Origin of the sequence: Acinetobacter sp. NCu2D-2 (assembly GCF_001647675.1) — a bacterium.
Classification (GTDB): Bacteria; Pseudomonadota; Gammaproteobacteria; order Pseudomonadales; family Moraxellaceae; genus Acinetobacter.
On the sequence record NZ_CP015595.1, the window covers coordinates 230,686 to 288,356 of the forward strand.

A 57,671-nucleotide genomic window follows, 5' to 3' on the forward strand; every position below is an offset into this window, starting at 1 on the left:
TTCCACTTTAAAGCAGAAGGTTCAAGTCATCGCGAATATCTTAACCAGCATATTAAGCAATTAGATGCTCAATCTCATATCTATACATGTGGCCCGAATGGCTTTATGGATTGGGTTATTGATTTGGCTAAATCGAATCACTTTGCGGATCAGCAGATCCACAAAGAATATTTTAACGTCGAAACAGATGTCACAGGCGATAGCTTTGAAGTCGTTGCACAGCGCAGTAATAAAATTATCACAGTTGCAGCGGATGAAAGTCTGATCGATGCGTTAGCGAGAGAAGGCATCAAGATTGAGAAATCATGTGAACAAGGTGTGTGTGGTACATGTTTGTGTGATGTATTAGAAGGTGAGCCTGACCACCGTGATGTGTATTTAACGGATGAAGAAAAAGAAGAGAATGACCAAATTTTAGTATGTTGCTCTCGTTCTAAATCTGCTCGTCTCGTCTTAGATATTTAAGACTAGGCATAAAAGATAAAAGGAATGAATATTATGACCACATTATCACAAACGCAGTTTAGCGTTGATCCGATGAAGTTTAGACGTGCACTCGGTAATTTTGCGACGGGTGTGACAATTATGACGGCACAAAATGCAGCGGGTGAAAAAGTTGGTGTGACTGCCAATAGCTTTAACTCTGTGTCATTGGATCCATCTCTTATTTTATGGAGTATCGATAAAAAGTCTTCAAGCTATTCTGTTTTTTCTGAAGCGACACATTTTGCAGTCAATATTTTGTCCGCAAGTCAAATTGAATTATCAAATAAATTTGCACGTCGTACAGCAGATAAATTCGAAGGTGTAAACTTTGAATTGGGTGCAGGCAATGCCCCTTTACTAAGTAATTGTTCGGCTGTGTTTGAATGTGAAAGACATCAGGTTATTGAAGGGGGAGATCACTGGATCATTATTGGTAAAGTTGTGGCATTCCATGATGAAGGTCGTAGCCCACTTGTTTTCCATCAAGGTGTGTATTCAGCGGTTACACCACATCCAATGGTTCAACTCAAACAGTCTATTCAAGAAAATGAACTTGGTAAAATTAATCATGGTTACCTCAATGAGAATGTGTGCTTTCTCATGAGTCGAGCATTTAAATTCTATCAAACCGACTATATTCCTAAACAATTAGGTAGTGGCTTTAGAACCAGTGAAGCAAGACTATTGTTAGTATTGGGAAGTGGCACGACTTCAAGTAAAGCTGACTTGCCGCGTGACATTGCGATGCCAATGGAACAAGTTGAACGCGCTGCAGAAACATTAAAAAAAGATGGTTTATTAATTGAGACTGAAGAATTCTTCCAACTCACTGAAAAGGGGCAAGAAACTGTTCACACCCTGTTTGATATAGCAAATAAGCACCAAAATGAGGTGTTCTCAAAATATAGTGAAACAGAGCGAGAAAATTTCACAAAAATATTAAGAGATATTGCTGGAATTGAGTCTTAAAATCCCTTAAAAACACCAAATAAGTCAGTGATATTTATATAAAAAAAAACAGATATTTATATCGCTGGCTTAATAACAATAAAATTCACATAAAATAATAAATTTTGGCACGGAATTCGCTTAAGTTAATCATTGCAAATTACATTGAATATTCTCTATTTTAGGTATTTTAATATACTTATAAGATAATTGAATTTTCTATGGAATTATAAAAGAATCGAAGTGCATCATTAAGTATTACAACTTAAAAATGCGAAGAGTTCTGCAATAAAAATATTCCTCGCCAGCCATTCCAAATATGCCAGCGAGACTTAAAAATTAATTTGATAAGAAGGTCAATAAAGATGGATTTAGCAGTCAAAAAGGGGAACCAGCACCGTCTAAAATACTTGCCAGCCTATACGTTATTGGCATTGTGTTGTAGCAGCGCTGTATATGCTGATTTTGTCAAAGATAGTGAAACATCATTAAACTTTAGAAATTTTTATTTAGAACGTGACTTCGATGGAGCTGCGCCAGATATTGGTAGCTGGTCACAAGCTGCAGGCGTAAAATTTTCATCAGGCTATACAGATACGCCACTTCAAGTGGGTTTAGATCTCACTGCAAATTATGCACTTCGCCTATCAGATAAAAATGAAGAGCGCCCAGACACTGTTTTACCTTTTGAAGATGGCAAACAAGTCCGTGATTATTACAAATTAGGTGCAACGCTTAAACTGAAATATCAAGACTCAGAACTACGCATTGGTGAGTTGATGCCACGTAGTCCAGTCGCTTTCATCGATGACTCGCGCCAACTCGTGACAACCTATGCAGGTGTAGCTTTTGAAACCAAGGCGATTGATAACTTAAAACTTTCTCTTGGACGCATTACTCATATTAATGCGCGTAATGAAGATTCTTTCGAAAAATTAAGTTTATTTGTGCCGAATGGTCCACGTTTTGAAAGTGATGGTCTGAATTATGTAGGACTAGATTATAACTTTAGTCCGAGTGTGACCGGCGCATATTGGTATGGTCAACTTGAAGATATTTACCAGCAGCATTATTTAAATGCAGCTTATAGTACTCAAGTTGGCAGTAGTAAGCTGAAATTAGATGCTCGTTACTTCAATAACAGTGAAGCAGGTGATGCTTACTACGGTAAAATTGACAGTCAAACCTTTGGTGTCCAAGCCAATATCAATAACGGACCACATACCATCACTGCTGGTGTGCAAAAAAATAAAGGTGATAGCTCATTCCCAACATTTGCAGGCTATGCACCTCAGCCATATCTACATACTTGGTCGTTACTGGGATTCATCAAACCTGAAGAATTAACTTACCACATACTTTATTCATTTGATTTTAAAGAGTTGGGTGCGCCTGGCTTACGTGCTACAGCACGCTACTTACATGGTAGTGATATTTCACGCCCTGGCTTAAAAGATAACCAAGAAACTGAAACCAACTTTGTTCTTGGTTACACCGTTCCTGAAGGCAAACTCAAAGGTCTTGGTCTGGAATGGCGTTATATCGATACAACGACAAAATATGCAAATGGAGCGAATACGGCAGGCACCGATTTTGTTGAGAACCGTATCATCACGACTTACACCTACAAATTCTAAGTAGTAAACGACAAAAAATCCAAATCATGGAGATACAGATGAATTTAAAAAAACTATTAATGGCAAGCTGTGTTTTAGCTGCTGCAGGTTCAACTCAAGCTGATATTACCATTGGCGTTGTTACATCATCATCTGGCCCAGTTGCTATGGTGGGAATTCCACAAAAAAACAGTATTGCGCTACTGCCTAAGAAAATTGCTGGCGAGAATGTACGTTATATTTCCCTAGATGATGCCAGTGATCCTACAGCATCAGTCAAAGCCGTTGAAAAACTGATTAAAGAAAATAAAGTAGATGCGATTATTGGTCCATCAGGTTCGCCAAATGCAACTGCTGTCATTGGAACGATTGCAAAGGCACAAGTGCCACTTTTAGCACCTGTTGGTACATCATCGATTGTTCAGCCAATGACTGAACAAAAGAAATGGGTATTTAAAACGACTCAAAACGACGAGATTATTGCTGAAGCCCTAGTTCAGGACATGGTAAAACGTAAAATTAAAACTTTAGGTTTTATTGGCACGGCTGACCCATATGGTGAAAACTGGGGCAAAGTTCTTACAGCATTAGCCACTCAACACGGTATTAAAATTGTCGCGAAAGAATCTTTCCAACGTCAAGATACTTCATTGACAGGTCAAGCCCTCAAACTCATTAGTCAGAAACCACAAGCGATTTTAGTTGCTGCTCCAGGTAGCTCAGCGGTACCGCCACAAGCAGCGCTTTATGATCGTGGATATCGTGGCCAAGTTTACCAAACTCACGGTGCTGCATTGGATCAGTACTTGAAACTTGGTGGTAAGAAAGTCGAGAACACGATTTTGGCAGCCAGCTTAATGTTGGTCATTAATGAAGTATCTAACAGTCATCCATCTAAAAAGGTTGCGGTGAAATATATCAATGACTACAAAGCGAAGTACAAAGAAGTTCCTGCGACATTTGGCGCTAACGTGTACGACGCAGGATTGTTACTTGAAAAAGCAATTCCTACCGCATTGAAAAAAGCCAAACCTGGTACTGTTCAATTCCGAACAGAATTAAGACAAGCACTTGAAAATACAAAAGAAGTTGCAGGAACTCAAGGCGTTTATAACATGAATGCCAAAGATCACAGTGGTTTTGATAAACGTGGTCGTGAATTGATTATTGTCAAAAATGGTCAATGGAAACTTCTTAAGTAATTCCTCTTTTTTTAGTTTTTATTCAATCAGCCCACCGAAAAGTGATGATCCATTCATCACTTTCGGGATGTTTCATCCGCGGGAATGGTTAGGAAGAAGTTATGGATTTGAATATCGCATTAATTCTCGGACAGGATGGTATTACCAGTGGTGCAATTTATGCATTATTGGCTTTATGCATTATCCTTGTCTTTACAGTCACACGTATTTTATTAATTCCTTTAGGTGAGTTTTCAGTTTTTGGCGCATTAACTTTAGCTTCCATTCAAGCAGGTCAACCGAGCTTAATTGTATGGCTAGTTGCCTTACTCTTCTGCATCAATACCGTCTTGGATCTTTATGCAAAATTCAAACATAACGCAATCTTTAATCATAAAGTCACATTATTGAGTGCGGTTTATATCGGGCTTGTTATTGCTGCAATGTATAACTTGCCGTTAGCAGAGCTTTCAATGTGGTGGCAAGTTCTTTTAACACTCGCAGTCATTACGCCATTAGGGCCACAGCTTTATCGTACTTTCTTCCAACCGCTCGTTGCTGCTAAACCGCTTGTTCTCCTCATTGTATCTATTGCTGTCCATGTTGTACTCGTTGGTATTGGGCTACTTATTTTTGGACCCAATGGTGCGCAAACCCGCCCATTCAGTGATGCGTCATTTGAATTGGGTAGCTTAATGGTCAATAGCCAAACTTTAGTGATCATTGCAGCATTCTTTATCCTGATATTTTTATTGTGGTATTTCTTCGAAAAAACTTTATACGGTAAAGCACTTCACGCAACAGCGGTAAACCGTATTGGTGCTCAGCTCATGGGTATTTCACCGATTTTTGCCGGTAAATTGACGTTTGTTTTGGCTGCGTTTATTGGTGCACTCTCTGGAATTTTAATTGCACCAATTACAACACTGTATTACGACTCGGGTTTTGTCATTAGCTTAAAAGGATTCGTGGGTGCAATCATTGGTGGTTTGATCAGTTTCCCTGTTGCAGCAATTGGTTCACTTGTAGTGGGACTCATCGAAGCATTTTCTATGTTCTGGGCAAGTGACTACAAAGAAATTATTGTCTTCACACTTATTATTCCTTTCTTATTATGGAAATCTTTGACTGCTCGTCACGTCGAGGAGGATGAAGAATGAAATCGAAATATTTATTTTTAGCCTTCGCATTGCTGGTATTTGTTAGTCCATTCTTCTTACCAACTTATCAAGTGACCTTACTCAACTATATTGGTTTAAATGCATTGGTTGTGCTGGGTTTGGTACTCCTCACTGGTGTGGGTGGAATGACCAGTTTTGGTCAAGCAGCACTTGTTGGGATTGGTGCATATGCTACGGCATATCTCACTGTGACTGAGCAGCTTCCATCGTTTCTTGCATGGACTGGTGGTAATCCTTGGCTTGGTTTATTACTCGGGGTTGCGATTACCTTAATATCAGCAATTATCGTTGGCGGTTTAACGCTTAAATTATCTGGTCATTATTTGCCATTAGGTACGATTGCCTGGGGCATCTCACTTTATTATTTCTTCTCAACTATCGAGTCTTTAGGTGGGCACTCTGGAATTTCAAATATTCCAAGTATCTCAGTTGCAGGCTTTGCTTTTGACAGCAGCAATAAGATGTACTACCTCATTTGGTTGATCTTATTCCTGGCCATTATTATTACCAAAAACTTGCTTAACTCTCGTGAAGGTCGTGCAATTCGTGCCTTGAAAGGTGGACAAGTCATGGCTGAGTCGATGGGTGTAAATACATTCCGCTCAAAAATGATGGTGTTTATCACAGCATCGTTGTTTGCCTCTGTTTCTGGTTGGCTCTACGCCCATACTCAAAGTTTCATTAATCCGACACCATTTGGTTTACAAATGGGGATTGATTACTTGTTTATGGCGCTGTTAGGTGGTGTTGGCAGTATTTGGGGTGCTGTATTAGGTGCAGGTATTTTCACCATGGTACGCCAATGGCTTCAAGATATTCTTCCGATCATTTTTGGCAGCGAAGGGCATTATGAAACGATTTTCTTTGGGCTCATTATTATTATCTTGATGCAAAAAGCACCTGCAGGTTTGTGGGCTTTCATCGTCAAATATACACCGCGTCGTTTTAAACCTGTTGATATCCATCCAACAATTCAGCCGGTTGCAAACTCTCTGAAAGAAACTGAAATCCCTGAAAAAGGCACGGTCATCCTTGAAGCAAAAAATATCACCAAAAAATTTGGCGGTTTAGTTGCAAACAATGAAATGAATTTAACGATTCATGCGGGTGAAGTCTTGGCACTTATTGGTCCTAATGGTGCGGGTAAAAGTACCATGTTTAATCAAATTTCAGGTGTGGATGTACCGACAAGTGGTGAGGTGATTTTCCAAGGTAAAAAGACCAATGGGATGCCATCTCGCGAGATTGCAAAACTGGGTCTAAGCCGCACATTCCAGCACGTTAAAATTTTGCCTGAAATGACCGTTTTAGAAAACGTTGCGATTGGTGCACATCTGCGTGGTGATAAAGGTCTTTTATCTTCGATGTTTTATCTAGATCGTGAACAAGAGAATGTGCTCTTGAACGAAGCAAAGACTCAACTCGAACGTGTGGGCTTAGGTGACTATTTATATGCTGAAGCGGGTAGTTTAGCGCTCGGTCAACAACGTATTTTGGAAATTGCACGTGCACTTTGTGCCAGTCCAAGTCTATTACTTTTGGATGAACCTGCTGCAGGCTTACGTTTTAAAGAGAAACAAGCTTTGGCTGAATTACTTTCAAAATTAAGACAACAAGGCATGGCCATCTTATTGGTTGAGCATGATATGGACTTCGTCATGAACCTTGCAGATCGTATTGTGGTTATGGAATTCGGTCAAAAAATTGCTGAAGGTTTACCTGAAGAAATTCAAAAAAATGAAGCTGTTCTCGAGGCATATCTTGGAGGTGTGGCATGACACTCATTACGACTAATCAAAACGATCAAGGTAAATCTTTACTCGAAGTCAAAAATTTGAGTGTGGCTTATGGCAAAGTCGAAGCCTTGATGAATTTTAATATGCGTGTCAACGAAGGTCAGATTGTATCCGTGGTTGGCCCAAATGGAGCCGGAAAAACGACATTGTTGTCGGCAATTATGGGTTTATTAGGATCGAAAGGTCAGGTGGATTTTGATGGTCATATTGATCAAGGTCCACAAGTTGAAACCATGGTGGTGAGAGGCCTTGGGTTAGTTCCAGAAAAACGGGAACTATTTGGCTCAATGAGTATAGAAGACAATTTAATGCTCGGTGCATTTCAGCGTTATCGACAGGGCGATCGTTCATTAAAGGATACCTTAGATGAGGTGTATACCATTTTTCCGCGTTTAAAAGAGCGTCGTGGTCAAGAGGCGGGCACACTGTCAGGGGGAGAGCGTCAAATGCTTGCGGTGGGACGCGCACTGATGGCCAAACCTAAATTATTAATGCTTGACGAACCAAGCCTTGGTTTAGCCCCCCTGATTACACGTGAAATTTTCAAAGTGATTGATCAGCTACGCGGACAAGGGGTGTCTATCTTGTTGGTTGAACAGAATGCACGTGCGGCCTTAAAGCTTGCCGATTATGCGTATGTATTAGAAATGGGTGAATTATCGATGCAGGGCAAAGGTAGTGAGCTTGTTGAAGATCCAAGAATCATCGAAAGCTATCTAGGTATTAATAGCAAACATCAAGATATTCTGGCGGTTTAATCGCAATTGCTGAGCATTGCTCAGCAATGACGGAGGCGATGATGCAACAATCAGTAAAAAAAATTTTGGTTTATGGTGCAGGGGCGATCGGAAGCGTTTTAATTGCACGCTTAACTATGGCGGGTCATCAAGTAAGTGTTATTGCGCGTGGGGAAACCTTTAATGTGATTTCCCAAGACGGGATTCATCTTGAGGATCTGACGGGTCATCATCATGTACAACCTTATCGGGTTGTACGGGATGTGACAGAACTTGAAGCGCAGGATTATATTTTTATTGCGACAAAGTTTCATGCACTGTCCGAGATAGCTCCTCAATTAGCAACATTATTGCATGATGATACTGTCGTGATTCCGCTCATGAATGGCATTCCATTTTGGTATTTCTATGGAATCGAACATTCAGGAGCACAAAGTCATATCAATACTTTGGATCCCGATGGGCAACTATCGAAGACTTTTCCTTTAAAGCATCTTATTGGCGCGGTGGTTTTTATTACTGCTCAACTCATTCAGCCTGGAAAAGTCAAATCAATTAATCCGTATTTATTAATTTTTGGTGAACCAAGTCATCAAATGAGTGAACGTCTGAAACAACTTGTTGAGTTATTCACTAACACAAATATTGAAGCAAGACCTGTTGAAGCAATTCGTGATCAAATTTGGACTAAGGTCATGGCAAACCTGAGTTCAAACCCATTGTCAGTAGTCGCGAATACGAGTCTGGATCAAATTTATTCACATCCACATTTACATCCAATTTCACGTGCGATAACCCAAGAAGTGAGACAAGTAGCAGCCTGTTATGGTGCACGCATTTCTATTGATCCCACCACCTTTTTAAAGCTAGGTGCAGAGATGGGACCTACCTATACATCGATGTGGTATGACTATCAAAAAAAACATCGTTTGGAGTTAGAAAGCATCGCTGATGCCGTTTTTGAGCTTGCTGAAGCTTATAACTGTGAAATGCCCATGACACGTTGTATCTACGGTCTTACAAAATTTCTTAGCACACAATCTTTAAAGCAAGAAGGAGCTGCATCATGAATTCACCTGTAAATCCTTTAAATGTTTCAGAGACGGAGTGGCAACTCCGTGTAAAGCTCGCGCATTGTTATCATCTTATTGATTTTTTTGGTTGGACTGAGACGATATTCAACCATATTTCTGCGCGGTTACCGGGTGATGAGCATTATTATCTCGTCAATCCGTTTGGATTAAATTACACCGAAATCACGCCTGAAAATTTATTAAAAGTCGATCTAAAAGGCAATAAAGTTGTGCCTTCAGAATTCGATGCTAATCCAGCTGGATTTGCTTTGCATAGTGCTGTTCATGGAGCACGTGATGACATTCGCTGTGTTATCCATACGCATACGACACCTATCAGCGCCATCGCACAGAAGAAACAGGGATTCAAGTACGATAATTTCTACGGTGCACAACTCTATGGTCGAGTGGGCTATCACACGTTCGAGGGGATTACACTCTTTGAAGATGAGAAACAGCGCATGATTGAAAGTTTAGGCGATCATCACATTCTTGTTTTACGCAATCATGGTGTTGCAGTGGGTGAAAGCAGTATTGAAAAAGCCTTTTTCTTACTTTGGACGGTGCAACGTGCTGCGGAAATTCAGTGTCAAGCTGATGCGATGCAAGGTGAAGATGTACCACTGACGGAAACAGTACAGCAGAAATGTGCAGATCTGACCCAAATGCTCATTCGTGAAAGTAGTTTCGCCGATAAATTTTTTAATGCCATGGTTCGTAAAATGCATGAAAAGCGTTAAATAACAGGAAGAACAATAATGGAAAAGAATTTAAGTAAAAATATAATTTTAACCACGCCTATTCGCGAAAAAACTGCGTGGATGGGGAAAGAATTAATTCAAAAAGATGATTGGATCTATCATCTATCCCAAGATGTAATAGCAGCATTAGATGCAAATTTAGCTGAAATTGAAGCTAAAAAACTCATGTTGAATCAGATTAATCACGGTCACCTTACGATTCAAGATACAAATATTTTAGCTGAATTTTCCAAATGGGCAGATGAACTTGAAAATGGCTATGGTTTCTTTTTATTAAAAGGCTTAGATGCAGAGCGCTATTCTGAAGATCAAATGGCGACACTCTACTATCTCATTGGTTTATATATGGGGCAACCCGTGACCCAAAATGCACGTGGTGACTTACTTGGGCGAGTTGAGAATGTGGGGGATCTAAAAAATAAATCCACCCGTGTGTATGAGACCAATGCTTATCTTCCTTACCATACCGATTTGTCCGATGTTGTGGGTTTATTGTCTATACGTAAGGCGAAACAGGGGGGCTTAAGCAGTCTAGTCAGTGCTGCGACGGTATATAACCAAATTTTGGAGCATTATCCTGAATATCTAGGTTATTACTATCACCCAACCTACTGTGATCATTTGGGTGATCCTGAACCAAGTTTGACGCCTATCTTTAGCTACTGGGAAGGAAAATTAAGTTGTCGCTATATGCGTGCTTATATTGAATTAGGTCATGAGCGTCGTGGAATTCCACTTTCAAGTGTTCAAAAACAAGCTTTTGATATCTTTGATCATTTCATCAATCATCCTGATCTACGAATTGATATGATGCTTGAGCCAGGAGATATGCAGTTCTGTAATAATTACAGTGTGATGCACTCAAGGACAGCATTTGAAGACTTTGACGAACTAAGCAAACGTCGCAAACTCTTACGCTTATGGCTAAAAATGCCAAATGCACGTAGCTTGGCGGAAGACTTCCCTGGTCGTAATGGCATTGAAGCCAAGGTCGCTTAATTCATCTTTAAGAGCATGCCTTGATGCAAGCATGCTCTTCGTCTTTTGTCTTGATCATAACAATCTAGAAGTCGTATGGCGCGCTTTTTGCTGTGCTCACTCATGTAAATCAAAACTTTATATAAATGTAAGATACGATGAATCATCATGTAAGACCTGAAATAGAAAAATGGAATCGACATATCCAAAAAGTTTGCGGGCATTTTGAAGCTGATTTTAAGGGCACTGGGCAACTATTTATTGGTGATGTCGAATCTTATCTACTCGGTAAAACTGAAGTAGCGTTTATCAGAAGTAATGCGGATAAAATTATTCGCTATGCAGATCAACCAGACAGAGTGAGTCAACGGTTTTGTTTTTTGATTTTGCAGTGGTCTGGCAGAATGATGATCAAATATCAGGATCAGACTTTACAATTGAACGAAGGCGATATTGTATTACTGGATCCTGAGCAAGATATCTCGATGTACCCAATAGGGCTCTTCAGTCACCTGTCTATCCACCTTTCACGCGATAAATTATTTGAACAGGGTATTCATCAAGAATATTTTGGCAAATTAAATACGCAAAATATGAGTGGGTTTATGCTCAGAAATCTACTTAGTAATATGTCTGTGGAAAATATTCGCCTTTGGTATGCGAATCAGGATGGAGAGGCATTCGAAGACGCAATTATTCCACTGATTAAACCTACCATTCATTACCCAGAATCTGCTCATCAAAATCAGCTAAAGCTTAAAATTGAACGTTTTATCATTGAGCATCTGAGTCATCCAAACCTAGCACCTAAAATGGTTGCTGAACAGATTGGAATATCTTTACGGCATCTTTATCGTTTATTTGAAGATCAACAATCCGTGCATGCTTATATTCAGCAGAAACGCTTGGAAAAAATCGCATTTGAGTTAAAAGATTATAAAAATAAGCATCTTTCGATTACTGAGATTGCAGGCCGCTGGGGATTTCCAGATAGTTCTCATTTTTGCAAAATTTTTAAAAAATATTATCAAGTTACGCCGAAAAAATACCGTGACGATTCACTTAAACAGGCATCAATAAAATAGAGGAAAAATGTCATTTTTGAACCACAAAAATGGCATTTCTAGACAAGTTTTTGTCTGTACGACATGGTGCAATCAAGAGAGATTAATTTAATTCTTGAGTGTAAAAAATGGAACAAGTATATGACTATGTCGTCATTGGGGCGGGTTCAGCAGGGTGCGTACTGGCGACTCGATTGTTAGAAGCAAAAGCGGGTTCAGTATTATTATTAGAAGCAGGTGAGGTTGATAAAAGTATCTTACATACCATTCCTGCCACTGTTGTTAAGGTTTTTCAGCAAAAATCCTGGCCGTATATGACTTTGCCACAAAAGCATTGTAATAACCGTGAAATGATTTTGGCCCAAGGTAAGGTGTTGGGTGGTGGTAGTTCTGTTAACGGTATGATTTATTGCCGTGGTCAACGTCAAGACTATGATCTTTGGGCGTCAGAATGGGGCTGCGACCAATGGTCATATCAAAATGTACTTCCATTCTTTAAAAAATCAGAAGCCAATGAATCTCTTGGAGATGAATATCATGGGCAGTCAGGCACATTACCTGTAAGCGAAAGTCGCTATCGACATCCATTAACATTGGCATGTATCCGTGCTGGTCAAGAAATGGGAATGAAATATGTCAATGATATTAATGGTTATGATCAAGCGGGTGTCGGCTTCTACCAAACCACCACGAAAAATGGCGAACGTGCAAGTACGTCAAAAACTTTCCTTAAGTCAGTCATCAATCATCCGAACTTAACTTTACTGACAGAAGCATTGGTTCACAAAATTGAGTTTGAGGGTGATGTTGCAACAGCTGTTCAATTTAGCCAGGCAGGCAAAGATCTACAAACAATTAAAGTTCGCAAAGAAGTGATTGTTTCCGCTGGTGCTATAGGTAGTCCTAAAGTATTGCTCCTATCCGGGATTGGCCCTAAACAACATTTAGATGAGGTCGGGATTCCATGTGTCAAAGAGCTACCTGTGGGAGAAAACTTCCATGACCATTTGCATATGTCGGTCAATGCTACGGTAACAACCGAAAATAGTTTACTTGGTGAAGATAAAGGACTTAAAGCGATTAAACACGGTTTGCAATGGTTAACTACACGAAGTGGTTTATTAACCAGTAATATTTTGGAAGGTGCAGGTTTTATTGATACGTCCAACTTTGGCCGTCCGGATGTTCAATTCCATTTCTTACCCGTATTAGACAACTTCGACAATACACCTGGTGAAAAAGCGGCTGCAGCAGAACATGGTTTGACCATTAAAGTGGGACATATTCAGCCTAAAGCACGTGGCACAGTACGTTTAAGCAGTAACAATCCAAACGATCTTCCAACGATTGATCCAAACTATTTAGGCCATGAAGACGACATTGCAGCCAATATACGTGCAGTACAGGCAGGACTCCGTTTACTTGAACAGCCTGCATTAAAGAGCATTGTCAAAGAAGTCGTTGAGCCGGCCGGTATCCATGCCGATGATACAGCTGCGATTGATCGTTGGATGAGACAAAACATTAAAACCGTTTATCACCCTGCAGGAAGTTGCAAAATGGGCAATGACCCTCAACATGCTGTCGTGAGTCAAGATCTGAAAGTACACGGTTTTAAAAATTTACGCGTTGTAGATTGTTCGATTTGCCCACAAGTTCCAAGTGGGAATACCAATGCTGTCGCAATCATGATTGGTGAGCGAGGTGCAGATTTTGTACTCAACGCTTAAATTTGAATACGACGAATAATAGTAAATATATTTAATAATTGGATGAAAAAATGAATCAGATTGAGATTTTAGAACAAGTACAGGAATTTGTTGCACGTCAGCATGGCCACTTTATTAATGGTCAATATTATCTCGATCAAAAAGAGCCCAGAATTGATATTACTAACCCAGCCACAGAAAAGGTGATTGCAACGATTGCAGATGGTTCAGCAACTTCGGTTGAAATAGCTGCAAAAAATGCACAAGACACTTTTAAAAATGTTTGGTCGAAAATGAGTCCTTATGAACGGGGTCTAAAACTCAATAAACTGGCGGATTTGATTGAAGTAAATGCAGAGGAATTAGCCCAACTTGAAACACTGACTGCAGGTAAACAGATCAATATTTCAAGACATCTTGAAGTGGCCCAAACAGTTATTTTCTTAAGACATTTTGCCAGTAATACAACCAAAATCGAAGGTAAGACGATTCAACCTTCACTTCCTTCAATGCAAGGTGAACAATATACAGCATTTACATTACGCCAACCTGTTGGTGTAGTGGCTGGTATTGTGCCTTGGAACTTCAGTTTAATGATTGGTGCATGGAAGATAGGCTCAGCGCTATCGACGGGCTGTACTATCGTACTCAAACCGAGTGAATTTACGACCTTATCTGTGTTACGTATCGCGGAACTCGCAATAGAAGCAGGTATTCCTGCGGGTGCAATTAATGTTGTGACAGGTTTAGGTCTAACGGGTCAACATTTAATTGATTCTTCATCTGTGCAAAAAGTTTCATTTACAGGTTCTGTGCCTACAGGTATTCGTATCGGGCAACAAGCCATGCAAAATGATTTGAAGCGTGTAAGTTTAGAATTGGGTGGTAAAAATGCAGCTGCTTTATTAGCAGATGTGAATATTGATGAGATTCTTCCTATCCTCATTCAATCGACATTTGTACATCAAGGTCAAGTATGTGCAGCCCCTGAGCGTATTTTCGTGCATCAGTCTAAGTACCAAGAATTGGTTACTAAAGCTTCAGCTGTTTTAGAAAGCATGCCAATCGGTTCACCTCTAGATCCTTCTAATGTGTTTGGTCCATTGTCCAATAAACCTCATTATGAGAAAGTAAAATATTATTTAAATTTAGCGAAAGAAAAAGGTCAAATTTTAACTGGCGGAGAAATTCTTGATGGTGAAGGTTATTACATTACACCTGCGCTAGTTAAAGTTGATGATGTCAATGATCCTTTATTCATTGAGGAAACATTTGGTCCTGTGATTTCAGTCATCGCCTTTGAGGATGAAGACCAGCTCATTGATATGATCAATGACTCGCGGTTTGGATTGGCTGCTAGCGTATGGTCAAATGATATGAGTAAAGTAATGCGTTTAATTCCAAAAATTGAAGCGGGAAGTGTATGGGTGAATATGCACACCTTCCTCGATCCTGCAGTACCCTTTGGTGGAATGAAAGCATCAGGACTTGGACGCGAGTTCTCAGATGCATATATTGATGATTATACTGAGATCAAGTCAGTGATGATGCGCTTTTAAAAATTGCGTTAAAAAAGCCTCAAAGATTTTTTGAGGCTTTTTAATGAAAGCGTAATTATTTTCTTACTGAAGACTATATATTAACTTCGTACTCGCGTTCTTTCAGGATCGTAAAATGGAAGGCTTGTAACCTTGCAACTTAGTCTTTTTTTATGCCCATCAAGTAAACCGACTTCAAGGCAAGTACCAATATTTGCGTATTCTGGTGCTAAACGACACAAAGCGATCGGTTTCTTTAAGAGGGGTGATTTGACACAACTTGTCACTACTCCAACAGGGAAACGTCCTGCATAAATTTCATCACCATGATTGACGGACTCATTACCGTCCAAAATTAATCCCATTAACTTGTGGCGACTCGCAGGATTTTGATTTTGCATGGCTTCCTTGCCAATAAAATCTTCTTCCTTAGTCTTCATAGGTACAGTAAAACCAATACCAGCTTCGTAAGGATTGATATGTGCATCGAATTCATGATTTGCAAAGATAAGACCTGCTTCGATTCGAAGCATATCTAAGGCATCAAAGCCCATTGGTGCCAGTCCATAATTTTTACCTGCTTCCCAAATACTATCCCATAGTTGTTCTGCATGGTTAGGGTGACACCATATTTCATAGCCCAATTCACCAGTATACCCCGTACGTGACACCATTAGCGGAATGCCCTGAGGCCCGCCAAGTTTAGCCAAAGTGAAATGAAACCATGCAAGGTGTTCAATGTCTGGTTGATGTTCAGGTGTCCAAATGATTTTTCGTAATAAAGCACGGCTATTTGGGCCTTGGACTGCTAAATTATGAATTTGAGATGTTGCATTTCTAATGCTCACCTTAAAGCCCATTTCTAAAGCTTTTTGCTTTAACCAAATACCTGAAAACTCATCTCCACAAACCCAACGGAAATTATGCAATCCCAATTTGAAAATCGTTCCATCATCAATCATTCCACCAGTTTCTAAACAAGATGCAGAATAAGCGATCTCGCCTATTGCTAATTTGCGTATATTTCGGGTTAACACAGATTGAAGAAAGGTTTCAGCATCTGGACCTACGATATCAAATTTACGCAGAACACTTAAATCCAACAGTGCGACACGTTCGCGGCAAGCAAAGTATTCTGCTGTGGCGCCAAATCCATCGTATTCATTTGCAATCCAAAAGCCCTTATATTCGCTAATTCTAGAAGTGAGTGACTTGATACGATTAAAAAATCCTGATGATTGCGTCATTCTTGGTTGCTCCTCAGGCAGTAAACGATAGTGCTGAGATCGTTTAAAAGTTTCGGTTTCGGCATAAATGCGAATATGAATATCTGTAGGGATCCAACCATTGGATGGATCAATATCATCTGGACAGGCAGAGCTAGCGCAGACTAGGTCACGATTGGCACGCATTAAAATATAGTCGCCCGGTTGCGACCATGGTTCATCCATACTGATCGTGCCACAGTGTTCGACCATGGTGTTGTAGAAAAAATTAATCGCAGGCCATGACGTTCGAGGCGCAATGCCATAGTTTTTAAGTATCTGATTAAAATTATCACTACAGGAAATGTGACCAAAATATCCAGCATCATTATAAAATTTAGGACTACATGCCGTTAAAAACATGTCATGGCGTCCGACAGTGTCTTGAACCACTTCTACCATGCTATGTAAGTCTGTGCCGTAAAAGCGTGAATGGAGTCCTGGCTTTGGCGTGGAATGACCCAATACAGTTCGCGTTGCTACCGCATCAAGTCCAATTTCTTCTCCACGTGCTAAGGCTTCGGCATCAAAGGCTAAAAAATCTGAACATTGTTTCCCTGCGACATCAATGACTTGAATCCATTGACCTTTTTTAACCAAATAGCTTCGAGCAGAAGCACGTGGAATATGAATTTCTTGAATGGGCTTGGCTAGAGGAGGGGGCAAATACTCAAATTTAGGTTGTGCTTTATGCACCTTAATTTGAATTTCCTCACGCTCATGTGAGCTACAAACATCGAGATCACTACATGTATTCCATACATAAACATTCACAGCCTCATGAGCGATTAAGCGGGCTGTGTTTTCAGCTTGGAGTTCGAAAAGTTGATCAATAACTTCTGAACCAAGATCAAATTGAAGCATTTCCTGCTTTAACTGCACTGCGCTCAAACTATTTTGCTGAAGCTGTTTTTGTGATTGACCTGAGGGTTTAGAAGTCAGCTCACCATTTAAACATTCAATAGACTTTAATGCAGGTTTACTTGTGAAAGAACGAACCCATATTTCTACTGACTGACTTAAAAGTATGAGCTCAATCTGATCTTGTGGCTCAAGACAAACTTCAGTGATATGTTGCAAATCTGCACGTAAATGGAGGTTATGAATGGGCTTTTGTAAATTTATAAAGGCTTGGTCTAATACGGTATCACTAGATAAGTCAGCGATATGTCCCATAATTCACCACCAATAGCGTTATTAATTGTGCTGATTTTTACCTGTTTATCAGTCCGGTGCTATTTCTCAGAGGGAATACCTCTGTGGAGATAAGTCGAGATTGGCATGATTCATGCTCAAAAAATATAACTACGAAGAATAATGAGCTGGTTTGGTTAAATAGATCGAAATGAGTGCAAAAATGATGGGGTTGAAAGAAAATGCATCGTTTGAGCAGGATAAAATAACTACACCTGCACAAGTCGCACAGTTAGAGCAGCAATTGGCGACATATCGATTTGAAGCCTATTGCTTAAGGCTAAAAAATCACATTAGTCGTATTCAAGATCTGAATGCAGAATTACCCAAATGTCTTGAATATCTTAAACAGCAACAACCGCTTGGGCATGTGCCTGAATTTGCAGTGGTTTTGTGTTATCCCTTTACCCAGGAATGTTTTATCTATCATGCTGTAGAGAGTGGCTTAGGCTCGGCGACTATTAGTCAAATCCAGCAAACATTATTGCCTTTGTCCTCCCACAGTGACTTAGAAAATTGGACAGAAACTGTGCGGATTGCATCGCATTTAGCTGATTTAATCATGGTCGGTCAAGATATGATGGTGTGGCGCATGTTTTTGAATGTGAATGAAAAACATCAGATTCATCAGCCCTTTCTGCGACAGCTTGATGAAACTATTCAGCAAGGGTTTCAAGAACGCGATCTACAAAAACGACATATTCAAGACGTATTGGAACAAGAGCGCAGAGCCTTTTCGGCAGATTTACATGACAGTATTGCGCAAATTCTAGGTTTTTTAAGACTCAAGTCTGCACAGCTCAGCCAACAATGTAAGCAACTACCAGATATGCAATTGGCCAACCAAGCTGAGGAAATTGCCAGTTATACCCATTACGCCTATCAGCAAGTGCGTGAGTTAATTACGGCATCACGTTTGGCTTATCAAGAACTTGATTTTATTGTCGCGCTGAAAAAAATCATCACAGAGTTTGAGCAGCAGTCTGGCATTGTGTTTGAACTTGATCATCGGGTGCATCATGTCGCTATTCAACCCAAACAATCTGTTCAAGTGCTGTATATCGTGCGTGAAAGCTTAAGCAATGTTGTCCGTCATGCACATGCTTCTCATGCCAAGATCATGCTAGATGTGGAAGCTGAGCAACTGCATCTTAAAGTTTTAGACAATGGTCAAGGGATTCAACCTGACTTAAAACGTAAAGACAGTTTTGGGTTAGAAATCATGCAAGAACGGGCTGGTCGGATTGACGCGCAGCTTCGTATTTATCCAGCAACACCACAAGGCACCTGTGTGGAATTAAAATTGGCACTGAAAGGGGAGAATGCAGATGTCTAAAATTCAAGTCAGTATTGTCGATGATCATGCGCTCTTTAGACGAGGTGTCGTGGATCTTATTTGTCAATCAAGCCACTTCAGTTTGCTACAAGAATATCAGGCCGGTCAGGATTTTTTAAATGAGATGCACGCCCAGTGCCCCGATATTTTATTACTTGATATACAAATGCCGACCATGTCAGGTCTAGAGGTGTTAAAGACTTTAAATTCACGGCAACATCCGTTCAAAATTGTCATGCTTACTGCATGTGAAGATGAACAAGCGTTATTGGATGCATTACGTTATGGTGCACATGGTTTTTTAGCCAAAGATACGTTGCCTGAACTAATTTTAGAGCACTTGCAACAGGTATATGTCGGTAAGACTGTCTTACAAGAGCGCTCAATTGACATTTTGGCACAGCAATTTCGATCAAGAGAACATGTAGTGCTCAGTCCACCCGCGCAAAATCATCCAGTCTGGTTGCATGATATGACGCAACGTGAACAAGAAACCTTAAGACTAATTGCCAAAGGATTAAACAATAAACTCATTGCACGCGAGCTTGGCATTAGTGATGGCACGGTAAAAGTATATGTAAAAAATTTACTTCGGAAACTGAATGTGCATTCGCGCTTAGAACTTTCGGTATGGGCACATCAAAATTTAAACTTGGCTGCCCTTGATCCTATGAAGGAGCATGAATAAATGTTATCTGTGAGGTCTGAAATTTATGCGAGTCAACAGGATGTTTTACTGGACAGTTGTTGGAGTCCGGTATTTGATCAGCTCAAAGAATGGGTCATTTTATTTGATGAGAACTTACAGATTTTAAAAGCCAATGTGGCATGGAGAAATTTTGATCAAGGAAGGTTACAAGCACTGAATCGTTATATATATCCTGAAGACCTCTATGTCTGTGTCAAAGAAATGCAGTCACAGAGTACACAATCGGTTTATCTCCGTTTGATTCATTCCGATCAATCTTTGAGATGGATTGACGCCAATATTCAAAAAATTGAAGTGCCAGACAAAAGTTCACTGCAAAAGCGACAATTGTGGTGCTTACTTGCGCGAGAGCAAACTGAACAGATCAATGCTCGCTCAATAAAAGATGCGCAGCAACGTATGCTTAGAGGTATTTTACAGCGAATGCCGATGATGCTGTACCGATCACGGAATAATCGTGACTGGACGATGGAATATGTCAGTGAGGGGTGTAAAAAAATAACAGGTCATAGCGAAAAAGAATTAATCAACACGCCTTTATATGGGCAATTGATTCACCCACATGATCGAGATGATGTTTGGCACAATATCCAACTTGCTTTAGAAGTGCATCAAAGTTTTCATATTCGTTATCGATTGATGACTGCACAACAACAGACTCAATGGGTACAGGAAATTGGTCAAGGGGTTTACTCGCAAAGTGGTATGGTACTCGGTATTGATGGTATTGTTTTCCAAACACAAGCAGAACGCGAATTTATACCCTAAGGCTTACTCATTCTGAGGAATGTCCAGTCAAGATCACACGCGCTAATTTAATTGCAACGTCGAATTTTTGACATTCAACATGGGAGAATCACCATGACACGCGTTGCAATTATAGGGGCAGGGCCAAGCGGGATGGCGCAATTAAGAGCGTTTCAATCTGCACAAGCCAAAGGAATTGAAATTCCAGAAATCGTTTGCTTTGAGAAACAATCGGATTGGGGAGGGCAATGGAATTACACATGGCACACTGGGATGGATGAACACGGCGAACCTGTACACAGCAGTATGTATCGCTATTTATGGTCGAATGGTCCAAAAGAATGTTTAGAGTTCGCCGATTATAGTTTTGATGAACATTTTGGTCGCCCTATTGGGTCTTATCCACCGCGCGCGGTGCTTTGGGACTATATTAAGGGGCGTGTTGAAAAAGCCAATGTTCGCCAATATGTCCGTTTCAATACAGCAGTGCGCTATGTCAGTTATGACGATAACAGCAGCCAATTTAGCGTTACCGTACAAGATTATGATCAGGACAGGATCTATACTGAAGTCTTTGACTATGTCGTGGTAGCTTCAGGACATTTCTCGACACCAAGAATTCCCGAGTATCCCGGTTTTGAACAGTTTGGCGGACGTATTTTACATGCGCATGATTTCCGCGATGCACTCGAGTTTAAAAACAAAACAGTTCTGATTGTCGGTAGTAGTTATTCAGCCGAAGATATTGGCTCACAATGTTATAAATACGGTGCTAAACGTATTATAAGTTGCTACCGCACGGCACCTATGGGCTATCATTGGCCCGAAAATTGGACTGAATGCCCGCAGCTCACCCATGTAGATCAAACGCATGCCTTTTTCCAAGATGGAACTTCAGCCGAAGTGGATGCCATTATTTTATGTACAGGCTATCTGCACCATTTTCCATTTATGACGGAGTCTCTACGTCTTAAAACCAATAATATTTTGTATCCTAAACATCTGTATCAAGGGGTGGTGTGGGAGCAAAACCCAAAACTGTTTTATTTGGGGATGCAAGACCAGTGGTATTCCTTCAATATGTTTGATGCCCAAGCATGGTTTGCTCGTGATGTGATATTGGGTCAAATTACATTGCCAAGCCTGAGTGAGATGCAAGCGGATACAGAAGCATGGCATGAGGCGGAAAAATCTCTAGAAGATGTACACGCGATGTACAAGTTTCAGGGAGATTATATTATGCGGTTGATTGAGCAGACGGATTATCCAACCTTCAATATTGAAGGTGTACGCCAAACCTTCTTGGCATGGAAAAAACATAAGAAAGAAAACATCATGACCTTTAGGGATCATACCTATAGGTCTTTAATCACAGGTACAATGGCTACGCCACATCATACGTCATGGCTTGAAGCTTTGGATGATTCTCTAGAGGCTTACTTAGCCACGAAAGCCACTGAAATACAGCAAAAAGCAGGCTAACTCAGCCCTCTATACGATATTTCCTTTTTGCAGGGCCATCTTCTTCGGTCCTGCTTTTTTTTATCTTTTTAAGTTTTAACAAAGCTTTACCTCAAAGGGGGTATGTTTTTTAGGGAATGTTCGACTGCCTTAGAATCCTTTAAATATAAAGCTATCAGTAATTAAGCAGGATACGCTGCCATGTCCAATGCCATGTACAGCACACCGATTTATCAGGACTATCCAGACATTCGTGCCTATGCATTAGGGTATGTCATTGTGCTTGAAACAGATGATGACGCTCTACTTGTAAAGATTTATGAACATTTAACACCTGAAGCTCCCTATCACGTCTTAATTCAAGCCTCGCTTGGTGAACAAGGTCTGATGGACGTCAAAAAGGTATTACAACAATATCTTAGTCAAGCCAAAGCAGGCATACATATAGTCGTGGCTGGCAGTGAAGCTTTTCTTTGGCAAATTCAGCAAACAATGGCTTCACAAGGCTGTTTGCGTGATGAATACAGTTTGATTGTTGCGGGTGAAGCACAAAGATTGGTGTATTGCGTGCATTGTGGGCATCAGCAATTGAGTGCTGTATCTGATTTTTGTCACTGTGAGTCCTGTGGTGTGCATTTACTGATTCGTACTCATTTTTCACAGCGTTTAGGGGCATATATGGGCGTGTGTGCCAATGCCCAACAACCGATGGGAGTTCAATGATGAGCACATCTGTTCAGGTTCGTGTCAAAGCAATTCAGCCCATCACACCCGTCATTAGTGAATTTAGTTTTGAGCCGGTTGACCAAGATTTACCTGCATTTTCATCAGGTAGCCACATTGTCGTGGAATTGCCATTAGCAGATCGCGTTATTCGGAATGCCTATTCATTACTAAATGATCCTTTTGATTATCGGGAATATAAAGTTGCGGTGCGTTTGCAGGAACAGTCTCGTGGTGGTTCACAATATTTACATCAACAGGTGAAAGTCGGTGATCACTTACAGGTCTCTGCACCATTAAATCTATTCGCACTGCATTCTCAAGCACGTCACCATATTTTTATCGCGGGTGGGATTGGCATAACGCCATTTATGTCACACATGCGTTATATGTTGCATGCAGGGGCTAGTTTTGAATTGCACTATGCGTGTCGTGATGGCATTAGCAATGCCTATGAAAACGAGCTGAAAAGCTTATTTCAAGATCACGTCCATATCTATTCGGAAAAAACTGCACAACGTTTAGATGTTGATACTTTGCTTCGCAAGCAACATTTAAACACACATGTGTATATCTGTGGTCCAGATCGTTTAATCAAAGCAGTCGCACATAGCGCAGAACAATTGGGATGGTCAGCCAACCGTGTCCATTGGGAAGCATTTAGTTCACCTGCACCTGGCTTACCCTTTGATGTTGAGTTGACTCAATCTCTCCGAAAAATTCATGTAGCTAGTGATTTTAGTTTACTTGAAGCCTTAGAGGCAGAAGGTATTTACCTGCCGAACTTATGCCGTGGTGGCGTGTGTGGACAGTGTGCAACTGGCTATAGCCAAGGTGAAGTGGAACATCTCGATCATTATTTAAGTGTCCAAGAACAACAACGATTATTGATGCCTTGTGTATCACGTGCCAAAGAAGGGCAATGTCTATATCTCGACCTATAACGATAGTCACAACAGGGGAAGCGTCATGACAATACAATTTAATCTCAATGAAAACATGCATGATCAATTTAGCTATTACAACAGTCCAAAGGCGATCGAGCGTTTCCCATTTCCATTTCCCGAAGATCAGTACATGTATTCGGTCAATATCGAACCGGCAACTTCAAAACCGGATACGATCTTTGAACATTGGTTTGATGTCGATGAACATTATGTGACGGAAATGAATGAGCGCCGCTTAACTCTCGAGCAAGATCCGAAGCGTTGTATTGTCATGCCACATATGCTGCAAGCCAGTTGGGATTTTTTGGCTTTGGTGATGGAGCGCTACTCTAATGATTATCCTAAGCATTTTAGTTTAAACAAACAGGGCAAAGCATGGCATTGGATCAATCGACCTTTAAATATTGATCAGGAATTTCGATTTGGAGATTGCGATTCATTGCCAATGCATCCTTTTGAATATATCAGTCGTCAGTTTCAAGGTGATGTTGCCATTCTCGATCAACGTGATGGTGACTTGTATATGGATGCCGGCATGATCACTGGGCCTGCGGATTGGTCATTGAACTTTGATGCAGGCATGAGTTTTAAACAGTGGCATGCACCTGTACCCCAACTGGCACATAACTTAGGCGTGTTTGATCGAGCATTGAAATTTTTGCTGAATATTCAAGTCGATCAACCTTATCGCCGATTGAATTGGACCATGACGGTGAATCCTCGTATGGATACCTCATCCGAAACCTATCATTTGTGGGGACATGAGCGTGGCATGGTCACGGCTGACAATGTCGGTGAACTTTTACATTTAAGGGTTGAACTGCAAATGATGCCACGTCTAGCCCTGAGCAATGCGTTGTTATTTAGCATTCGCACCTATTTGATCAGTTTAAATGACCTCTGTTCGAACCCTGCATGGGCACGACGACTATACCGTGTGATTCGAGATTTACCTGAGCCGATTGCAGATTACAAAGGCATTAGTGAATACCGCGAACCTTTGGTGCAATGGCTTAGTCAATTTGACCGCGAAATAGAAGCGGCTTAAGCCACATTTTATTATTTAATGGAAGGAACATAAATTCATGGCAAATTCTTGGCGTATTTCTGCATTGGCAACGCATCATCGTGCCTTAGGTTCTCAGCTTGAAGATTGGAATGGCATGGGAACAGCTTGGACCTATGACAGTGATATTGCAGATCATTACACCGCAATTCGAACCAAAGCGGGTTTAATGGACGTTTCGGGTCTAAAGAAAGTCCATTATGTGGGTCCACATGCTGAAAGCTTACTTGAATACGCAACCACAAGGGATATCTCGAAGTTGTATCCTGGTAAATCGGTCTATGCCACCATGCTGAATGAGCAAGGTAAATTTGTCGATGATTGTGTCATTTACCGGACAGGTCCAAATGCCTTTATGGTGGTACATGGCACTGGTATTGGTCATGAAATGTTGGTGCGTTCAGCAGTCGGTCGACAAGTTGCGGTATTATTTGATGATGATTTACATGACCTGTCTTTACAAGGTCCCTTAGCAGTTGATTTCTTAGCAGAGCATGTACCAGGTATTCGTGATTTAGCTTATTTTCACCATATACAAACCAAACTTTTTGGTGCGCCAGTGATGATTTCACGAACTGGTTATACTGGTGAGCGTGGCTATGAGATTTTTTGTAAAGCTGCTGATGCTCCGATGATTTGGGAAACCATTTTGGACAAAGGTGCATCTTACGGCATTATTCCATGTTCATTTACCACTTTAGATTGGCTGCGTACAGAAAGTTACTTACTTTTCTTCCCATATGACAACTCAGAATATTTTGCATTTGAAAATGATGTGTGTGGCGATACCTTATGGGAATTAGGTCTAGACTTTACGGTATCTCCAACAAAAGGGGAGTTTCGTGGTTGTTATGAGCATCGTCGTTTGCAAGGAAAAGAGCGCTTTAAAATCTTTGGGGTATTGCTTGAAGGGGATCAAGCCTCAGCCATGGGTGATGAACTGTGGGATGGTGATCGTAAAATTGGCGTCATTACCTGTGGTATGTACTCACCACTGACTAAAAAATCGGTGGCACTAGCACGTGTCGATGTGGATTATGCTGTTCAAGGAAAAGCAATACGAGTGACAGGAAGTCTAGACGTGAATGCGATGACACATACCTTACCGTTTGATGACCCACAAAAACTTAAACGTACAGCAAAAGGTTAGATTTTTTCCTTTCCAACCACCTGCCTTCGGGCAGGTTTTTTTTACGTTTTCTGTTTTAAATGAGGACATTTCTACTTGGGAGTCAGAGGTTTTGGCTTCCTCTTTTATAACATTGTATTTTGTCGCTATGAAAATCCCAATCATCTACGATTGGTTTTTTATGGATCCTTCACGTTCCACGCTTGCTTGTTCATCAATGTTCCACGAATTTATCTAGATTATATAAACGCAAAAGGTTTAAACAATTTCAGATCAAAAGATTCTAAATTATATTTATCCTCGTCTTAAGCAAAAAAAGCTGTCCTTAGACAGCTTGTGGAGAAAATTGACTTTTAAATAGCAGCTTCACCTAATTCATTTGTACGAATACGGACCACTTGTTCCAAATTAGTCACAAAGATTTTTCCATCACCAATTTTTCCAGTTGAAGCAAATTTGGTGATTGTTTCAATACATATTTCAACTTGTGCATCTGTCACTGCAATTTCTAATTTAACCTTAGGTAGGAATTCAACATTGTATTCAGCACCTCGGTACGTTTCGGTGTGACCTTTTTGACGACCGAATCCTTTTACTTCAGTTACGGTTAATCCTTGAATACCTTTTTCAGAAAGCTCACTGCGTACATCATCCAACTTAAAAGGTTTAATAATTGCTGTAATCAACTTCATAGATTTTCCCCGATAAAAAATAGTTTTATATTTAGTTTAAAAATTAAGCAAAATTAATGCCTAAATTTATATTTTTAGGTGAATAAACTCAATAAATCTAAAGTAATATGAATGACTTATAGAATGAGGTTATTTAAACACCACTGTACGTTCATGATTGGAAAAAACGCGATGCTCAATAAAATATTTCACGGCTTTAGACAGTGCAATGGTTTCCGTATCACGACCTAAAGAGACTAAATCGTCGGGTAAATAAGCATGATCGACACGTTGGACTTCTTGTTCAATGATCGGACCTTCATCGAGATCGGCTGTGACAAAGTGCGCAGTTGCACCAATTAACTTTACACCACGCGCATAGGCTTGGTGATAAGGTTTTGCGCCTTTAAAACCAGGTAGGAATGAATGATGGATATTGATTGCACGTCCTGATAATTGACGGCATAAATCATCCGACAAGATTTGCATATAACGCGCCAAAATCACCAATTGGGTGTGTGTCTCATCAATGATTTTTAACAATTCAGCTTCTTGCTGTGATTTGGTGTGTTTGGTCACAGGCAAATAGATAAAACGAATGCCTTCACGTTCAGCAATATGGCGTAAATCTAAGTGGTTCGAAACAATTGCCGTGATTTCAAAATCAAGTTCGCCTTTATGATGGCGATAGAGCAAATTGAGTAAGCAATGGTCAAATTTACTGACCATGATCAGCACTTTCATCGGCTGCGTATAGTCAAAAAATTCAGCATGCATGGCAAAGCGTTCTTCAATCGATGCAAAGCCTGCTTTGAGCGCGGTAAAGTCACCTTGACCTGTATGAAAGCGAAACACAATACGTGTGAAAAATTGCTGCGTCAATTCATCATCAAACTGTGACATTTCACTGATATAACATCCTTGATCTGCTAAGTAGCCTGTAATAGCACCCACAATCCCAACGGTTGCAGGACAACGAATTTTTAAAACATATGCAGTACTCGATTGTTGCATTTTAAAACTCCTAAAAAGAGGTCGATGGCAGCGCTATAACGGCAAAATAGATGTCTTCTACTATAAAAGGCTGAGTTTGATCGTCCATATCGCAGAAGAGTGAAATCGAGGCGTCATTAGAGGTAAGCCTTATGAGGTATAGGCTTTTGCGAGCAAGCTTTGCAGTATGTGAACTGGACATAAATCAAGAGATCAGCAGGTATGATGGCGTGGGTTGTATTGTTATTCGCGGGGTTGCTCGAAATAGTTTGGGCCTATTTCATGAAACTTTCAGAAGGGTTTACTAAACTCATTCCAACGGTGTTGACCTTATTTTTTGTTTTACTCAGTTTCTTTTTATTGAGCTATGCCATGAAAACATTACCGCTTGGCACTGCTTATACCATTTGGGCAGGCATTGGCGTAGTCGGTTCATTTGTGGTGGGGGTATTGGTTTTAGGTGAGTCGGCAAGTCCAATCCGAATTATTGCGGCATTGCTCATTGTGACGGGCTTAATTTTAATGAAAGTTTCTACCGACTAACAAAGGTGCATTTTTAAAACTATTGCGCAAAATCAATGCAATTTTTATTCATCGGAGGAAATTGCAGATTTTAAAAATCTTAGAAACCCTGCTGTTTCGGTGCTGTTTTAGATTGGCGTATTAATTGCTTATTTCACTAGGCATCGTTAGGGATGTCTTTTGCAGGAGAACACATCATGAGTTATCCAGAACATTTTACCATTAAGAATATTCGTATGGTCGATCCGAGTACCTGCGAAGTTTATATGCTGAATGATGACAAAAAGACCATTAAAGCTTGGAGTATTCAGTGTAGCCAAGGGGTCGTTCATATTTTTCATGAACGTTTGAATCAATTGCTGCAGTCTACACAACCTTTTCAGGCTTTACTGCAACTTAAACAATATTACAAAGTTGATGTCCTTTGCTAAAGGATACCTACCATGTCAGACCTAGAATCTGGCATGGTAGAGAAACAAATATTCTTAATAAGAAAAAAATATTCATAAAACTATAGACAGATTAAAAAAAATCCAATATAAATTCCTTTAAATAAATATATTTTCCTGATAGGAAATAAATTTAAATCATTCAGATCAACTGATTGAAAAGTTTTAAGGAAAATCTACATGTCACAATCAGATCTTGCGCAGTACATTCTTAAAATTACCTGTCCAGCTGCATCGGGCATCGTGGCGGCAGTTACGGGGTATTTAGCAAACAATCATTGCTATATTAGTGAAATGTCTCAGTATGATGATGAGACCACAGGCCAATTTTTTACACGTATCGTATTTCGCTTTAATGAAGGGCAGGGCGATATCGAGGCATTAAAAGTAGGCTTTGAAATAGTAAAAACCGAATTTCAGATGCAAGCCGATTTTTACGACTGTAAGCAGCCGATGAAAGTGCTGATCATGGTTAGTAAGTTTGACCATTGCTTACTCAATTTGCTCTATCGCCATCACAAAGGTGAGCTTGATTTTGAAATCACGGCAATTGTTTCGAACCACTTAGATCTACGCCCTATTGCTGAACGTGAAGGCATTCGTTTTATCTATTTGCCAGTGACTAAAGACACTAAAGCCCAGCAAGAAGCTGAACTTTTAAAAATTGTTGATGAGACAAAAACAGAACTTGTGATTCTTGCACGCTATATGCAAATTCTTTCGGATGATTTATGCCGTCAATTGTCAGGACGTGCGATCAATATTCATCATTCATTCCTACCTGGTTTTAAAGGTGCAAAACCGTATCACCAAGCTTTTGAACGTGGCGTTAAATTGATTGGTGCAACTGCTCACTTTGTCACAGCCGATCTTGATGAGGGTCCGATCATTGAACAAGAAGTCCAACGTGTCGATCATGCCTATTTACCCGATGATTTGGTTTCAGTAGGTCGAGATACCGAAACAGTAGCACTGTCTAAAGCCGTGAAATATTTCGTTGAGCACCGTGTATTCCTTAATGATGATCGTACGGTGGTATTCAAATGAACAGTAGCCTGAACTTAAGTGCTCAAGCACAGATCATTGATGGTAAAGCAACTGCCAATGCCGTGTTGGAAGAAGTCAAAGCCGAAGTTGAACAGTTTAAAGCACAAGGTATTGCGCCATGTTTGGCGGTCGTCCTAGTGGGTGATGATCCTGCAAGCCATGTCTATGTACGTAATAAAGTCGAAAAAGCTCAGTATGTGGGAATTCGTTCACTCGAGTTCCGTTTAGATGCCGACACCGATCAGCAAACCTTGCTTGCTCAAATTGATGCCCTTAATCGCGATATGTCCGTTCATGGCATTTTGGTGCAATTGCCATTACCTGAACAAATTAATGAAACCGTGGTACTTGAGTTCATCGACCCGAAAAAAGATGTCGATGGCTTCCATAGTGAAAATGTCGGTGGTCTAAGCCAAGGTCGCGATGTCCTCACGCCATGTACTCCAACAGGCTGTATTCGCTTATTGAAAGACACCATTGGCGAAAACTTATCAGGTTTACATGCGGTGGTTGTTGGACGCTCCAATATTGTCGGTAAACCGATGGCAGCTTTATTACTTAAAGAAAGTTGCACCGTTACGGTTGTTCATTCTAAGACCAAAAATATTCAGGCGCTATGTCAGCAAGCTGACATAGTGGTTGCAGCAGTGGGTCGTCCACGGATGTTGAATCAAGAATACTTTAACCCAAATGCTGTGGTGATTGATGTGGGGATTAACCGCATCCAAGAAAATGGCAAAAACCGTTTGGTGGGGGATGTCGATTTTGAAGAGGTCGCAAATCATGTCCAAGCCATTAGCCCTGTACCGGGTGGTGTCGGTCCGATGACCATTGCCTATTTAATGAAAAACACGCTGACTGCAGCCAGATTACAAACACAGCAAATTTAAAAAAATACATCAGGCATTTTTAAATGCCGTGGAGGAATACACATGCCACTTGGACTTCTGAAATACGGTTTAAGCAACGATTATCCGGTTGAAGTGGATTTGCCTCCGCCGAAGGAACTGAAATCGCAATATGACGTGGTCATTATAGGTGGTGGTGGGCATGGCTTAGCGATCGCTTACTATTTGGCAAAATATGAAGGCATTACCAATGTGGCAGTGCTGGAAAAAGCCTATTTGGGTGGGGGTAATACTGCACGCAATACCGCCGTGATTCGTTCCAACTATCTGACTTCTGAGGGGGTGAAATTCTATTCTGAATCGGTCAATATGTTTAAAAATCTCTCCAATGAGTTTGATTTTAACATTATGTATTCCGAGCGTGGTCAGCTCACGTTGGCGCATACGGATGCAACGGTTCGCGCATTTCGTCAACGTGCTGAGGTCAACAAACACTTTGGTGGTCGTACTGAGATGATCGATCGTCAACAAATTAAAGAACTCGTACCGTGTTTGAATTTAGATCCAGCACATCTGCCCGTCTTAGCAGGTCTGTGGCATATGGATGGTGCTACAGCGCGTCATGATGCTGTGGCTTGGGGCTATGCTAAAGAAGCAGCCAAACGTGGGGTGGAAATTCATCAGTTGACGGAAGTGCAAGATTTTGTCACTGAGGGCAATCGTGTAACAGCCGTAAAAACCAATCGCGGCGTCGTGAAATGTGGTTGTGTGGTGCAAGCGATTGCAGGTGCATCAAGCTTACTCATGAACAAACTGAATATCCGTGCGCCAATTCATACCTTCCCGCTCCAAGCGATGGTAACTCAGCCATTTAAACCATTTTTAGATCCACTGGTCAGTTCCTCGGCTTTGCATTGTTATGTACAGCAAACCAGTCGAGGTGAGATTGTGTTTGGTGGAGGTTCAGACCCATACCCATTGTATAACACCCGTTCAACGCTTGATTTAAAAGAAGGTTTATTGGCACATGCCATTGAAATGTTCCCATTTATGGCAAATGCCAAACTCATGCGCCAATGGGCAGGCATTACTGATATGACGCCTGACTATAGTCCGATCATGGGACAATCGCCTTATGACAACTACTACTTAGATGCAGGTTGGGGCACGTGGGGCTTCAAGTCGACCCCAATTTGTGGCAAGACCATGGCGGAATTGGTAGCAACAGGTAAGACACCAGATTTGATTAAACCTTTTGAATTATCACGTTTTAGTCGCTTCCAACAAGTCAATGAAATGGGCGCGACAGCGGCGAGCCACTAAGGAGATTGAGCATGAAAATAATGATTTGTCCTTTAAATGGTCCGCGTAACATTAGCGAATTTAGCTATGGTGGTGAAGTACGCGATATGCCTGATCAAAACACCTGTAGCGATGTGGAATGGGCGGACTATGTCTTTAATAAGAACAACCAAATCGGCATTGTCCGTGAATGGTGGATGCATACCCCAAGCAGTTATTGGTTTATCGCAGAACGTCATACTGCTTCGGATGAGGTGATCCGTACCTACGACCCGAAAGAAATTTTTAATAAACGCATCGACTTCGATTCACTAGAAACAGAAAAAACTGTAACTGAAGCACCACAAGGAGTAAGCGCATGAGTACAAAAGCATTAGAACGACTTCCTGCGCCTTACGGACTCTGGATTGATCGTGAACACAAGGTTAACTTTGAATTTGATCAGCAGCAATTTAGTGGTTTTGCAGGCGATAGTATTGCGAGTGCTTTGATCGCAAGTGGACGTTGGATTATGTCACGTTCATTCAAATATCATCGTCCACGCGCACCCCTGACGATGGCTGGTCAAGATGCCAATACCTTAATTCAGTTACCTCAAGAACCCAATGTATTGGCAGACTGTACTGAAATACAGGACATTGTCAGTGCAACAGGGCAAAATTTTTCAGGCTCATTACTTAAAGACAAAGACGCGTTTTTAGGGAAGTTCTCTAAATTTATGCCGGTCGGTTTCTACTACCGCTCATTTTATAAACCCAAAGGGGTCTGGAAATTGTGGGAACCTCTGATCCGTAGAAAAGCAGGGTTAGGCATTTTAGATTTAAACTTTGAACCTGAATACTATGATAAAGCCTACTTATTTACTGATGTTGCGGTAATAGGTGCAGGTCCTGCAGGGATGAAGGCGGCTTTAACAGCGGCAGATGCAGGTTTAAAAGTGCTACTGGTGGAGCAAGAAAAAACATTGGGTGGTAGCCTGAACTATGCACGTTTTGATCAAGCGGGTACAGTGGCAAGTACTCTTCGTGAGGAGTTGATTAAAGCGGTTGAAGCACATATCAATATCACTGTGTTAAAACAAGCCGTCTGTAATGCATGGTTCACCGATCATTATTTGCCTGTGATTCAAGGCAAACGCATGTATAAAGTCCGTGCTAAGCAATGTATCGTGGCGAGCGGTAGCTTTGATCAGCCTGTGGTATTTCGTAATAACGATTTACCTGGAGTGATTCTCACCAGCGCAGTGCAGCGTTTAATTAAACTCTATGCAGTGAAACCCGGTCAAAAAGCCGTTATTTTGACTGGTAACGATGACGGTTATTTGGCTGCACTTGATCTACTTGATGCAGGCATCAAGATTCAGGCTTTAGTGGATCTACGCGCACATGCAGATGATACTGGATTACAACATGCTGTTTCCAAACAAGTAAAATGTTATTTCAACAGTACTGTGTATGAAGCGCAGCATGATCGTGCGATGCAACACATTACAGCGGTAGATATTCGTCGTATTACGGCTGAAGGTCAGGTTGAGCTAGAAAGTATCGTGCTTGACTGCGATCTATTGGCGATGTCTTCAGGGTATATGCCAGTTTATCAGCTGCTGTGTCAGGCTGGAGCGAAATTGAGTTATGACGATAGCCGTGCTCAATTTAGTATTAGTGGCTTACAAGCAGGATTGCAAATCGCTGGTTCGGTACATGGTGTGCATGAAATCGAAAATGTATTAAAAGATGCGGTCAATGTTGCAGAGAACGCCATTCGCTCAATTCAAGACCATCAACATATTTCTACAGAATTGCAATTTGTAGAAAAGGCAGTGAATTTTCCTTGGCCAATTTTCCAGCATCCAAAGGGCAAAGAATTTGTCGATTTTGATGAAGACTTACAAATTAAAGATATTATCAATGCGACCAAGTCCGGTTATCGCGATGTGCAATTGGTTAAACGCTTCTCCACTGTAGGGATGGGACCTTCACAAGGGCGTCACTCAGCACTGCCAACTGCACGTTTAGTCGCGAAATATACCGAACGCAGTGTCAGTGAAACAGGGGTCACCACAGCTCGTCCGCCTTTTACCGCAGAAAAACTCGCACATGTGGCAGGTCGTGGATTTGATCCTTACCGTCAAACGCCGATGCACCGTCGTCATCTGGAGCTTGGTGCGAAAATGATCCCGGCAGGGACATGGCAACGTCCGGCTTACTATGGTTCAGTAGAAAACCGACTCGAAAATATCAAGCGTGAAGCACTCAATGTGCGTCAAAATGTTGGCATTATTGATGTTTCTACCTTGGGTGGTTTAGACATTCGTGGTCCAGACAGCGCGGAGTTTTTAAATCGCCTCTATACCTTTGCCTTTGCGAAATTACCTATCGGTAAAACCCGTTATGCCGTTATGGCAGCAGAAGATGGTGTGGTCATCGATGATGGCGTGGCAGGTCGAATTAGTGAACAGCATTTTTATGTGACTGCAACCACAAGCGGTGTCGATCGAATTTATCAACAAATGCTGAAGTGGAATGCACAGTGGCGTTTGAACATTGATATTACCAATGTCACTACAGCATTTGCAGCGGTCAATATTGCAGGACCGAACTCCCGTAAACTGATGAAAAAATTATGTGAGGATGTTGAATTTGGCAATGAAGCATTTCCATATTTAGGTTTACGTTTAGGCACAATTCACGGAATTCCAGTGCGTTTAATGCGTGTCGGATTTGTGGGTGAATTGGGTTATGAAATTCATTATCCAGCGCGTTACGGCGAATTCCTTTGGGATCTGCTCATGGATGTAGGTAAAGAGTGGAATCTCCAACCGTTTGGGGTCGAAACCCAACGACTACTTCGTTTAGAGAAAGGCCATATTATTGTCAGCCAAGATACTGATGGTATGACCCATCCGAAAGAATGTGATCTCAGTTGGGCAGTTGCAAAATCGAAGCCATGGTTTGTCGGTAAACGTTCAATTGAAATTTTAGCATCGCAACCGCTCAAACGTAAATTAGTTAGTTTTGAACTGGATAAAAAATCCACTCAGCCTTTAGAGGGTCATATTGTACTCAATGGTCCAGATATCTCGGGCAATATTACCTCATGTGAATACTCACCAACGCTCGATAAAATTATTGGTATGGCGTACGTCGGTATCGATCAAAGTGAAGAAGGACAAAGCTTTCCAATTCGCGTGGAAAAAGGTGAGATCGTACAAGCAACGGTGGTCAAAGCACCTTTTTATGACCCAGAAAATAAACGTCAGGAGATTTAAACCATGCAACATTTATATGCAGCAGAACGCAGTTTAATTCAACAGACCTTTGAGCAATATGATAGTTATGGTGCAGGCAAACAGTTTTTAACCACACCAAACCAAGATACACAGCTCAAGCAATGTGGCTTAATTGATCTGACTCATTTATCACGGGTTGGTTTTCGCGGTACTGAAGCAAGTAGCTATTTAAACCAGCAAGGATTTTCTACACCTGAACGTCCAAACACTTTGTTTGTGCAAGCAGATGGTAGTGTAGTGGGGCGACTTTCAGCCACTGAATATTTACTACTTGGCTCACTGCAAGATTTTGGTGAGGGTGTTGCGACACTTGAAGCCAATTGGTCGATGCAAAATGATGCCAGCAACTATTTACTGCCTCGACAGGACAGTCATGCATGGTTGATGCTTACTGGAGAAACTATTGCACTTGTGATGGCAAAACTGTGCGGAGTTGATTTAAGTGATAATGCATTTAAACCTGGTCAAATTGCACAGACTTCTATTGCACGAGTCAATGCAATTATACTTAATGTGGGTGATGCCGAATCTCCAAAGTTTAGTATTTTATGTGATAGATCTGCATCATTATATCTTTGGGACGTGTTAATTGATGCGATTCAGGAATTTGATGGAAAAGTTTTGGGTATAAACACATTACTTTAATTTTTACCATATTATTATAAAAAACCATACTATAAGTATGGTTTTTAATTGGCTAATTGAATTCAAGCAGTGAAAATACGGGTTTTCAATTTAGAAGTCTATATTACTCAGAGCATGAATCGTGATGAGTAAATACATGGGACATAATTTTATAAAATGAATTAACTATTTAATGGTCCTCTATATGTAGAATTTTTACTTCTACATAGTGAGATAATAAAGACAAGCTAAGATTAATATCGATAAATGACTTATCTATACTTTTTAGAGTAGCTTTATATAACTCTACCGATATTGCCATAATATATAACAGAGAAAAACTTGGTTGTAGTTATTGAGCTCTGAAAATATTGGCATATTATTTGGTAGAGATAGTACGCTTGCATATAAATTGGTGTTCATAGCACGGCAGAGTAAAACTTGAAGTGCGACATAAACCACCTAATTAATTTAAAGGGTTTATGGAGTATATAAAATTGTCATACCATCATCTTAACTTTGAAGATCGTACTGCATTAATGCTTGAGTCAAGAAAAGAAGGCTTTTCACCCAGAAAATTTGCTGAACTCATTAAAAGACATCCTAGTACGATCTATCGTGAGCTTAAAAGAAATAGCATCAATGACGTTTATCAAGCTCAATATGCTTCTGATAACACCTTCGCTAGACGTAGACGTGGTCACAGAAAACTCAAAATCGATTCAATCCTCTGGAAATTTATTGTTGAAGCGATCCGTTGTTTATGGTCTCCTCAGCAAATAGCAAAGCGTTTAAAGAGATTTCCTGATTTGGATCAAACAATGAATGTAAGCCATACAACGATTTATTCAACGATACGAGCATTACCAAAGGGTGAGCTGAAAAAAGACTTACTATCCTGTCTGCGTCATGAAAATAAAAAGCGAAAAGCTAACGGTGAACCTAAAAAAGATTCTATATTACAGGATATTAAAACTATTCATGAGCGCCCAACCGAAGTTCAAGAAAGAAAAATACCGGGTCATTGGGAAGCCGATTTAATTAAAGGTAAAGACAATAAAAGTTCGATAGCAACACTTATTGAACGAAATACACGGCTCTGTATCTTGGCAACATTACCTGATGCAAAGGCAGAATCAGTGCGCAAGGCTTTAACTGAAGCTCTGAAATATTTACCCGCAGAACTGCGTAAAACATTGACCTATGACCGTGGACGTGAGATGTCAGAACATAAAATCCTCGAAGAAGATTTAGGCATAGATGTATATTTCTGTGACCCACATTCGCCATGGCAGAAAGGCACATGCGAAAATATGAATGGTTTAATTAGGCAATATTTACCTAAAGGGATTGATTTAAACCAGGCAGATCAGCATTATTTAAATCAAGTTGCCATGTCACTGAATACTCGCCCTAGAAAAGCGTTAGATTGGCTTACACCATTAGAGAAATTTGCTCAGCTTGTTGATTATCATAAGGCTTTTGAAACTGTCGCACCTCATGTTTGAATTCGCCCACCTATAGACGGGGTTAGTGTATAGTTATTAAAATAAATGTGCTTAATATATAGATAAAAAAACAAGAGCTTAAAGCTCTTGTTTTTTTATCTATATATTTCTCAGGGGTTATATGCGCTTTCGTTATGATCCGTTTTATCTAGACCAGTTTCTTCTTCTTCTTCAGTTACTCGTAATGGCATGATTAAGCCTACAATTTTGAGTAGAAGCCATGACAATACGCCTACATAAATGAATGTAAAGATGATACTTGCGATTTGTGCAAGAATCTGTGGAACAACAGAAATATCCTCAACGTTTCCGCCAAGTGCTGGCAAACAGAAGATCGCTGTTAAAATACATCCAGTAACACCACCTATACCATGTACAGAGAATACATCCAAAGCATCATCTGCACCTAATTTGCGTTTAAGTACTGTAATTGCGTAATACACTGCAATACTTGTGAAGAAGCCAACACAAATTGCACCAAATGGACCAACGAAAGCAGCGGCAGGGGTAATACCGACTAGCCCGGCAATTGCACCTGAAGCAAGACCAAAAGCGGTTACATGTCCAGCTGAGATCTTTTCAATTAGCATCCAACCTGCAATACCGCCCAAGGTTGCTAACATCGTAGTCATAAAGATAAGTGAAGAAGAGCCATCAATAGCTAAAGCTGAGCCTACGTTAAACCCAAACCAGCCTGCCCAAAGAAAAGCTGCACCAATCAGAACAAATACTACATTGTGTGGTGGAGTCGGTGTAGTTGGCCAACCTTTACGTTTACCGAGTACTAATGCACCCACGAAAGATGTCACACCTGCACTGATATGTACGGCAGTACCACCAGCAAAATCTAATACACCCCAATTGTGGAACAATGCACCATCACCGCCCCATACCATATGCGCTAAAGGTCCATAAACAATTACAGTCCACAGTGCTGCAAAAAGTACCATCGCACCAAAATGCATACGCTCTGCAAATCCACCTAAAGCAATTGCTGGTGTAATCATGGCAAAAGTCATTAGAAACAGAATCACAATATATTCTGGAATTCCACCTGCCATACTGTCAGGTGTAATACCTATCAAAAATGCAGTATTTAATCCACCGACGAAGCTTCCTAAGTTGTAAACCCCTTCTTGCATGCCTGTGGTATCTGTAGCCAAGCTATATACAACGACAACCCATAAGATACCGACAATGCTCGCGATTGCAAAAAACTGACTAAAAACAGAAAGGATATTTTTAGAACGAACCATACCCCCGTAGAACAGTGCGAGCCCTGGTATAAACATCAATAATACAATGACTGTTGATACCATGACCCACACCGTTGCTGGTGCATCAATAGCATCTGCTGCAAATGCTAATGCTGGAAACAGCAATAAACATGCAAGTATTAATTTTTTTAAACTCTGCAACATCATGAATGGCTCCCATAAATCCCAATATTAATTACATATAAAAAACCTGTATATAAGTATCTAATTAACAGATTTATATTCTTAGAAAGAATATTTATTTCATTTTTACTTAAGCAATTCATATGCCACTGATATTAAAAAATAGGGGAATTTAATTAGAGAAGTTATAGAGATTAAAAAATATTAAGAATGTAAGTGCTTAATAGGTATAACAAAAGGGGTAATCAAATTGTGACAAATATTAAGAGTAGATCATTTTTACTGAATAGGTATTACTGAAAACAAATTAAGTAATACTAAAAATTATTTCTTTAGAGTTCGTTATAACGAAAGTGGTAATAAACAATTCAAATAAATAGATAGAAACAGATTTTTCAAAAAAATCTCTACAATAGGAATATTTAAGAGCTATTTTTTGGGTCAAAATAAATTAAATTCGAAACTGCTTTGAAAAAAGATCTGGAGATTGGAGCTTTTATGAGTATTATTTTAGAGAGAATTAAAGCTAACGAAAGAGTTATCCCACATTTTTTAAATGGTTAGTAAAAGAAGGCATAAATAGTTAGACTATTTCTGAAAAAAGATGATTGAAGTCATCTTTTTTTCAAAAATATCGTTATGTTATTCCTCATGATGAGTGGAATAATTCACCATTGATATAAGACGAATTGGTACTTTTATTAGTTGTTCTGGACCATGTGGGATTTCACCTTCTAAAGTCAAACAGTCTCCAGGTTGTAAATGAAAGATTTCATCGCCATGTCGATAAGCAATTTCACCCTCAATCATATATAACATCTCAGTACCAGGATGAGCAAATGTTGGAAACTCCTCGCTAGCATCGTCCATACTGACTAAATAAGCTTCGAAGTTTTTATGCGGTCCACGTGAATGAGTCAGTAAATGATAAGTATGTCCTTTATCTGTACCACGACGTACAACTTCCATACCTTCGCCCTTTTTCACCAGCATAGCGTGACTTTCCTGTTGGTCGTATTGGCTAAATAAAGTTGATAACGGAATTCCTAGTACTTCACACAAACGGCTTAAAGTTTCCAAACTAGTCGAGACCTGAGCATTTTCAATTTTGCTGAGCATACCTTGGCTGATTTCTGCAATCTGTGCCACTTCAGCAAGCTTAAGGCCCTGCTCCTGGCGGTAACGTTTAATATGGATGCCAATATATTGTTCCAGCTTCATACTATTTTTGTTCTGTCTCATTTTGGATCAACTCGCACTATTTTGACTCTCAGAACACTGCATCTCATTAAAAAATCAGAAACAGCAACAACTATTGGAATACTAAACTAGTAAGAAAATTATATTCCCCTTAAGAATAATAATGCTTTCAGAGAAAAAAGTAAAAAAAAATTAAAGTTGGCAAGGGATTTGCTTTCTTAATAGGAAAGTAAGTTTCTTAAGCTGAATAATGTGATTCCAATAAAAAGATTTGCATTTTTCGAGCCAACAGTCGTTTTTGTCATATCGGGAGTATGTCAATTATGTTGCAACAGGCCGTAAACGAGTTGTTTGATCAACAGAATATAATCAGCAAACCCATGTATCGTCCAGAGGTACAGCAAGTCATTGATCAACATAATCTGAAATATGTATTGGCTCAATTTGTCGATATTCATGGTGCTGCTAAAACTAAGTCAGTACCTATCTCAGGTCTAAAAGCCATTGAGGGTGATGGAGTTGGTTTTGCCGGTTTTGCAATTTCAGGTATGGGAATGCAACCGCATGGACCTGATTTTATGGTGAAAGGTGATTTATCTGATTTAACCCCAGTACCTTGGCAACCAGGTTATGGTCGTGTGGTCTGTGAAGGTTACGTGAATGGTCAACCCCATCCGTATGACTCACGCTATGTATTACGTCGTCAGGTCGAGCGTTTATCTGCTAAAGGTTGGACTTTAAACACAGGTCTAGAGCCTGAATTCAGCCTGTTCCGTCGTACTGAAGACGGCAAACTCAAAATGGTCGATGATTCTGACAACTTAGATAAGCCATGTTATGACTACAAAGGATTATCACGTTCACGTGAGTTTTTGGAAAAATTAACTGAAGCACTTATCCCTGTTGGTTTTGATATTTATCAAATTGATCATGAAGATGCGAATGGTCAATTTGAAATTAACTATACCTATGCTGATGCAATGAAATCAGCAGATATGTTTACTTTCTTCCGTATGGCGGCAGGTGAGATAGCCAATGATTTGGGCATGATTTGCTCTTTTATGCCAAAACCTGATCCGAAGCGTGCTGGGAACGGTATGCACTTCCATTTATCTATTGGAAGCAGTGAATCCAAAAATCTTTTCCACGATCCAAGTGACCCAAGTGGTATGGGTTTATCAAAAATGGCTTATCACTTTATTGCGGGTCTGTTAAAGCATGGTCCAGCACTTTGTGCATTCTGTGCTCCGACTGTGAATTCCTATAAACGCCTTGTGGTAGGCCGCTCACTATCTGGTGCGACATGGGCCCCAGCATTTATTGCCTATGGTTCAAATAACCGTTCTGCAATGGTCCGTATTCCGTATGGTCGTATTGAATTACGTTTGCCAGATGCAGGCTGCAACCCATATTTAGTATCCGCGGCAATTATTGCAGCTGGTCTCGATGGTATTGAAAATGAGCTTATGCCACCTGAAGCGTGTAATGAAAACTTATATGAATTAAGCCTTGAAGAAATTGCAGCACGTGGTATCGCAACATTACCTCAGTCACTTAAAGAAGCAGTGGAGGCATTAAAAGCTGATCCATTATTTCGTGAAAAACTAGGTACTGAAATTGTCGATGAGTTTATCCATCAAAAGAGTATGGAATGGGTGGAATACTGCCGTCATGTGTCTGATTGGGAAATTCAACGTTATACCGAATTCTTTTAAAACATTTAAAAAAATTTAAAAATCTCATGGAGAATGATTATGTGTGGAATTGTTGGTTTATATCTTAAAAATCCTGCTTTGGAATCAGAATTAGGTAAATTATTTGAACCGATGCTTGAGTCAATGACGGGTCGAGGACCGGATAGTGCAGGCTTTGCCATTTATGGTGATGAAGTGCAAGAAGGTTGGGTCAAACTCACTTTACAAACTACGGACGAAGCATATATTTGGGACACTTTTATTGCCGAACTTACAACTGAACTAAATGCAGAATTAGACTGGTTTACCAATGCGACTGCAGCAGTAATTAAAGTAAAGGCGGATGAGGATACTGTCCGTGGAGTGATCGCTAAAATTGCCCCACAGCTGAAAATTATGAGTGCTGGGCTAAGCATCGAAATTCTAAAAGGTATGGGCTTGCCAGTCGAAATTTCTGAGCGCTTTGGTCTTTCAAAAATGAAAGGTAGCCATATCATCGGGCATACCCGTATGGCAACAGAGAGTGCCGTAACGATGGAAGGTAGTCATCCATTTTCTACCGGTGCGGATTTGTGTCTGGTACACAACGGCTCACTATCAAATCATTCACGCTTACGTCAAGAATTAAAACGTGAAGGCATTCATTTTGAAACAGACAATGATACTGAAGTTGCAGCTGGATATTTGACCTGGCGTCTACAACAAGGTGATAGCTTGGCTCAAGCACTCGACAATGCTCTCGAAGATTTAGATGGTTTCTTTACTTTTGCCATTGGCACCAAAGACGGTTTTGCAGTGATCCGTGATCCAATCGCATGTAAACCTGCTGTACTAGCTGAAACTGATGATTACGTTGCAATGGCATCTGAATATCAAGCACTTGCATCGCTTCCAAATATTGATAAAGCCCGAGTTTGGGAACCAGAGCCTGCCACTTTATATGTGTGGGAACGTTCAAAAGATGCCGCTTAAATTGAAATAGAACAAATTTGGAGAATGAATATGAATAGTGCAGTTGCAGAACAATTAAATGCTGTTGAATTAAAAAATCACTATGACTTAAGCATCGATACGATCCGTGAACTTAATCAAGCCTTACACGATGCTAAAGTTATTGCAGAAATCAAAGAATGGACGGTGAGCAATCCTGCTGGTCAACACAATATTGCAGTAGGTATTAAAGCGCCAGTAAAAGTCACTATTGATGGTCATGCTGGCTATTACTGTGCCGGAATGAATCAGGAAGCTGACATTATTGTAAATGGCAATGTTGGTGTGGGCTGTGCAGAAAATATGATGTCCGGTTCGGTACACGTTAAAGGAAATGCATCACAAGCAGCAGGTGCTACAGCACATGGTGGTTTGCTGGTCATTGACGGTGATGCAGGTGCACGTTGCGGTATTTCTATGAAAGGTGTCGATATTGTTGTAGGTGGCAACATTGGCCATATGAGCTGTTTTATGGGACAAGCAGGCCGTTTAGTGGTTTGTGGTGATGCTGGTGATGCACTAGGTGACTCACTTTACGAAACCCGTATCTATGTGAAGGGAACAGTTAAATCACTGGGTTCTGACTGCATTGAAAAAGAAATGCGTCAGGAGCACCTTGATGAACTGGCAGAGCTATTAGCAAAGGCTGGATTTGATGAAGATCCAAAATCATTTAAACGCTACGGTTCAGCGCGTCAGCTGTATAACTTTAAAGTCGATAACGCATCTGCATACTAATTGATAACGTAATACGGAGAATAAGATCATGACTCAAACTTACCAAGAATACGAACCAGTGTTACGTGAATCTGCAACATTCGATCGTTTAGCGATTCAGGAAATTCAACGTGCAGCTGCAACGGGTATTTATGATATCCGCGGTGGCGGTACTAAACGTAAAGTCCCTCATTTTGATGACTTACTGTTATTAGGTGCAAGCATGTCACGTTATCCATTAGAGGGATATCGTGAAAAATGTGGTACGGATGTGGTACTCGGTACACGTTTTGCCAAAAAACCTATTCATCTAAAAATTCCTGTCACCATTGCCGGCATGAGCTTTGGTGCTCTCTCTGCCAATGCTAAAGAATCTTTAGGCCGTGGCGCATCAATGGTGGGTACATCAACCACTACTGGTGATGGTGGTATGACACCTGAAGAGCGTGGTCATTCAGAAACTTTAGTGTATCAATACCTGCCATCACGTTATGGTATGAATCCAGATGATTTGCGCAAAGCCGATGCAATTGAAATTGTATTAGGTCAAGGTGCAAAACCGGGAGGTGGCGGTATGCTACTTGGCATGAAAGTCACTGAACGTGTAGCTGGTATGCGTACTTTACCGGTTGGTGTGGATCAACGCAGTGCTTGTCGTCATCCTGACTGGACAGGTCCAGATGATCTTGCAATCAAGATTGCGGAAATCCGTGAAATCACAGATTGGGAAAAACCAATTTATGTAAAAATTGGTGCAAGCCGTCCGTACTATGACGTGAAGCTAGCTGTAAAAGCGGGTGCTGATGTAATCGTACTTGATGGTATGCAAGGTGGTACAGCAGCAACACAAGAAGTCTTTATTGAGCATGTAGGTATCCCAATTCTTCCTGCCATTCCGCAAGCGATTCAAGCGCTGCAAGAAATGGGTATGCACCGTAAAGTTCAACTGATCGTATCAGGTGGTATTCGTACGGGTGCAGATGTGGCTAAAGCAATGGCTTTGGGCGCAGACGCCGTAGCAATTGGTACTGCAGCTTTGATTGCATTAGGTGATAACCATCCACGTTTGGATAAAGAATTGAAAGAAATCGGTTCAGCAGCAGGTTACTACGATGATTGGCAAAATGGCCGTGACCCTGCAGGTATTACGACTCAAGATCCTGAGCTTTCTAAGCGTTTGGATCCAGTTGAAGGTGGACGTCATTTAGCAAACTACCTGCGTGTATTAGTATTAGAAGCGCAAACGATGGCTCGAGCATGTGGTAAATCACACTTACACAATCTCGATCCTGAAGATTTAGTTGCACTGAATGTTGAAGCTGCAGCTATGGCACGTGTACCACTTGCAGGAACGAACTGGATTCCAGGACAAGTTCAGTATTAATTTTATAAAATACTATTTATATGGAAAAAAGAGGATTTTTAAATCCTCTTTTTTTATTTAAATAATTTAATTTGAAGGTTTTATTATACTTCGCACCAAAATAATGAGAATAAAGTTAATATTGGTGCATGAAAATTCATGATAATAGTTACATAAATAAACAATGTAAAAATATTCTACAATATAAATAAAAATATTAAAAAACAAATTGTTAAGTAATAAAAATAATTGAATAATAAATTAAATAAATTGGCATATAGATTGCATTAACAGGTGTGAAACGAATTAATACTTTTTTATAGGTTCATATCCATGCTTTTTGACCAAGTTAAAAATTCAAGTTTTATTGAGTATCAGCGCTCTTATATGAAAGCAGTACTACTTGCCGGACTTAGTGTTGCATCAGTAACTACTTTTGCTGCAGGGCCAGCAACGAGTGCTGTAAATACGACAAAACTTGCGGTGACAGATCAATATGTCAATGTCGGTATTTTACACTCATTATCAGGCACAATGGCTATTAGCGAAACAGGTCCTGCACAAGCGGAACGTTTAGCAATTGAGCAGATCAATAAACAAGGCGGTGTCTTAGGTCGTCAAATCAAAATTATCCAGGAAGATGGTTCATCGGACTGGCCTATCTTTGCTGAAAAAACAAAAAAACTCCTAGAAAAAGATCGTGTTGCTGCAATTTTTGGTGGATATACGTCTGCTTCAAGAAAGGCGATGCTACCTATTTTAGAACAACGTAATGGTTTACTTTATTACCCAACTTTCTATGAAGGTTTAGAGCAATCAAAAAATGTAATTTATACAGGGCAAGAAGCAACACAGCAAGTAATTGAAGCGCTTAATTGGCTAGCTAAAGAAAAGAAGGCTAAGACATTCTATCTAGTAGGTTCGGACTATATTTGGCCACGTACTACAATGAAAATTGCACGTACGCATATTGAAAAAGTACTAAAAGGTAAAGTGGTTGGTGAAGAATATTATTCACTAGGAAGTACTCAGTTTGGTTCTTTAACTAACAAAATTAAGCTCAAAAAACCGGATGCGATTATCGCTGGTATTGTTGGTGGCTCAAATGTGTCATTTTACAAACAGTTAAAAGCAAGCGGGTTAGACTCTAAACGCCAATTACTACTTACTTTCTCTGTAACAGAGGATGAAGTACTAGGTATTGGTGGAGAAAATATTGCAGGGCATTATAGCTCTTTTAAATATTTCCAAAGCCTTAATAACCCAAACAATGCCGCATTTGTAAAAGCATTCAAAACTAAATATGGAGCTAAAGCTGTAGTTGGTGATGTAACACAAGCTGCATATTTAGGACCATGGCTATGGAAAGCTGCGGTTGAAAAGGCTAAAAGCTTTGATGTAGCAAAAGTCACAGCAGCTTCAAAAGGTCTGGAGCTTAAAAATGCACCTGAAGGTTATGTAAAAGTTCATAATAACCAGCATTTATGGAGCTATTCGAAAATTGGTCAGGTACAACCAAATGGCCAATTTAAAGTGGTTTATACCTCACCAAAATTGATTGCGCCAAATCCATTCCCGAAAGGTTATTAATGGAAAGGAAATAAAATCACATGATGATTGTCAATCAAATTTTAGGCTTAATCACTGATCATGACATCTCACATCAACTTCATGATGTTTCACATCATGGAGTCGCTGAAAAAATTGTTCTCAGTAGTGAAGATATTAGTCGTCATCGACTTAAAGTAAAAACAAACCGTGGTCGTGATGTTGCGATTCAGTTACCGCGACATCAACATTTGCAAAATGGATCTGTACTTCATTTAGCATCTGATCATGCGATTTGGGTAGAAGTCGATGAGCCTAAATTTTTATCGTTAAAACCTAAATCTATTGATGCAGCACTTGAGCTTGGATACTTTGCAGGGAACATGCATTGGCCAATTCGCTTTAAAGCAGATGTACTTCAAATACAAATGCAAAGTCACGAGGCATATTATTTGGAGCGTTTGGCACATTTTATTGAAAGTCAGACCATTGAGGTATTAGATGCCGCTTCGTGATCAACTTTTGATGTTGCAACATAGTGATAGTTTTTTCCCCAGTGGTGCCAGTAGTTGGTCATGGGGACTTGAAACATTAGCAGCGGATTTTCAAGAACAGTTTAAACAAAGAAATAGACGGCATTTACAGCAAGTAGAAAAACGATCCAACAACTGCCAAATGATTGAGGATTTTGTTGTAAGCCAAATTAAACAACGTTGGTATGTTTTTGATGCAATCTTTATTGCTGAATCATGGCAGTGTGCGGATGACGTCAAGCAACTTCTTCAACTGGATGATAACTTGCATCGCCATACTTTGGTAAATGAAGCGCGTCAGGGGTCTCTCAAACTCGGTCAGACATTGTTGAAAATTTATACAGATTTACCTGTGGCGTCTCAATTTTTTAATCATATCCAAGCTGGGCGGGGCTACGGACATCAAGCCGTGGTTCAAGGTGCTATTTTTAAAGCACTAGGTATGTCTTTAGAAAATACCTTATTAAGTTCAGGTCATGGATTAATAACAAATATGGTGAGTGCTGCAATTCGATTGGGTCTAATCGGCTATCTAGAAGGTCAACACGTCATTCATCACAGTCATCAGATCCTTGCAAATCTTATAGAGCAGCAGATACCTACTCTACAACACCTTTCTACATTTAACCCGATGGCTGAAATTGCAATGATGCGTCATGAGCATCAGCAAAGTCGTCTTTTTTCAAATTAGGATCGTAAGATTTTATGTTTTTAACCCCGACTGAACTCGAAAGATTAACGATTTATACAGCAGCTGAATTAGCACGAAAAAGACAAAAAAAAGGTCTGAAACTAAACTATCCAGAAGCTTGTGCCATCATTACAGATGAAATTTTGGAAGGCGCACGTGAAGGTAAAAGTGTCTCTGAACTTATTCAATTTGGTGCCACAATCTTATCAACTGATGATGTACTTGACGGTGTTGAAGAGTTATTAACGATTATTCAGGTCGAAGGCTCTTTCCCTGATGGAACAAAACTTGTTACGGTTCATGATCCGATCCGTCCAGGTCTTGAAATAAAACCTCCTCGTCTACAATCCTTAGGTGAAATTATCACACCTGATGGCTTGATTGAACTGAATCCAAATAAACCTAAAGTGACTTTGGTAGCGACAAATACAGGTGATCGTCCAATTCAAGTAGGCAGTCATTATCACTTCTTCGAAGCGAACAAAGCTTTAGATTTTGATCGTAAATCTGCTTTTGGTATGCATTTAAATATTTCTGCAGGAACGGCTGTACGTTTTGAACCAGGCGAAAGTAAAGAAGTTGAACTTGTGCAATTCGGTGGTACAGGTGAATTGTTTGGATTTGCCGGGCTCACCAATGGCTGTATTTTTGATGAAGAGTGTAAGGCAAAAGCTTTCGACCAGGCAAAACAGCAAGGTTTTAAAGGAATATAAAGTATGAAAATTACACGCCAAGAATATGCTGCGATGTTTGGACCAACAGAAGGAGATGCGATCCGACTGGGGGATACGCAGCTCTACGCAGAAATCGAACATGATTACATTACACCAGGCGATGAATGTTTACACGGTGGTGGTAAAACACTACGTGATGGTATGGGATTAATGTCTGGCTATAAAAGTGAAGATGGCGCATTAGATATGCTGCTCTCTAATGCCACAATTATTGATCCTGTTTTAGGTGTCGTAAAAGGCGATATTGGTATTAAAGAAGGAAAAATCGTTGCGATCGGTAAAGCAGGTAACCCGCAAACCATGGATGGAGTACATCCTGATTTAATTTGTGGGGTCGCGACAACAGTTAAAGATGCTGAAGGAATGATCGTTACGCCTGGGGGGATTGATGTCCATGTCCATTTTGATTCAGCACAATTGTGTGAACATGCATTATCTTCTGGATTAACCACATTAATCGGGGGGTCACTCGGTCCTATCACTGTCGGGATTGACTGTGGCGGTGAGTGGAATGTGGGTAAAATGCTACAAGCATCAGAGCAATGGCCAATCAATTTCGGTTTCTTAGGTAGGGGTAACTCAAGCAAACCAGAATCTATGATCGGTCAACTTAAAGGTGGATGCCTTGGTTTAAAAATCCATGAAGACTGGGGTGCTACTCCAGCGGTTATTGATACCTGTCTAAGTGTGGCAGATCAATATGATTTTCAGGTGCAATTGCATACAGACACGCTGAATGAATCTGGTTTTTTGGAAGATACCCTAGCGGCGATCAAGGATCGCACGATTCACATGTACCATACTGAAGGTGCAGGTGGTGGTCATGCACCTGATATTATTAGTGTAACAGGTAAAAATAACTGTTTACCCTCATCAACCAATCCAACAAATCCGTATACAGTAAACACCTTTGATGAACACCTCGATATGATTATGGTGTGTCATCATTTAAGTTCTAAAATTCCAGAAGATGTGGCTTTTGCAGAATCCCGTATTCGGCCGCAATCTATCGCAGCTGAAGATATTTTACATGATATGGGTGCCATTTCTATGCTCGGCTCAGATAGCCAAGGCATGGGGCGAATTAATGAAGTGATCAGCCGTACATGGCAATTGGCTTCTAAGATGAAGCAGCAACGTGGACGTTTAAAAGAAGAAACTACAGCCTTAGGCGATAATGAACGTATTAAGCGTTATATTGCGAAATATACGATCAATGCAGCAAAAGTATTCGGTATTGATCATTATATTGGCTCACTAGAGCCAGGAAAAATTGCCGATTTAGTCATGTGGAATCCGAAATTTTTTGGGATCAAACCTGAAGTTGTGATTAAAGGTGGTTTTATTGTCTATGGTGTCATGGGAGATTCGGCTGCCTCTTTATATACTTGTGAACCATTAATAATGCGCCCACAATGGGGTGCTTTTGGTAATGCAAAACAATCTCTTTCAGTTAATTTTGTAAATCAGCTCGCGATTGAAAATAATACAGTAGAAAAATTAGGGCTTTCTAAACCTATGTTGGCTGCATATGGCACAAGAGATTTAAAGAAAGAAGACATGTTACATAACAGTGCTTTGCCTAATATTCGTGTCGATCCACAAACATTCAATGTCTATGTTGATGATGAACTTTTGAATTGTGAACCTGCGACGGAAGTTCCTTTATCGCGCTTGTACATGTTGCGCTAAATTAAAATAGAGGAAGATGAAAATGAATCAATATGAAATTGGTGCAGCACGTGTCGGTATTGGTGGGCCAGTTGGAAGTGGTAAAACACGCTTGCTGGAACAATTAATCCCAAGATTAATGCAAAGGGAAATTAATTTTGCAGTTATTACCAACGATTTAGCGACTAAAGAAGATGCCGAACGCGTGCAGAAAAGTGGCTTGATTGATCCAAAACGTGTTCGTGCGGTAGAAACCGGGGCATGTCCCCATACGGCAATTCGCGAAGATCCTACTTTAAATATCCAAACTGCAGATGAGTTAGAGCGTGAATTTCCTGGTCTAGAATTAATTCTGATCGAATCTGGCGGGGACAACCTAGCTTCGACTTTTTCTCTTGATTTAGTAGATTATTGGTTGTTTGTTATTGATGTGGCCGGTGGAGATGATATTCCTCGTAAACGTGGGCCAGGCGTTCTCAATTGTGATCTGCTCATTATCAATAAATATGATTTAGCACCTTACGTAGGTGTCGATTTAGAACAGATGAAGAATGATGCACTTAAGGCTCGTCAAGGAAAACCATTTTTGTTGACTAATTGTGCGAATGGAGATGGCGTTGATGCTGTAATTGATTTAATTACTGAATCAGTCTTGTTCAAACGTGAAGAGGTGATATGAATCAAGCCATTTCTCAATTGAAGAAGGAAAAAGTAATGAGTGTTGAGCAAATGCATTTAGTATTTGCTCAGCGTGGTCATACTAATTCTTTTATTGAATCACAGCAGGTTACTTATCCGTATCATGTTGGACGATGTTTATATTTTCCCGATGATCCAAAGAAATTATGTAATGTTTACATTCAGTCATGTTCAGGTGGGATGTTTGACTCTGATCGTTGGCAAAGCACAGTCATTGTAAAAGAGTCGGCTAAGGTTCATTTGAGTACTTCGGCATCTAATATTATTCATCGTTGTGAATTTGATTATGCACAGCAAACGCAATACTTTGAGGTGAAAGAAGGAGCATATTTAGAATTTATTCCCATGAGTAATATTCTATTTCCTCAATCAAAATTTCACAGCAGAATAGACGTCAGTATAGAAGACAATGCAACGGTGTGTTTCTTTGATAGTTTTCAGGCGTCTATTCTAAAAGACGATGATCGTCCTTTTGACGAAATGTATAGCAAGCTGAATTTTATTCAAAAAAATAAAACTGGACTGAAAGAACGCTTTGCTATTGATGCGGATATGCTCGCACAAAACCAATGGGGATTTAATGCCGACTATAAATGTTTTGGCAGTTTTTATATGATTGGAGCAATTAAAGACCCTCAGCTATTTGTACAAAAGATTCGTGAAATTGAATGTCATTCAGAGTTTTATTTAGGAATCAATCATCTAGAAGATAGTCAAGCAATTATTATTCGCTTAATTGCAAAAAATGCAGTTGAGTTTCATAAAATGAAGTTCAGAATCTTGAACCAATGGCGCCAACATCAATTTGGCATTGCTATACAAAGACTGCGTAAATAGCGCTGATCAATATAAAAACCCCAATACGATTTGGGGTTTTTATATTTTGAATATGATCTAGGCCTACACTAGATACCGACTAAGGTACATTGTTCTGCAATATGATATTTATCCTGTTCAGAAATTTTTAAATTGTCCCATTTCTGCATTTGTTCAATCATCCATACAAAGTCTTCAGATTTAGGCACTGCATCATTTATAATAAATTCGCGCAGAATGAATTGAATTTTGTTATAAGCAACAATGTGCTGTTGTGGGCTACAATCGAATTGAATAATTTTATAAGCCCTTAACATATCCCAAACTTCAGATAGATCCTCTAAACGTTTGAGATCTTCCTGCGCACGCCGAATTGCTTGTACGATTGATTTAAGTGTATTTGGATATTGCTCGGCCCATTCTTGTGTAACTGCCAGCACCTTGTCACAAACGGCAGGAATGATTTTAGAACTTTCAGCAACGATATAACTATGACCTTCAATTTGTGCTTGAAGGTTCCAAGGTTCTCCAACACAAAAACCATCAAAGACCTGCTGTGCTAAACCCTTAACCATTAATGGTGGTGGAGATGTTTGCATAGGAATATGATGTGCTAAGGTAGAATTACTCAATGCTATCCATTCTTTCAAACAAAAATGATGGATCGAATATTTATAAACATAAGCAAATTTCACTAAATTTTTTTCGATCATCGCTTGTGTTAATTTGAAAGAAGTACTTTTTTCATCATCTTCAACTGTAATGCCAAATTGGTGGCACATATCTTGTCTTAAGCTGATAAATGCCTGATTAATGCTTAAGACTAAAGGTGTTTGTAACTGAATTTTTAACTGATCTTGTCCAAGTGCTGCTGCAGGAAGCATCGTGGATAGGCAATGAGCACTGTCCAAAAAACCATAGGCAAGTCGATCACGTAAACTCGCCCATGAGGATTCTTGAAATAAATTTACCTTTAATCCTTCGTCACTGAAGTAACCTTGTTGCTCTGCCCATAAAATTGCAACACAATCCAATAAAGGAATATAGCCAATATTAATTTCTTGTTTCTCTAAGGCTGACATATATATTCTCCTTATTGGCCTGAAAGTAGTTTTTGAGCTTCGAGTAAACGTCTTGCCATATCACCTAAAGTCACACGATGGCTCATAGAATTTTTTCTTAATAATGCAAAAGCTTGCTCTTCAGAAAGTCCATGTAATTGAATTAATAATGCTTTAGCACGATCAATATCTTTGCGATCGGCGAGTTTATCTTGAGTTTCTTTTAAATCATCAAGTAGCTTTTTATGTTTACGGAATTGTTCGATTGAGATTTCCATAATGTGATCGAGCTTACTAGGGTCAATGCCATCTACGATATAAGCAGTCACCCCCGCATCTATGGCACTCTTGATAGTTTCTTTATGAGCATTTTTAGTAAACAGTACAGTCGGGAGTTCATATTGGCTGACACAGCTTTCAATAATGTCACGTTGAGGATGATCCATATTGAGTAAAATAATATCAGCGTTAAGATTTTTAACTTTAACCATGTCCAAGGTATCCACGATTAAACAAGCACTGACATGGAAGTTGTGTTTGAGCAAAGAGGCATGAATAAATTGAGCACGTTCAAGATCGTCATCAATTAAAGCAATTCGTAATTTAGACATGAAAAAGTGTCTTAATAGGGCAAAGTAAGTAACTTGGAAACTAAAGCAAAATGCATACCATACAAAATGGCGCAAAGTTTATGGTTAATTCACTGTTTTAGCGCAGTTTTAGACCTTTATAGAAAAAAGGAAGCACAAAGATGAGTCATTGTTGATTCAGATATGCCAAATCAAGGATCAAAACAATAAAAAACTATTGGCATATATGTTGCATTATAAAAATAAGTCAAAGATGACTAATTAAAGAGTAACGGCCAACGATGTCCGTTCTGATCGTCGTCACAGCTGAGCTGTGGCACTTATTCGTTCAGTAACAGGATAACGCTATGGTACGTTTCATATCTCGAAAAATTTTAATTATTCAAACCCTCAAAATAGTTTGTCTCAGATTCTCGTCTGTGACTGTTTTATTTCATCCTTTAAATTTTTCTAATGCTTTGCTAGTTAAGCAAGCTTTTCCACGTTTGAACATTTGTAATTATCATTCAGGAGTTGTGCAATGAAAATTGTCATGATTGGTCACGGCATGGTTGGCCATAAGTTTTTAGAAGTTTTATTGGCCGAACATCCTGAAGACTGTCAGATCACTGTACTCGCTGAAGAGCCTCGACCTGCCTATGACCGTGTGCATCTCACTGAATATTTAGCGGGTAAAACGGCAAAAGCTCTTAGTTTATGCCGAATGGATTTTGCAGCAGCTCATGGTATTGACCTACGTCTTGAAACAAAAGTAGTGGAGATAGACCTCAAAGCTAAACTTGTTCGTACGGATAAAGGCGAGTCCTTCTTTTATGACAAGTTAATTATGGCGACTGGCTCATATGCTTTTGTTCCACCGATTGATGGGCATAATCGACACAACTGTTTTGTATATAGAACCATTGAAGATTTAGATGCGATTCGAGAAGCAAGTCTCACAGCAAAAGTAGGCACTGTGATTGGTGGTGGATTATTAGGATTAGAGGCTGCAAAAGCTTTAACTGATCTAAATCTTACAACACATGTGGTTGAATTTGCCCCACGTCTGATGGCAGTACAAATTGATGATTTAGGCGCTCAAGTGTTATCTCAAAAAATTCGCCAGCTTGGGGTGCATGTTCATACTCAAAAAGCAACATCAAGTATTAGGGATGGTCTCAAACATCAACATCAGTTGTGTTTTAATGAGGGTGACGTACTTGAAACAGATTTGATTGTATTCTCAGCTGGCATTCGCCCACGCGATGAATTAGCTCGTCAAGTAGGACTTCAAATTGGAGAGCGTGGCGGGATATTGATTAATGATTTTTGTCAGAGCTCAGATCCAGACGTTTATGCGATTGGTGAATGTGCTGCGTGGCAAAACATGATTTATGGTTTGGTTGCACCGGGATATGACATGGCCCGCATTGCAGCTAAACATGTGCTTAATAAAACCTGTACCAGTTTTTCAGGTGCAGATATGAGTACGAAATTAAAATTGATGGGCGTAGATGTTGCCTCAATTGGGGACGCACATGCACGTACATCTGGTGCGCTGAGTTACTTTTATGCAGATGAAGTTGCGCAAGTTTATAAAAAAATTGTGGTCTCACAAGATAAAAAACAATTGCTGGGTGCAGTTTTGGTCGGCTGCGCTAAAGAATATGGTGAATTGTTACAGTTAATGTTGAATCAATTACCTTTACCCGAACAGCCTGAAAGTTTAATCATGCCGGGCTTTCAACAATCGGGTGGTAAGACGGGTGGCAGTGGTGTCGACCTATTGCCTGAAACGGCAACGATATGTTCATGCAATAACGTCTCTAAAGCTGCATTATGTCAAGCGATTGAGGATGGTGCTACTTCATTAGGTGCTTTAAAGAAATGTAGCAATGCGGCAACGGCTTGTGGTGGATGCACACCTTTAGTGACTCAAGTATTGAAGGCTGAGCTTAAGCGACATGGTGTGATGGTGAATAACCATCTTTGTGAGCATTTTGCATATTCTCGTCAAGAGCTTTATCACTTGGTTCGTGTGCATGAAATTAAAACCTTTGACGATTTGATTCATCAGCATGGCAAAGGTCTAGGCTGTGATATTTGCAAACCAACTGTGGCTAATATTTTAGCATCTTGTTGGAATGACTTTGTCTTAAAGCCGACGCATGCAGGTTTGCAAGACAGTAACGATTATTACTTGGGCAATATTCAAAAGGACGGTACCTATTCAATTGTCCCACGTGTACCAGGTGGGGAAATCACACCAGAAGGTTTAATTTGCATCGGTCAAGTGGCTAAAGATTACGGTCTATATACCAAGATCACTGGTGGTCAGCGCATTGATATGTTTGGAGCACAGGTCCATCAACTTCCTGAAATTTGGCAAAAATTGATAGATGCAGGATTTGAATCTGGTCACGCCTATGGCAAGTCATTACGTACTGTAAAATCGTGTGTAGGAAGTACCTGGTGTCGTTTTGGTGTGGATGATTCAGTTGGCTTGGCAATCTTCCTAGAAAATCGTTACAAAGGGTTGCGTTCGCCACATAAAACTAAAATGGCTGTTTCTGGATGTACCCGCGAATGCGCAGAAGCACAAAGTAAAGATGTTGGTGTGATTGCGACTGAGAAAGGTTGGAATTTATATGTCTGCGGCAATGGTGGTATGAAACCACGTCATGCAGAGTTGTTAGCTTCAGATTTAGATACAGAAACATTAGTACGCTATATCGACCGCTTCTTTATGTTCTATATCCAAACTGCAGATCGCTTACAACGCACTAGTGTGTGGCGAGATAATATGGAGGGTGGGCTAGATTACCTCAAAGACGTTATCGTGCATGATTCTCTCGGAATTGCAGATGAACTCGAACGTCGTATGCAACATATCGTAGGGACTTATCAAGACGAATGGCGCACAGCTGTTGAGGATCCTAATGTTCGTAAGCGTTTTAAAACGTTTATCAATGCACAGGCTGAAGCACAGCAAGATCCAAATATTCAATTTGAACATGTACGTGGACAAATTCGCCCTAAAACACCGGAAGAGAAAAAATATAAACGTATCCCTGCAGTACAGGCCTAAGACCAATCTCATGCTATAGGCATTATGAAAAGTGATTTGTATTGGTCTATAGCTTTATAAGGAAGAAAATATAATGAATATGTCTTCACAATTGGACTCACAAGATTGGGTCAAGATATGTAAATTAGATGACATCACTCCCAACACAGGTGTTGCGGCATTAGTGCAGGGGCAGCAGATGGCAATATTTCGTGTAGGGGATGAACGTCGTGTATATGCACTGAGTAACTTCGATCCATTTAGCCAAGCGAATGTGATGTCACGTGGAATTTTGGGAGATGTACAAGGTGAGCGTGTTGTCGCTTCTCCTATCTACAAGCAACACTTCAGTTTAGCTACTGGTCGTTGTTTGGAAGAGCAATCACAAAAGCTTTCGGTGTTTCCAAGTAAAATTGAAAATGGCGAAATATGGATATCGCCTGTTGCCCAAAAAACATATTTACCAAACAACGGACAAACAATTCAGCGACAAAAACTAATCCTCATTGGCAATGGTTTAGCCGGTATGCGCTGTATCGAAGATCTCTTAGAACTTGCATCAGATCGGTATGAAATCAGTGTTATTGGTGCAGAACCGTGGGGGAATTACAACCGTATTTTATTATCGCCAGTTTTATCGGGTGAAAAAAGTGTAGATGAAATCATGTTACACCCGCATGAGTGGTATCAAGAAAAAAGCATACATTTTATTTCGAATGATCCTGCGAAAAAGATCGATCGATCAAAAAAACGTGTGGAGACGTTAAATGGACAAATTCTTGAATATGATCGCTTAATTATTGCTACAGGCTCTTTACCATTCATACCTACAATTCAGGGGACTGATTTAGAAGGAGTGGTCAGTTTCCGCGATTTATTTGATGTCGAAAAAATGTTGGCAGCGACCAGAACGAAGCAGCATGCAGTTGTGATCGGTGGCGGTTTACTCGGCTTAGAAGCTGCTTATGGTTTAAAACAGCGAGGTATGCAGGTCAGTGTTGTTCATTTAGCTGATCGATTGATGAATCGCCAATTAGATTTTAAAGCAAGCCAGTTACTAGAAGAGCATTTAAAAGCTTTAGATATCAATATTTATACGGATGCTGCCACAGAGGAATTATTAGGTAAAGATGGGCAAGTTAATCAAGTTAAGTTAAAGGATGGTCAAATACTAACTGCCGATCTAGTTGTTTTCGCTACAGGTATTTACCCAAATACGCAACTTGCAAAAGAGGCAGGTTTAAAGTGTGAGAAAGGTATATGTGTAAATGACTGTATGCAAACTTTTGATCCAAGCATTTATGCAGTCGGTGAATGTACTGAATATCGCGGACAAACTTTTGGACTTGTTGAACCTTTGTATGCTCAAGCTTTTGTATGTGCAACCCACTTAGCAGAACATGGACGTTTAAGTTTTAAAATCCCAGCTGTGCCTGTCAAACTAAAAGTAAGTGGCTGTGATGTGTTTAGTGCAGGGGTAATTGAGCCTGAAGGTCAGTATGAAGATATTATCTATGACAATCCCAAAGCAGGAATTTATAAACGCATCATTCTTCAAAATGAGCAAATTATTGGTGCAGTTTTGTTTGGAGATATAGAAGATGGCGCATGGTATGCAGAGTTGATTGAAAATAAACAGTCTGTGAGTGAATTAAAATCAGATTTATTATATGGAAGAGAATTTTATTTAAATAAAGCCAGTTAATAATATAATCAATATTATATTAATATTGATTTAAAAAAATAAAACCATCTATTTAGATGGTTTTATTTTTAATTCTATAAATTAATATGTCTTATAAGGTAAAAACTTACCAGATAATACAACATTTACGCGATCGCCATTCGGGTTATTTTCGCGTTGAATATCCATGCTAAAATCAATAGCACTCATAATACCATCACCAAATTCTTCATGAATAAGTTCTTTGATTGTTGAACCATATACACTTACGACTTCATACCAACGATAAATAAGTGGATCTGTCGGTACACTTGTAGGTAGAGATCCCTTATATGG

General features: G+C 40.0%; 50 protein-coding genes and 1 pseudogene (2 of these 51 only partly in view). 43 read left to right on the plus strand and 8 right to left on the minus strand.

Annotated elements, in window-relative coordinates; genetic code table 11:
* The 13 genes from A3K93_RS14235 to A3K93_RS14295 all read left to right on the plus strand — a co-directional run.
* On the plus strand, positions 1-465 hold the final stretch of the coding sequence (locus tag A3K93_RS14235) for a PDR/VanB family oxidoreductase (RefSeq protein ID WP_067732019.1). Its footprint begins 489 nt before the window's first position; the window shows 465 of its 954 coding nt (coding positions 490-954); its start codon lies off the left edge, out of view; the stop codon is at positions 463-465.
* 33 nt (positions 466-498) lie between these two features.
* Positions 499-1,455 carry a p-hydroxyphenylacetate 3-hydroxylase reductase component gene (locus A3K93_RS14240; RefSeq protein WP_067732022.1) on the plus strand — a complete coding sequence of 319 codons (957 nt, stop codon included), beginning with the start codon at positions 499-501 and terminating at the stop codon, positions 1,453-1,455.
* Between the two features lie 344 nt (positions 1,456-1,799).
* On the plus strand, positions 1,800-3,071 hold the full coding sequence (locus A3K93_RS14245) for an OprD family outer membrane porin (RefSeq protein ID WP_067732024.1): 1,272 nt from the start codon (positions 1,800-1,802) through the stop codon (positions 3,069-3,071).
* A 38-nt stretch (positions 3,072-3,109) separates the two neighbouring features.
* Entirely contained in the window at positions 3,110-4,252 is a 1,143-nt protein-coding gene (locus tag A3K93_RS14250) for an ABC transporter substrate-binding protein (protein WP_067732026.1), read from the plus strand.
* 101 nt (positions 4,253-4,353) lie between these two features.
* Positions 4,354-5,391: a branched-chain amino acid ABC transporter permease gene (locus A3K93_RS14255; protein WP_067732028.1), complete on the plus strand. Its 1,038-nt coding sequence runs from the start codon at positions 4,354-4,356 to the stop codon at positions 5,389-5,391.
* Positions 5,388-7,190 (plus strand): branched-chain amino acid ABC transporter ATP-binding protein/permease, encoded by a 1,803-nt coding sequence (locus A3K93_RS14260; protein ID WP_067732030.1) that lies wholly within the window; start codon positions 5,388-5,390, stop codon positions 7,188-7,190. Before A3K93_RS14255 ends, A3K93_RS14260 begins: the two co-directional genes overlap by 4 nt.
* Positions 7,187-7,966: an ABC transporter ATP-binding protein gene (locus tag A3K93_RS14265; RefSeq protein ID WP_067732032.1), complete on the plus strand. Its 780-nt coding sequence runs from the start codon at positions 7,187-7,189 to the stop codon at positions 7,964-7,966. The genes A3K93_RS14260 and A3K93_RS14265 overlap by 4 nt, the downstream gene beginning before the upstream one ends.
* A gap of 41 nt (positions 7,967-8,007) precedes the next feature.
* A complete protein-coding gene (locus A3K93_RS14270; RefSeq protein ID WP_067732194.1) occupies positions 8,008-9,015 on the plus strand; it encodes a ketopantoate reductase family protein in 1,008 nt (335 codons plus the stop codon).
* Positions 9,012-9,758 (plus strand): class II aldolase/adducin family protein, encoded by a 747-nt coding sequence (locus tag A3K93_RS14275; RefSeq protein WP_067732037.1) that lies wholly within the window; start codon positions 9,012-9,014, stop codon positions 9,756-9,758. Before A3K93_RS14270 ends, A3K93_RS14275 begins: the two co-directional genes overlap by 4 nt.
* Positions 9,759-9,776: 18 nt before the next feature.
* Positions 9,777-10,778 carry a TauD/TfdA family dioxygenase gene (locus A3K93_RS14280; protein ID WP_067732040.1) on the plus strand — a complete coding sequence of 334 codons (1,002 nt, stop codon included), beginning with the start codon at positions 9,777-9,779 and terminating at the stop codon, positions 10,776-10,778.
* A gap of 137 nt (positions 10,779-10,915) precedes the next feature.
* Complete coding sequence (feaR, locus tag A3K93_RS14285) at positions 10,916-11,842, plus strand: transcriptional regulator FeaR (protein ID WP_067732042.1); 927 nt, start codon at positions 10,916-10,918, stop codon at positions 11,840-11,842.
* A 107-nt stretch (positions 11,843-11,949) separates the two neighbouring features.
* Entirely contained in the window at positions 11,950-13,551 is a 1,602-nt protein-coding gene (locus tag A3K93_RS14290) for a GMC family oxidoreductase (RefSeq protein ID WP_067732044.1), read from the plus strand.
* Between the two features lie 50 nt (positions 13,552-13,601).
* On the plus strand, positions 13,602-15,089 hold the full coding sequence (locus tag A3K93_RS14295) for an aldehyde dehydrogenase family protein (protein ID WP_067732046.1): 1,488 nt from the start codon (positions 13,602-13,604) through the stop codon (positions 15,087-15,089).
* A gap of 80 nt (positions 15,090-15,169) precedes the next feature.
* Here the strand turns inward: A3K93_RS14295 and A3K93_RS14300 are convergent, their stop codons facing one another.
* The gene (locus A3K93_RS14300) at positions 15,170-17,509 is read right to left on the minus strand and encodes a DUF1989 domain-containing protein (RefSeq protein WP_067732048.1); all 2,340 of its coding nucleotides are present in this window, start codon (positions 17,507-17,509) and stop codon (positions 15,170-15,172) included.
* Between the two features lie 169 nt (positions 17,510-17,678).
* Between A3K93_RS14300 and A3K93_RS14305 the strand changes: the two genes are divergently transcribed.
* From A3K93_RS14305 to A3K93_RS14340, 8 genes are all read left to right on the plus strand, one after another.
* Positions 17,679-18,863: a sensor histidine kinase gene (locus A3K93_RS14305; protein ID WP_227509904.1), complete on the plus strand. Its 1,185-nt coding sequence runs from the start codon at positions 17,679-17,681 to the stop codon at positions 18,861-18,863.
* Positions 18,856-19,551, plus strand: coding sequence for a response regulator (locus tag A3K93_RS14310; protein ID WP_067732051.1), 696 nt, complete (start codon positions 18,856-18,858; stop codon positions 19,549-19,551). Before A3K93_RS14305 ends, A3K93_RS14310 begins: the two co-directional genes overlap by 8 nt.
* Positions 19,552-20,340, plus strand: a complete 789-nt coding sequence (locus A3K93_RS14315; protein WP_067732053.1) for a PAS domain-containing protein — start codon at positions 19,552-19,554, stop codon at positions 20,338-20,340.
* 93 nt (positions 20,341-20,433) lie between these two features.
* A complete protein-coding gene (locus tag A3K93_RS14320) occupies positions 20,434-21,801 on the plus strand; it encodes an NAD(P)-binding domain-containing protein (RefSeq protein WP_067732055.1) in 1,368 nt (455 codons plus the stop codon).
* 180 nt (positions 21,802-21,981) lie between these two features.
* Positions 21,982-22,503, plus strand: a complete 522-nt coding sequence (locus A3K93_RS14325; protein WP_067732057.1) for a dimethylamine monooxygenase subunit DmmA family protein — start codon at positions 21,982-21,984, stop codon at positions 22,501-22,503.
* A complete protein-coding gene (locus A3K93_RS14330) occupies positions 22,503-23,447 on the plus strand; it encodes a PDR/VanB family oxidoreductase (protein WP_067732199.1) in 945 nt (314 codons plus the stop codon). Before A3K93_RS14325 ends, A3K93_RS14330 begins: the two co-directional genes overlap by 1 nt.
* Before the next feature lie 25 nt (positions 23,448-23,472).
* The gene (locus A3K93_RS14335; RefSeq protein ID WP_067732059.1) at positions 23,473-24,498 is read left to right on the plus strand and encodes a heme-dependent oxidative N-demethylase family protein; all 1,026 of its coding nucleotides are present in this window, start codon (positions 23,473-23,475) and stop codon (positions 24,496-24,498) included.
* Positions 24,499-24,535: 37 nt separating this feature from the next.
* Entirely contained in the window at positions 24,536-25,666 is a 1,131-nt protein-coding gene (locus tag A3K93_RS14340) for an aminomethyltransferase family protein (protein ID WP_067732061.1), read from the plus strand.
* Positions 25,667-25,998: 332 nt separating this feature from the next.
* On the opposite strand, the gene A3K93_RS14345 is transcribed toward A3K93_RS14340, so the two are convergent.
* On the minus strand, positions 25,999-26,337 hold the full coding sequence (locus tag A3K93_RS14345; protein WP_067732064.1) for a P-II family nitrogen regulator: 339 nt from the start codon (positions 26,335-26,337) through the stop codon (positions 25,999-26,001).
* A 129-nt stretch (positions 26,338-26,466) separates the two neighbouring features.
* Positions 26,467-27,330 (minus strand): formyltetrahydrofolate deformylase, encoded by an 864-nt coding sequence (purU, locus tag A3K93_RS14350; RefSeq protein WP_067732066.1) that lies wholly within the window; start codon positions 27,328-27,330, stop codon positions 26,467-26,469.
* A gap of 204 nt (positions 27,331-27,534) precedes the next feature.
* On the opposite strand from purU (A3K93_RS14350), the gene A3K93_RS14355 reads away from it, so the two are divergent.
* The 9 genes from A3K93_RS14355 to A3K93_RS14395 all read left to right on the plus strand — a co-directional run bounded on the left by A3K93_RS14355 (position 27,535) and on the right by A3K93_RS14395 (position 36,898).
* The gene (locus A3K93_RS14355; protein ID WP_067732068.1) at positions 27,535-27,852 is read left to right on the plus strand and encodes an SMR family transporter; all 318 of its coding nucleotides are present in this window, start codon (positions 27,535-27,537) and stop codon (positions 27,850-27,852) included.
* A 176-nt stretch (positions 27,853-28,028) separates the two neighbouring features.
* Positions 28,029-28,262 carry a hypothetical protein gene (locus A3K93_RS14360; RefSeq protein WP_067732201.1) on the plus strand — a complete coding sequence of 78 codons (234 nt, stop codon included), beginning with the start codon at positions 28,029-28,031 and terminating at the stop codon, positions 28,260-28,262.
* A 198-nt stretch (positions 28,263-28,460) separates the two neighbouring features.
* The gene (gene purU, locus A3K93_RS14365) at positions 28,461-29,327 is read left to right on the plus strand and encodes a formyltetrahydrofolate deformylase (RefSeq protein WP_067732070.1); all 867 of its coding nucleotides are present in this window, start codon (positions 28,461-28,463) and stop codon (positions 29,325-29,327) included.
* Entirely contained in the window at positions 29,324-30,217 is an 894-nt protein-coding gene (locus tag A3K93_RS14370; protein WP_067732072.1) for a bifunctional 5,10-methylenetetrahydrofolate dehydrogenase/5,10-methenyltetrahydrofolate cyclohydrolase, read from the plus strand. The genes purU (A3K93_RS14365) and A3K93_RS14370 overlap by 4 nt, the downstream gene beginning before the upstream one ends.
* 42 nt (positions 30,218-30,259) lie before the next feature.
* Positions 30,260-31,498 (plus strand): FAD-dependent oxidoreductase, encoded by a 1,239-nt coding sequence (locus A3K93_RS14375; RefSeq protein ID WP_067732075.1) that lies wholly within the window; start codon positions 30,260-30,262, stop codon positions 31,496-31,498.
* Between the two features lie 11 nt (positions 31,499-31,509).
* Positions 31,510-31,839: a sarcosine oxidase subunit delta gene (locus A3K93_RS14380; RefSeq protein ID WP_067732077.1), complete on the plus strand. Its 330-nt coding sequence runs from the start codon at positions 31,510-31,512 to the stop codon at positions 31,837-31,839.
* Positions 31,836-34,745 (plus strand): glycine cleavage T C-terminal barrel domain-containing protein, encoded by a 2,910-nt coding sequence (locus A3K93_RS14385; RefSeq protein WP_067732079.1) that lies wholly within the window; start codon positions 31,836-31,838, stop codon positions 34,743-34,745. The genes A3K93_RS14380 and A3K93_RS14385 overlap by 4 nt, the downstream gene beginning before the upstream one ends.
* 3 nt (positions 34,746-34,748) lie before the next feature.
* The gene (locus A3K93_RS14390) at positions 34,749-35,411 is read left to right on the plus strand and encodes a sarcosine oxidase subunit gamma (protein ID WP_067732081.1); all 663 of its coding nucleotides are present in this window, start codon (positions 34,749-34,751) and stop codon (positions 35,409-35,411) included.
* A gap of 461 nt (positions 35,412-35,872) precedes the next feature.
* Positions 35,873-36,898 (plus strand): IS30-like element ISAba125 family transposase, encoded by a 1,026-nt coding sequence (locus A3K93_RS14395; RefSeq protein WP_080591907.1) that lies wholly within the window; start codon positions 35,873-35,875, stop codon positions 36,896-36,898.
* A 110-nt stretch (positions 36,899-37,008) separates the two neighbouring features.
* Here the strand turns inward: A3K93_RS14395 and A3K93_RS14400 are convergent, their stop codons facing one another.
* Both A3K93_RS14400 and A3K93_RS14405 read right to left on the minus strand, forming a co-directional pair.
* Complete coding sequence (locus A3K93_RS14400; RefSeq protein WP_067732083.1) at positions 37,009-38,322, minus strand: ammonium transporter; 1,314 nt, start codon at positions 38,320-38,322, stop codon at positions 37,009-37,011.
* Between the two features lie 618 nt (positions 38,323-38,940).
* Complete coding sequence (locus tag A3K93_RS14405) at positions 38,941-39,540, minus strand: helix-turn-helix domain-containing protein (protein WP_067732086.1); 600 nt, start codon at positions 39,538-39,540, stop codon at positions 38,941-38,943.
* A 338-nt stretch (positions 39,541-39,878) separates the two neighbouring features.
* Between A3K93_RS14405 and glnT the strand changes: the two genes are divergently transcribed.
* The 11 genes from glnT (at position 39,879) to A3K93_RS14460 (ending at position 50,975) form a co-directional block, all read left to right on the plus strand.
* Positions 39,879-41,213 (plus strand): type III glutamate--ammonia ligase, encoded by a 1,335-nt coding sequence (glnT, locus tag A3K93_RS14410; protein WP_067732088.1) that lies wholly within the window; start codon positions 39,879-39,881, stop codon positions 41,211-41,213.
* Between the two features lie 39 nt (positions 41,214-41,252).
* Positions 41,253-42,164, plus strand: a complete 912-nt coding sequence (locus tag A3K93_RS14415) for a class II glutamine amidotransferase (protein ID WP_067732090.1) — start codon at positions 41,253-41,255, stop codon at positions 42,162-42,164.
* A 30-nt stretch (positions 42,165-42,194) separates the two neighbouring features.
* Positions 42,195-42,920: a protein glxC gene (locus tag A3K93_RS14420; protein ID WP_067732096.1), complete on the plus strand. Its 726-nt coding sequence runs from the start codon at positions 42,195-42,197 to the stop codon at positions 42,918-42,920.
* 28 nt (positions 42,921-42,948) lie between these two features.
* A complete protein-coding gene (locus A3K93_RS14425) occupies positions 42,949-44,283 on the plus strand; it encodes an FMN-binding glutamate synthase family protein (protein ID WP_067732099.1) in 1,335 nt (444 codons plus the stop codon).
* Between the two features lie 366 nt (positions 44,284-44,649).
* The gene (gene urtA, locus A3K93_RS14430; protein ID WP_067732203.1) at positions 44,650-45,852 is read left to right on the plus strand and encodes an urea ABC transporter substrate-binding protein; all 1,203 of its coding nucleotides are present in this window, start codon (positions 44,650-44,652) and stop codon (positions 45,850-45,852) included.
* A 20-nt stretch (positions 45,853-45,872) separates the two neighbouring features.
* On the plus strand, positions 45,873-46,325 hold the full coding sequence (locus A3K93_RS14435) for a hypothetical protein (RefSeq protein ID WP_067732105.1): 453 nt from the start codon (positions 45,873-45,875) through the stop codon (positions 46,323-46,325).
* Positions 46,312-47,034 carry an urease accessory protein UreF gene (locus A3K93_RS14440; protein ID WP_067732107.1) on the plus strand — a complete coding sequence of 241 codons (723 nt, stop codon included), beginning with the start codon at positions 46,312-46,314 and terminating at the stop codon, positions 47,032-47,034. The genes A3K93_RS14435 and A3K93_RS14440 overlap by 14 nt, the downstream gene beginning before the upstream one ends.
* Before the next feature lie 14 nt (positions 47,035-47,048).
* Complete coding sequence (locus tag A3K93_RS14445; RefSeq protein ID WP_067732109.1) at positions 47,049-47,747, plus strand: urease subunit gamma; 699 nt, start codon at positions 47,049-47,051, stop codon at positions 47,745-47,747.
* A 3-nt stretch (positions 47,748-47,750) separates the two neighbouring features.
* Positions 47,751-49,460, plus strand: a complete 1,710-nt coding sequence (gene ureC, locus A3K93_RS14450) for an urease subunit alpha (protein ID WP_067732111.1) — start codon at positions 47,751-47,753, stop codon at positions 49,458-49,460.
* A gap of 22 nt (positions 49,461-49,482) precedes the next feature.
* Positions 49,483-50,118, plus strand: a complete 636-nt coding sequence (ureG, locus tag A3K93_RS14455; protein WP_227509905.1) for an urease accessory protein UreG — start codon at positions 49,483-49,485, stop codon at positions 50,116-50,118.
* Positions 50,115-50,975, plus strand: a complete 861-nt coding sequence (locus A3K93_RS14460; RefSeq protein ID WP_067732115.1) for an urease accessory protein UreD — start codon at positions 50,115-50,117, stop codon at positions 50,973-50,975. The genes ureG and A3K93_RS14460 overlap by 4 nt, the downstream gene beginning before the upstream one ends.
* A gap of 68 nt (positions 50,976-51,043) precedes the next feature.
* On the opposite strand, the gene A3K93_RS14465 is transcribed toward A3K93_RS14460, so the two are convergent.
* On the minus strand, positions 51,044-52,036 hold the full coding sequence (locus A3K93_RS14465; protein WP_067732117.1) for an ABC transporter substrate-binding protein: 993 nt from the start codon (positions 52,034-52,036) through the stop codon (positions 51,044-51,046).
* An 11-nt stretch (positions 52,037-52,047) separates the two neighbouring features.
* Positions 52,048-52,626, minus strand: a complete 579-nt coding sequence (locus tag A3K93_RS14470) for an ANTAR domain-containing response regulator (protein WP_067732124.1) — start codon at positions 52,624-52,626, stop codon at positions 52,048-52,050.
* A 499-nt stretch (positions 52,627-53,125) separates the two neighbouring features.
* Here A3K93_RS14470 and nirB point away from each other — a divergent pair, with 499 nt between their 5' ends.
* Together nirB and nirD are read left to right on the plus strand one after the other, a co-directional pair.
* Positions 53,126-55,672, plus strand: coding sequence for a nitrite reductase large subunit NirB (gene nirB, locus A3K93_RS14475; RefSeq protein ID WP_067732126.1), 2,547 nt, complete (start codon positions 53,126-53,128; stop codon positions 55,670-55,672).
* Between the two features lie 73 nt (positions 55,673-55,745).
* Positions 55,746-57,356 (plus strand): nitrite reductase small subunit NirD, encoded by a 1,611-nt coding sequence (gene nirD / locus A3K93_RS14480; protein ID WP_067732128.1) that lies wholly within the window; start codon positions 55,746-55,748, stop codon positions 57,354-57,356.
* An 81-nt stretch (positions 57,357-57,437) separates the two neighbouring features.
* Here nirD and cynS read toward each other — a convergent pair.
* Positions 57,438-57,671 (minus strand): annotated as a pseudogene (cynS, locus tag A3K93_RS14485) (cyanase); its annotated part runs 135 nt beyond the window's last position; the annotation flags it as partial.

Coding starts and splice junctions, on each gene's coding strand:
- ureC (WP_067732111.1), top strand. CDS start 47,751: ATGAAAATTACACGCCAAGAATATGCTGCGATGTTTGGACCAACAGAA.
- feaR (WP_067732042.1), top strand. CDS start 10,916: ATGAATCATCATGTAAGACCTGAAATAGAAAAATGGAATCGACATATC.
- ureG (WP_227509905.1), top strand. CDS start 49,483: ATGAATCAATATGAAATTGGTGCAGCACGTGTCGGTATTGGTGGGCCA.
- A3K93_RS14240 (WP_067732022.1), top strand. CDS start 499: ATGACCACATTATCACAAACGCAGTTTAGCGTTGATCCGATGAAGTTT.
- A3K93_RS14375 (WP_067732075.1), top strand. CDS start 30,260: ATGCCACTTGGACTTCTGAAATACGGTTTAAGCAACGATTATCCGGTT.
- A3K93_RS14280 (WP_067732040.1), top strand. CDS start 9,777: ATGGAAAAGAATTTAAGTAAAAATATAATTTTAACCACGCCTATTCGC.
- A3K93_RS14320 (WP_067732055.1), top strand. CDS start 20,434: ATGACACGCGTTGCAATTATAGGGGCAGGGCCAAGCGGGATGGCGCAA.
- A3K93_RS14270 (WP_067732194.1), top strand. CDS start 8,008: ATGCAACAATCAGTAAAAAAAATTTTGGTTTATGGTGCAGGGGCGATC.
- A3K93_RS14250 (WP_067732026.1), top strand. CDS start 3,110: ATGAATTTAAAAAAACTATTAATGGCAAGCTGTGTTTTAGCTGCTGCA.
- nirB (WP_067732126.1), top strand. CDS start 53,126: ATGAAAATTGTCATGATTGGTCACGGCATGGTTGGCCATAAGTTTTTA.
- purU (WP_067732070.1), top strand. CDS start 28,461: ATGTCACAATCAGATCTTGCGCAGTACATTCTTAAAATTACCTGTCCA.
- urtA (WP_067732203.1), top strand. CDS start 44,650: ATGAAAGCAGTACTACTTGCCGGACTTAGTGTTGCATCAGTAACTACT.
- A3K93_RS14440 (WP_067732107.1), top strand. CDS start 46,312: ATGCCGCTTCGTGATCAACTTTTGATGTTGCAACATAGTGATAGTTTT.
- A3K93_RS14345 (WP_067732064.1), bottom strand. CDS start 26,337: ATGAAGTTGATTACAGCAATTATTAAACCTTTTAAGTTGGATGATGTA.
- A3K93_RS14390 (WP_067732081.1), top strand. CDS start 34,749: ATGCAACATTTATATGCAGCAGAACGCAGTTTAATTCAACAGACCTTT.
- A3K93_RS14330 (WP_067732199.1), top strand. CDS start 22,503: ATGAGCACATCTGTTCAGGTTCGTGTCAAAGCAATTCAGCCCATCACA.
- A3K93_RS14420 (WP_067732096.1), top strand. CDS start 42,195: ATGAATAGTGCAGTTGCAGAACAATTAAATGCTGTTGAATTAAAAAAT.
- A3K93_RS14255 (WP_067732028.1), top strand. CDS start 4,354: ATGGATTTGAATATCGCATTAATTCTCGGACAGGATGGTATTACCAGT.
- A3K93_RS14380 (WP_067732077.1), top strand. CDS start 31,510: ATGAAAATAATGATTTGTCCTTTAAATGGTCCGCGTAACATTAGCGAA.
- A3K93_RS14425 (WP_067732099.1), top strand. CDS start 42,949: ATGACTCAAACTTACCAAGAATACGAACCAGTGTTACGTGAATCTGCA.
- A3K93_RS14360 (WP_067732201.1), top strand. CDS start 28,029: ATGAGTTATCCAGAACATTTTACCATTAAGAATATTCGTATGGTCGAT.
- purU (WP_067732066.1), bottom strand. CDS start 27,330: ATGCAACAATCGAGTACTGCATATGTTTTAAAAATTCGTTGTCCTGCA.
- A3K93_RS14315 (WP_067732053.1), top strand. CDS start 19,552: ATGTTATCTGTGAGGTCTGAAATTTATGCGAGTCAACAGGATGTTTTA.
- A3K93_RS14265 (WP_067732032.1), top strand. CDS start 7,187: ATGACACTCATTACGACTAATCAAAACGATCAAGGTAAATCTTTACTC.
- glnT (WP_067732088.1), top strand. CDS start 39,879: ATGTATCGTCCAGAGGTACAGCAAGTCATTGATCAACATAATCTGAAA.
- A3K93_RS14325 (WP_067732057.1), top strand. CDS start 21,982: ATGTCCAATGCCATGTACAGCACACCGATTTATCAGGACTATCCAGAC.
- A3K93_RS14290 (WP_067732044.1), top strand. CDS start 11,950: ATGGAACAAGTATATGACTATGTCGTCATTGGGGCGGGTTCAGCAGGG.
- A3K93_RS14370 (WP_067732072.1), top strand. CDS start 29,324: ATGAACAGTAGCCTGAACTTAAGTGCTCAAGCACAGATCATTGATGGT.
- A3K93_RS14260 (WP_067732030.1), top strand. CDS start 5,388: ATGAAATCGAAATATTTATTTTTAGCCTTCGCATTGCTGGTATTTGTT.
- A3K93_RS14245 (WP_067732024.1), top strand. CDS start 1,800: ATGGATTTAGCAGTCAAAAAGGGGAACCAGCACCGTCTAAAATACTTG.
- nirD (WP_067732128.1), top strand. CDS start 55,746: ATGAATATGTCTTCACAATTGGACTCACAAGATTGGGTCAAGATATGT.
- A3K93_RS14385 (WP_067732079.1), top strand. CDS start 31,836: ATGAGTACAAAAGCATTAGAACGACTTCCTGCGCCTTACGGACTCTGG.
- A3K93_RS14335 (WP_067732059.1), top strand. CDS start 23,473: ATGACAATACAATTTAATCTCAATGAAAACATGCATGATCAATTTAGC.
- A3K93_RS14465 (WP_067732117.1), bottom strand. CDS start 52,036: ATGTCAGCCTTAGAGAAACAAGAAATTAATATTGGCTATATTCCTTTA.
- A3K93_RS14400 (WP_067732083.1), bottom strand. CDS start 38,322: ATGATGTTGCAGAGTTTAAAAAAATTAATACTTGCATGTTTATTGCTG.
- A3K93_RS14310 (WP_067732051.1), top strand. CDS start 18,856: ATGTCTAAAATTCAAGTCAGTATTGTCGATGATCATGCGCTCTTTAGA.
- A3K93_RS14300 (WP_067732048.1), bottom strand. CDS start 17,509: ATGGGACATATCGCTGACTTATCTAGTGATACCGTATTAGACCAAGCC.
- A3K93_RS14340 (WP_067732061.1), top strand. CDS start 24,536: ATGGCAAATTCTTGGCGTATTTCTGCATTGGCAACGCATCATCGTGCC.
- A3K93_RS14295 (WP_067732046.1), top strand. CDS start 13,602: ATGAATCAGATTGAGATTTTAGAACAAGTACAGGAATTTGTTGCACGT.
- A3K93_RS14305 (WP_227509904.1), top strand. CDS start 17,679: ATGAGTGCAAAAATGATGGGGTTGAAAGAAAATGCATCGTTTGAGCAG.
- A3K93_RS14415 (WP_067732090.1), top strand. CDS start 41,253: ATGTGTGGAATTGTTGGTTTATATCTTAAAAATCCTGCTTTGGAATCA.
- A3K93_RS14275 (WP_067732037.1), top strand. CDS start 9,012: ATGAATTCACCTGTAAATCCTTTAAATGTTTCAGAGACGGAGTGGCAA.
- A3K93_RS14355 (WP_067732068.1), top strand. CDS start 27,535: ATGGCGTGGGTTGTATTGTTATTCGCGGGGTTGCTCGAAATAGTTTGG.
- A3K93_RS14445 (WP_067732109.1), top strand. CDS start 47,049: ATGTTTTTAACCCCGACTGAACTCGAAAGATTAACGATTTATACAGCA.
- A3K93_RS14395 (WP_080591907.1), top strand. CDS start 35,873: ATGGAGTATATAAAATTGTCATACCATCATCTTAACTTTGAAGATCGT.
- A3K93_RS14460 (WP_067732115.1), top strand. CDS start 50,115: ATGAATCAAGCCATTTCTCAATTGAAGAAGGAAAAAGTAATGAGTGTT.
- A3K93_RS14405 (WP_067732086.1), bottom strand. CDS start 39,540: ATGAGACAGAACAAAAATAGTATGAAGCTGGAACAATATATTGGCATC.
- A3K93_RS14470 (WP_067732124.1), bottom strand. CDS start 52,626: ATGTCTAAATTACGAATTGCTTTAATTGATGACGATCTTGAACGTGCT.
- A3K93_RS14435 (WP_067732105.1), top strand. CDS start 45,873: ATGATGATTGTCAATCAAATTTTAGGCTTAATCACTGATCATGACATC.